Source organism: Agrobacterium tumefaciens (genome assembly GCF_009649785.1).
Classification (GTDB): domain Bacteria; phylum Pseudomonadota; class Alphaproteobacteria; order Rhizobiales; family Rhizobiaceae; genus Agrobacterium; species Agrobacterium tumefaciens.
In genome coordinates this window covers 1-57,671 of sequence record NZ_WJOK01000007.1, presented here as the reverse complement: position 1 = coordinate 57,671, position 57,671 = coordinate 1, and the positions used below count along the sequence as shown (strand labels likewise).

At 58.9% G+C, this 57,671-nt stretch carries 51 protein-coding genes; 25 read left to right on the top strand and 26 right to left on the bottom strand.

Going from position 1 to position 57,671, the window contains the following annotated elements; genetic code table 11:
• Positions 1-76: 76 nt before the first annotated feature.
• Positions 77-832: a gamma-glutamyl-gamma-aminobutyrate hydrolase family protein gene (locus tag GH784_RS09290; RefSeq protein WP_065704194.1), complete on the bottom strand. Its 756-nt coding sequence runs from the start codon at positions 830-832 to the stop codon at positions 77-79.
• A 304-nt stretch (positions 833-1,136) separates the two neighbouring features.
• Between GH784_RS09290 and GH784_RS09285 the strand changes: the two genes are divergently transcribed.
• The gene (locus GH784_RS09285; protein WP_003510986.1) at positions 1,137-2,234 is read left to right on the top strand and encodes a TRAP transporter substrate-binding protein; all 1,098 of its coding nucleotides are present in this window, start codon (positions 1,137-1,139) and stop codon (positions 2,232-2,234) included.
• A gap of 313 nt (positions 2,235-2,547) precedes the next feature.
• Here the strand turns inward: GH784_RS09285 and GH784_RS09280 are convergent, their stop codons facing one another.
• Both GH784_RS09280 and GH784_RS09275 read right to left on the bottom strand, forming a co-directional pair.
• The gene (locus tag GH784_RS09280) at positions 2,548-4,029 is read right to left on the bottom strand and encodes a TRAP transporter large permease (RefSeq protein ID WP_153793391.1); all 1,482 of its coding nucleotides are present in this window, start codon (positions 4,027-4,029) and stop codon (positions 2,548-2,550) included.
• Between the two features lie 32 nt (positions 4,030-4,061).
• Positions 4,062-4,601 (bottom strand): TRAP transporter small permease subunit, encoded by a 540-nt coding sequence (locus GH784_RS09275; RefSeq protein ID WP_003510982.1) that lies wholly within the window; start codon positions 4,599-4,601, stop codon positions 4,062-4,064.
• Between the two features lie 415 nt (positions 4,602-5,016).
• Between GH784_RS09275 and GH784_RS09265 the strand changes: the two genes are divergently transcribed.
• Positions 5,017-5,241 (top strand): aa3-type cytochrome c oxidase subunit IV, encoded by a 225-nt coding sequence (locus GH784_RS09265; protein WP_003510978.1) that lies wholly within the window; start codon positions 5,017-5,019, stop codon positions 5,239-5,241.
• Between the two features lie 82 nt (positions 5,242-5,323).
• The gene (locus tag GH784_RS09260) at positions 5,324-5,857 is read left to right on the top strand and encodes a hypothetical protein (RefSeq protein WP_035199477.1); all 534 of its coding nucleotides are present in this window, start codon (positions 5,324-5,326) and stop codon (positions 5,855-5,857) included.
• A 61-nt stretch (positions 5,858-5,918) separates the two neighbouring features.
• On the opposite strand, the gene GH784_RS09255 is transcribed toward GH784_RS09260, so the two are convergent.
• Entirely contained in the window at positions 5,919-7,172 is a 1,254-nt protein-coding gene (locus GH784_RS09255) for an NAD(P)/FAD-dependent oxidoreductase (RefSeq protein ID WP_065704190.1), read from the bottom strand.
• Between the two features lie 332 nt (positions 7,173-7,504).
• Between GH784_RS09255 and GH784_RS09250 the strand changes: the two genes are divergently transcribed.
• Complete coding sequence (locus tag GH784_RS09250) at positions 7,505-9,241, top strand: methyl-accepting chemotaxis protein (protein ID WP_019564699.1); 1,737 nt, start codon at positions 7,505-7,507, stop codon at positions 9,239-9,241.
• Between the two features lie 70 nt (positions 9,242-9,311).
• Here GH784_RS09250 and GH784_RS09245 read toward each other — a convergent pair whose 3' ends face one another.
• The 8 genes from GH784_RS09245 to GH784_RS09210 all read right to left on the bottom strand — a co-directional run bounded on the left by GH784_RS09245 (position 9,312) and on the right by GH784_RS09210 (position 19,070).
• Positions 9,312-10,631 (bottom strand): LLM class flavin-dependent oxidoreductase, encoded by a 1,320-nt coding sequence (locus GH784_RS09245; RefSeq protein ID WP_003510972.1) that lies wholly within the window; start codon positions 10,629-10,631, stop codon positions 9,312-9,314.
• 18 nt (positions 10,632-10,649) lie between these two features.
• Positions 10,650-11,996 carry an MmgE/PrpD family protein gene (locus GH784_RS09240; RefSeq protein WP_019564697.1) on the bottom strand — a complete coding sequence of 449 codons (1,347 nt, stop codon included), beginning with the start codon at positions 11,994-11,996 and terminating at the stop codon, positions 10,650-10,652.
• Positions 11,997-12,000: 4 nt separating this feature from the next.
• Complete coding sequence (locus GH784_RS09235) at positions 12,001-12,801, bottom strand: amino acid ABC transporter ATP-binding protein (protein WP_065704188.1); 801 nt, start codon at positions 12,799-12,801, stop codon at positions 12,001-12,003.
• Positions 12,802-12,813: 12 nt separating this feature from the next.
• Positions 12,814-13,596: an amino acid ABC transporter permease gene (locus tag GH784_RS09230; protein ID WP_013761604.1), complete on the bottom strand. Its 783-nt coding sequence runs from the start codon at positions 13,594-13,596 to the stop codon at positions 12,814-12,816.
• The gene (locus tag GH784_RS09225; RefSeq protein ID WP_003510965.1) at positions 13,593-14,336 is read right to left on the bottom strand and encodes an amino acid ABC transporter permease; all 744 of its coding nucleotides are present in this window, start codon (positions 14,334-14,336) and stop codon (positions 13,593-13,595) included. Before GH784_RS09225 ends, GH784_RS09230 begins: the two co-directional genes overlap by 4 nt.
• A gap of 203 nt (positions 14,337-14,539) precedes the next feature.
• Complete coding sequence (locus GH784_RS09220; RefSeq protein WP_019564695.1) at positions 14,540-15,379, bottom strand: transporter substrate-binding domain-containing protein; 840 nt, start codon at positions 15,377-15,379, stop codon at positions 14,540-14,542.
• Between the two features lie 267 nt (positions 15,380-15,646).
• Positions 15,647-17,935, bottom strand: a complete 2,289-nt coding sequence (locus tag GH784_RS09215; RefSeq protein ID WP_065704186.1) for an NADP-dependent malic enzyme — start codon at positions 17,933-17,935, stop codon at positions 15,647-15,649.
• A gap of 160 nt (positions 17,936-18,095) precedes the next feature.
• Positions 18,096-19,070 (bottom strand): LysR family transcriptional regulator, encoded by a 975-nt coding sequence (locus GH784_RS09210; RefSeq protein ID WP_025595631.1) that lies wholly within the window; start codon positions 19,068-19,070, stop codon positions 18,096-18,098.
• A 327-nt stretch (positions 19,071-19,397) separates the two neighbouring features.
• On the opposite strand from GH784_RS09210, the gene GH784_RS09205 reads away from it, so the two are divergent.
• Positions 19,398-21,827, top strand: a complete 2,430-nt coding sequence (locus tag GH784_RS09205) for a glucose/quinate/shikimate family membrane-bound PQQ-dependent dehydrogenase (protein WP_065704184.1) — start codon at positions 19,398-19,400, stop codon at positions 21,825-21,827.
• Positions 21,828-22,094: 267 nt separating this feature from the next.
• Positions 22,095-23,525 (top strand): mannose-1-phosphate guanylyltransferase/mannose-6-phosphate isomerase, encoded by a 1,431-nt coding sequence (locus tag GH784_RS09200; RefSeq protein WP_111789776.1) that lies wholly within the window; start codon positions 22,095-22,097, stop codon positions 23,523-23,525.
• An 86-nt stretch (positions 23,526-23,611) separates the two neighbouring features.
• Here the strand turns inward: GH784_RS09200 and GH784_RS09195 are convergent, their stop codons facing one another.
• Entirely contained in the window at positions 23,612-24,337 is a 726-nt protein-coding gene (locus tag GH784_RS09195) for a CPBP family glutamic-type intramembrane protease (protein ID WP_065704079.1), read from the bottom strand.
• Between the two features lie 305 nt (positions 24,338-24,642).
• Here GH784_RS09195 and GH784_RS09190 point away from each other — a divergent pair, with 305 nt between their 5' ends.
• The 6 genes from GH784_RS09190 (at position 24,643) to GH784_RS09165 (ending at position 30,928) form a co-directional block, all read left to right on the top strand.
• Positions 24,643-25,875, top strand: coding sequence for an ABC transporter substrate-binding protein (locus GH784_RS09190; protein ID WP_026330684.1), 1,233 nt, complete (start codon positions 24,643-24,645; stop codon positions 25,873-25,875).
• 141 nt (positions 25,876-26,016) lie between these two features.
• Positions 26,017-26,919 carry a carbohydrate ABC transporter permease gene (locus GH784_RS09185; protein ID WP_003510951.1) on the top strand — a complete coding sequence of 301 codons (903 nt, stop codon included), beginning with the start codon at positions 26,017-26,019 and terminating at the stop codon, positions 26,917-26,919.
• The gene (locus GH784_RS09180) at positions 26,912-27,853 is read left to right on the top strand and encodes a carbohydrate ABC transporter permease (protein ID WP_003510950.1); all 942 of its coding nucleotides are present in this window, start codon (positions 26,912-26,914) and stop codon (positions 27,851-27,853) included. Before GH784_RS09185 ends, GH784_RS09180 begins: the two co-directional genes overlap by 8 nt.
• Positions 27,854-27,858: 5 nt before the next feature.
• Positions 27,859-28,947, top strand: coding sequence for an ABC transporter ATP-binding protein (locus tag GH784_RS09175; RefSeq protein WP_003510949.1), 1,089 nt, complete (start codon positions 27,859-27,861; stop codon positions 28,945-28,947).
• Positions 28,948-29,007: 60 nt separating this feature from the next.
• Positions 29,008-29,772: a sugar phosphate isomerase/epimerase family protein gene (locus tag GH784_RS09170; protein WP_065704077.1), complete on the top strand. Its 765-nt coding sequence runs from the start codon at positions 29,008-29,010 to the stop codon at positions 29,770-29,772.
• Positions 29,773-29,794: 22 nt separating this feature from the next.
• On the top strand, positions 29,795-30,928 hold the full coding sequence (locus GH784_RS09165; RefSeq protein WP_003510945.1) for a Gfo/Idh/MocA family protein: 1,134 nt from the start codon (positions 29,795-29,797) through the stop codon (positions 30,926-30,928).
• A gap of 250 nt (positions 30,929-31,178) precedes the next feature.
• Here the strand turns inward: GH784_RS09165 and GH784_RS27120 are convergent, their stop codons facing one another.
• On the bottom strand, positions 31,179-31,316 hold the full coding sequence (locus GH784_RS27120) for a hypothetical protein (RefSeq protein ID WP_003510942.1): 138 nt from the start codon (positions 31,314-31,316) through the stop codon (positions 31,179-31,181).
• 225 nt (positions 31,317-31,541) lie between these two features.
• On the opposite strand from GH784_RS27120, the gene queC reads away from it, so the two are divergent.
• Genes queC through queE form a run of 3 tightly spaced genes read left to right on the top strand, consistent with a single transcriptional unit; the run spans position 31,542 to position 33,360 of the window.
• The gene (queC, locus tag GH784_RS09160; RefSeq protein ID WP_003510940.1) at positions 31,542-32,252 is read left to right on the top strand and encodes a 7-cyano-7-deazaguanine synthase QueC; all 711 of its coding nucleotides are present in this window, start codon (positions 31,542-31,544) and stop codon (positions 32,250-32,252) included.
• Positions 32,252-32,608 carry a 6-carboxytetrahydropterin synthase QueD gene (gene queD / locus GH784_RS09155; RefSeq protein WP_003510937.1) on the top strand — a complete coding sequence of 119 codons (357 nt, stop codon included), beginning with the start codon at positions 32,252-32,254 and terminating at the stop codon, positions 32,606-32,608. Before queC ends, queD begins: the two co-directional genes overlap by 1 nt.
• Positions 32,605-33,360, top strand: a complete 756-nt coding sequence (gene queE, locus GH784_RS09150) for a 7-carboxy-7-deazaguanine synthase QueE (RefSeq protein WP_003510936.1) — start codon at positions 32,605-32,607, stop codon at positions 33,358-33,360. The genes queD and queE overlap by 4 nt, the downstream gene beginning before the upstream one ends.
• A 102-nt stretch (positions 33,361-33,462) precedes the next feature.
• On the opposite strand, the gene GH784_RS09145 is transcribed toward queE, so the two are convergent.
• From GH784_RS09145 to GH784_RS09120, 6 genes are all read right to left on the bottom strand, one after another.
• Positions 33,463-34,512, bottom strand: coding sequence for a Gfo/Idh/MocA family protein (locus tag GH784_RS09145; protein ID WP_003510934.1), 1,050 nt, complete (start codon positions 34,510-34,512; stop codon positions 33,463-33,465).
• A 6-nt stretch (positions 34,513-34,518) separates the two neighbouring features.
• Positions 34,519-35,304, bottom strand: a complete 786-nt coding sequence (locus tag GH784_RS09140) for a ThuA domain-containing protein (protein ID WP_003510932.1) — start codon at positions 35,302-35,304, stop codon at positions 34,519-34,521.
• Positions 35,305-35,360: 56 nt separating this feature from the next.
• On the bottom strand, positions 35,361-36,389 hold the full coding sequence (locus GH784_RS09135; RefSeq protein WP_013761592.1) for an ABC transporter ATP-binding protein: 1,029 nt from the start codon (positions 36,387-36,389) through the stop codon (positions 35,361-35,363).
• 10 nt (positions 36,390-36,399) lie between these two features.
• Entirely contained in the window at positions 36,400-37,233 is an 834-nt protein-coding gene (locus GH784_RS09130) for a carbohydrate ABC transporter permease (RefSeq protein ID WP_003510927.1), read from the bottom strand.
• Entirely contained in the window at positions 37,230-38,204 is a 975-nt protein-coding gene (locus GH784_RS09125; protein ID WP_003510926.1) for a carbohydrate ABC transporter permease, read from the bottom strand. The genes GH784_RS09130 and GH784_RS09125 overlap by 4 nt, the downstream gene beginning before the upstream one ends.
• A gap of 64 nt (positions 38,205-38,268) precedes the next feature.
• The gene (locus GH784_RS09120) at positions 38,269-39,534 is read right to left on the bottom strand and encodes an ABC transporter substrate-binding protein (protein ID WP_065704075.1); all 1,266 of its coding nucleotides are present in this window, start codon (positions 39,532-39,534) and stop codon (positions 38,269-38,271) included.
• 268 nt (positions 39,535-39,802) lie between these two features.
• Between GH784_RS09120 and GH784_RS09115 the strand changes: the two genes are divergently transcribed.
• Together GH784_RS09115 and GH784_RS09110 are read left to right on the top strand one after the other, a co-directional pair.
• Complete coding sequence (locus GH784_RS09115; protein ID WP_003510924.1) at positions 39,803-40,816, top strand: substrate-binding domain-containing protein; 1,014 nt, start codon at positions 39,803-39,805, stop codon at positions 40,814-40,816.
• A 173-nt stretch (positions 40,817-40,989) separates the two neighbouring features.
• The gene (locus GH784_RS09110; RefSeq protein WP_003510923.1) at positions 40,990-41,187 is read left to right on the top strand and encodes a hypothetical protein; all 198 of its coding nucleotides are present in this window, start codon (positions 40,990-40,992) and stop codon (positions 41,185-41,187) included.
• Positions 41,188-41,581: 394 nt separating this feature from the next.
• Here the strand turns inward: GH784_RS09110 and GH784_RS09100 are convergent, their stop codons facing one another.
• Positions 41,582-42,157, bottom strand: coding sequence for a DNA-3-methyladenine glycosylase (locus tag GH784_RS09100; RefSeq protein ID WP_019564683.1), 576 nt, complete (start codon positions 42,155-42,157; stop codon positions 41,582-41,584).
• 97 nt (positions 42,158-42,254) lie between these two features.
• On the opposite strand from GH784_RS09100, the gene GH784_RS27115 reads away from it, so the two are divergent.
• The 4 genes from GH784_RS27115 (at position 42,255) to GH784_RS09080 (ending at position 45,437) form a co-directional block, all read left to right on the top strand.
• Positions 42,255-42,638: a hypothetical protein gene (locus GH784_RS27115; RefSeq protein ID WP_019564682.1), complete on the top strand. Its 384-nt coding sequence runs from the start codon at positions 42,255-42,257 to the stop codon at positions 42,636-42,638.
• Positions 42,635-43,420 carry an SDR family oxidoreductase gene (locus GH784_RS09090; protein WP_003510918.1) on the top strand — a complete coding sequence of 262 codons (786 nt, stop codon included), beginning with the start codon at positions 42,635-42,637 and terminating at the stop codon, positions 43,418-43,420. Before GH784_RS27115 ends, GH784_RS09090 begins: the two co-directional genes overlap by 4 nt.
• A 156-nt stretch (positions 43,421-43,576) precedes the next feature.
• Entirely contained in the window at positions 43,577-44,632 is a 1,056-nt protein-coding gene (locus GH784_RS09085; RefSeq protein ID WP_003510915.1) for a L,D-transpeptidase family protein, read from the top strand.
• Between the two features lie 19 nt (positions 44,633-44,651).
• Positions 44,652-45,437 carry a L,D-transpeptidase gene (locus GH784_RS09080; RefSeq protein ID WP_035251547.1) on the top strand — a complete coding sequence of 262 codons (786 nt, stop codon included), beginning with the start codon at positions 44,652-44,654 and terminating at the stop codon, positions 45,435-45,437.
• Between the two features lie 110 nt (positions 45,438-45,547).
• Here the strand turns inward: GH784_RS09080 and GH784_RS09075 are convergent, their stop codons facing one another.
• Both GH784_RS09075 and GH784_RS09070 read right to left on the bottom strand, forming a co-directional pair.
• Positions 45,548-47,368 carry a methyl-accepting chemotaxis protein gene (locus tag GH784_RS09075; protein ID WP_065704073.1) on the bottom strand — a complete coding sequence of 607 codons (1,821 nt, stop codon included), beginning with the start codon at positions 47,366-47,368 and terminating at the stop codon, positions 45,548-45,550.
• 145 nt (positions 47,369-47,513) lie between these two features.
• Complete coding sequence (locus GH784_RS09070; RefSeq protein ID WP_003510911.1) at positions 47,514-48,848, bottom strand: omega-aminotransferase AptA; 1,335 nt, start codon at positions 48,846-48,848, stop codon at positions 47,514-47,516.
• Positions 48,849-48,994: 146 nt separating this feature from the next.
• Here GH784_RS09070 and GH784_RS09065 point away from each other — a divergent pair, with 146 nt between their 5' ends.
• From GH784_RS09065 to GH784_RS09045, 4 genes are all read left to right on the top strand, one after another.
• Positions 48,995-49,543, top strand: a complete 549-nt coding sequence (locus tag GH784_RS09065) for a cupin domain-containing protein (RefSeq protein WP_003510910.1) — start codon at positions 48,995-48,997, stop codon at positions 49,541-49,543.
• A gap of 616 nt (positions 49,544-50,159) precedes the next feature.
• Entirely contained in the window at positions 50,160-50,840 is a 681-nt protein-coding gene (locus GH784_RS09055; RefSeq protein WP_003510909.1) for a sugar transferase, read from the top strand.
• A 195-nt stretch (positions 50,841-51,035) separates the two neighbouring features.
• Positions 51,036-52,322 carry a polysaccharide biosynthesis/export family protein gene (locus GH784_RS09050; protein ID WP_013761580.1) on the top strand — a complete coding sequence of 429 codons (1,287 nt, stop codon included), beginning with the start codon at positions 51,036-51,038 and terminating at the stop codon, positions 52,320-52,322.
• Between the two features lie 7 nt (positions 52,323-52,329).
• Positions 52,330-53,598, top strand: a complete 1,269-nt coding sequence (locus tag GH784_RS09045) for an O-antigen ligase family protein (protein ID WP_003510903.1) — start codon at positions 52,330-52,332, stop codon at positions 53,596-53,598.
• A gap of 19 nt (positions 53,599-53,617) precedes the next feature.
• Here GH784_RS09045 and GH784_RS09040 read toward each other — a convergent pair whose 3' ends face one another.
• From GH784_RS09040 to GH784_RS09030, 3 genes are all read right to left on the bottom strand, one after another.
• Positions 53,618-54,112, bottom strand: a complete 495-nt coding sequence (locus GH784_RS09040; RefSeq protein ID WP_013761578.1) for a hypothetical protein — start codon at positions 54,110-54,112, stop codon at positions 53,618-53,620.
• Positions 54,113-54,249: 137 nt separating this feature from the next.
• Positions 54,250-55,614 carry an HlyD family type I secretion periplasmic adaptor subunit gene (locus GH784_RS09035; protein WP_153793389.1) on the bottom strand — a complete coding sequence of 455 codons (1,365 nt, stop codon included), beginning with the start codon at positions 55,612-55,614 and terminating at the stop codon, positions 54,250-54,252.
• Positions 55,615-55,622: 8 nt separating this feature from the next.
• Positions 55,623-57,671, bottom strand: a 2,049-nt coding sequence (locus tag GH784_RS09030) for a type I secretion system permease/ATPase (RefSeq protein WP_153793388.1), incomplete at its 5' end; no start/stop codon positions are given.

Below are 57,671 nucleotides of genomic sequence, written 5' to 3'. Positions count from 1 at the left end.
GGCAGGCCTTCAGGCTTGCCCCTTTTTTTGTCCTATCGACAAGGACCTGAATGGCCTTGGAGGGGAGGGGTCGGTTTCAGGTCTTGCTGTTCCGGTAGTCGTGAACTGCCTTGCCGAAAGCTTCAAACAAAGCGCGCGAGGGTGCGTCTGTCTCGGCCCAATATTCCGGGTGCCATTGCACACCAACGGCAAAGCCCTTGGCATCGATGACGGAAACGGCCTCGATCGTGCCGTCTGCCGCCGTCGCCTCCACCTGCAGCCGTGGCGCGGTCTCGGCAATTGCCTGCCGGTGCAGCGAATTGATCTGGATTTCTCCCGACACGCCAAGATGCTGCGCAATGCAGGAGCCTTCGCGCACATGCACCGGCTGGCGGATTGCGAAGGCCACGTCGCGGTCCTCATGTTCCGGCTTGCGGTGGTCCCATATTCCGGGCTGTTCCTGAATTTCGGAAGCAAGCGTGCCGCCCAGCGCGACGTTCAGCTCCTGAATGCCGCGACAGATGGCAAGCATCGGAATGCCGCGCTCCAACGCCCGGCGGATCAGCGGCAGGCTGGTGGCGTCGCGGGCTGGATCGAACGGGCCGTCACTCTCCTTTGCCTCTTTTCCGTAGAGAGAAGGGTGGACATTGGTGGCCGAGCCGGAGACGAGCAGGCCATCGACCCGGTCGAGGATGGCATCGACCTCATTGCCGTCCTCGAAGGCCGGAACGATGAAGGACATGACATCAGCCACCCTCAGCGCCGCGGAAAGATACTGGTTCTGCGCGGCGTGCCAGTCGGCTCCGGTGAAATGCCGGATGTCGGCGGGGACGGCGATAATCGGTTTTGGCATGGTGGCTCCGCGGGCGAATCTTCGAAAATTTGTGCGACTGCCAGCGGGCCAAGTCAAGCATGTGTTTCGTCCTCGGAACGCAATATATGCGGCTAAAGTATAAGGCGGCGTCGCGATATTTCAGTTGCAAATAAAATAGCGAAGAGGCCGCCGAAAAAATCCTGATATGGCTGGTTTTCCGGCAATTAATTCTTGGCGCGGGTGCTTGTCAGCTGGGCGGTAACCGTGCTTACTTTGCTGCGATGCCTGAACAGCACGAGGGGAATTCAAGCTGCGGGCAGCGTTGATATCTGGGAGGATATAGATGGATCGCCGTTCCTTTATGAAAAAAGGTGCGCTGGCGGGGGCTGCTGCGACAGCCTTGGCTGCGCCCGCAATTGCACAACAGAATACCAAGATCACCTGGCGACTGACGTCTTCGTTTCCGAAGTCGCTCGATACGATCTATGGCGGCGCCGAGGATATTGCCAAACATGTGGCGGCCGCTACCGACGGCAATTTCACCATCCAGCCCTTTGCGGCTGGCGAAATCGTGCCCGGCCTGCAGGCGGCCGATGCCGTATCATCAGGTACGGTGGAGATGTGCCATACCTGCTCCTATTATTACGTCGGCAAGGATCCGACCTTCGCTATCGGCACGGCGATACCGTTCGGTCTTAATGCCCGCCTGACCAATTCCTGGTTCTACGAAGGCAACGGCAACAAGCTGCTCAACGAGTTTTACGCCAAGCACAATCTCTACGGCATGATATCAGGTAATACCGGCGCCCAGATGGGCGGCTGGTTCCGCAAGGAAATCAACACCGTCGACGATTTCAAGGGCGTGAAGATGCGCATTGCCGGTCTTGCCGGCAAGGTGGTGGAAAAGCTCGGCGTGGTCCCGCAGCAGATCGCCGGCGGCGATATCTATCCGGCGCTGGAAAAAGGCACTATTGATGCCGCCGAATGGGTTGGTCCGTATGACGACCACAAGCTCGGTTTCCAGAAGGTGGCGAAATATTATTATTACCCGGCCTTCTGGGAAGGCGGACCGGTCATCCATTCCTTCGTCAATCTGGACAAGTGGAACAGCCTGCCGAAGAACTACCAGACGGTGCTGCAGGATGCCTGCGCTTTCGCCAATACCAGCATGATGGCGAAATACGACGCGAAAAACCCGATCGCCATCAAGCAGCTGGTTTCGGAGGGTGCCGTGCTGCGGCCCTTCAGCCAGGAAATCCTCGAGGCCTGCTATAAGGCGGCGTTGGAAGTCTATGCCAATATTTCAGCAACCAACCCGGACTTCAAGAAGATCTACGAGGATCAGGTCGCCTTCAAGCGCGAGGGTTACCTGTGGATGCAGCTTGCGGAATATACTTTCGATACTTTCATGATGATCCAGCAGCGTAACGGCAAGCTCTGATTATTCGGTGCGGCGGACCGGACAAAAGCCTCGGGGACTTCGGTCCCCGGGGTTTTTGTCGTGCCGTCGCGCCTGCATCCGCCCGATAGAAAAGGGCGATTGACGATCAGGGCTGTCGGAATCAAAAGTAGCAGGCTCGGTGACCAGGCGCAGTCTCGGCAAGGATTGGCCACGCTGACCTCGGAAAAACCGGACAGGCTGGTCGATGACTGTCAGGTTCAATTTCCACACAGAGTAAATGGAAGGCAGGGGTGCAACCCTGTCTTCCACTCAGCAATGATCAGTTCTCCGAAAAATCCGTAAAAGACGCCGGTTAAGGCCCGATCTTCGGTGGTTCACCGAGGTTAGGCATGCCTGGCAACCCACCCGGCTGGCCTCCTGGCAGGCCGAAATTGGGCATGGTGTTGCCGCCCTGATTGCCGAAGGCAGGCACTTCGATCTTGATGGAGTTGAGGTCCACCTGGGGTGCTTTGTCCAACCAGTAGGTGACGGATTCCGGCCAGAAGATCACGATTGCGACGAGGATGAGCTGCATGCCGAGCCAGGGAATGGCACCCATGTAGATATCCGAGGTCTTGACCGTGCGCGGCGCGATTGAGCGCAGGTAGAACAGCGCGAAACCGAAGGGCGGGTGCATGAAGCTGGTCTGCATGTTGATGCAGATCAGCACGCCGAACCAGATCAGGTCGATGCCGAGCGCCTGCGCGATGGGTGCGAGCATCGGGATAACGATGAAGGCGATCTCGAAGAAATCGAGGAAGAAGGCGAGGAAGAAGATGAAGATGTTGACGAAGATCAGGAAGCCGATCGGGCCGCCCGGAATGCCCGACAACATGTGCTCGATCCACAGCGAACCGTCCATGCCCTGAAAGACGAGGGAAAAGCAGGTGGCGCCTACCAGAATGAACACCACCATGGACGTGATGTGCATGGTGGAATGCATACCCTGCTTGACGAGATCCCAGGTGAGGCGGCGGTGGGCTGCGGCCAGCGCCATGGCGCCGACGACGCCGAGCGCGCCGGCTTCCGTTGGTGTTGCAAGGCCGAGGAAGATGGTGCCGAGCACGAGGAAGATCAGCACGATGGAGGGCACCATGCCCGCCAGCACGCGAAATACCAGTGCACGGTTGAGTTCGCCCCGCGCTTCTGGCGGCAAAGCAGGCAAATCCTTCGGCCGCACGATCGACATGAACAGGATGAAGAGCATGAAGATGGCGACTTGCAGGATCGACGGGCCGATTGCGCCGAGATACATGTCGCCGACGGATTTGCCGAGCTGGTCGGCAAGAACGATCAGCACGAGCGAAGGCGGAATGACCTGCGTGATGGTGCCGGATGCGGCGATGACGCCGGTGGCGAGGCGCGGATTGTAACCGTATTTCAGCATGATCGGCAGCGAGATGACGCCCATGGTGATGACGGAGGCGGCAACCGTGCCGGTGATCGCGCCAAGGATTGCGCCGACGATGATGACGGCATAGGCGAGGCCGCCCGGAATGGCGCCGAACAGCTTGCCTGTGCCTTCAAGCAAATCTTCGGCAAGCCCGCATCGCTCCAGGATCGCGCCCATGAAGGTGAAGAACGGAATGGCGAGCAGCAGGTCGTTCGAGACGATGCCGAAGATGCGCAGCGGCAAGGCCTGAAGGAAGGTCGGCGAAAAATGCTCGGTGAAGATGCCGATGACGCCGAAAACCAGACCGACGGTGGCAAGAGAGAAAGCAACCGGAAATCCGTAGAGCATGAAGATGATCATGCCGAGGAACATCAGTGGCGGAAGAATTCCATATTCGAACATGGGAAATATCCTGAAGGTTCAGATCGCGGCGATCATTGCAGGGGTTTTTCGTACTTCGTATCGAGCGCATAAAGCCCGTTGAGGGCGCCGATGCGCTTGATGAGTTCGGAAAATCCCTGAAGAACCAGAAGGGCGAAACCGGCGAAGATGATGAGTTTCACCGGCCAGCGGATAAGCCCGCCCGCATTGGAGGACATTTCGTTCTGATGCCAGGAAAGCATGAACATCGGCCAGGAAAGCCAGGCCAGATAAAAGCAGGCGGGCATAAGAAAAAGTACGATGCCGATGATGTCCACCCACAGGCGCGTGCGAGACGAGATAGCCCCGTAGATGATGTCCACCCGCACATGTTCATTCATGCGCAGCGTGTAGGACGCACCCACCAGCACGATGAAGGCAAACATGTACCACTGGATTTCGAGCCAGCCGTTTGAACTATAGTTGAAGGTATAACGCACCATGGCGTTTCCGGCGCTGACGAGGCAGCAGACAAGCACCAGATAACCGGCGACCTTGCCCAGAGCTTCGCTGACAAGGTCGATCAGCGCACTTAATTTCAAAAGCGGTTTCATGACTTTCCCCTCTTCCCTTGCCGGGCCCTTTGCGGGTTATGGTGGCAAGCAAGCCGGTCGGCCATCGTGACGGGCACGCCTCCACGCGTATCCGCACAGCCAAATTCCGGCGTTCCTCCCCACAGAATCCCGTGTATGGGCAGGCTGTCCGAAAAGCAACCGAAACCACTATTAAACCGGCCGTATGGCCGCCGTTTTCAACCGTTTACAAAAGAATGTTGCACGACGGCACGCTTTGCACGGCATACCGTTTGCCCCGCTTGTCATCGATGTTCTTTCGTGTGGAACGCATTGCACTTTTCGCCGACTTCATGTTACCTCTGGCTCCGGAGAATCCGGCATGGGCCCGTTATCGTCCGCAGGGCAAATTGTCTTGTGCGGCGGGTATGGCGGATGGAGCAGAAGGGGAAGCGGAATGAGCGAACACCACACAGGTCCGGTCGAAGTTGGCGCCGAGATGAACTACGCCGAGCATGAAAAGACCTACAACGCTTTTCTTGCCATGACGAAGTACGGCACGATGCTGGTCTGCGTGCTGATGCTGGCCATGGTCGCGGGTTTCTTCACGTCCGTGGGTTTCCTTGGCGGCCTTATCGTTTTCCTCGTGCTTTCGGCTGCGGGTTTCATTCTGCTGCGCTGAGCAACGCTGTTCACAAGCGTGTCGCGGCGCGGACGTTGCGATGCCTTGCAACAGGCAAGCCCAAACCCGGAAAGGCGAAGCAATGAAACGCCTGTTTGCCTGGCTGTTATTGTTGGCGGTGATGTCGCATCCCGCTTTGTCGCGCGATCTTTTGCCGTCTGAGCAAGACAAGCTGCAAACACAGATAGAGCGGTTCAGCGCCGCCTTGAATGCGCAGGATTTTGATTTTGTCGGCCGGACGGTGCCGCCGAAAATCTTTGAATTCATTGCAAACGACGCGGGTGTTTCCGTCGGGCAGTTGCGTAGCGCTCTGACCACGCAGATGCAAATGGCGCTTGCAGCGGTCAAGATCACCGAATTCACCATGGACACGGCGGCGATCAGTGTGCAGCAGACGCCTGATGGAACGCCCTATGCGCTCGTTCCGACGAAAACGGTGATGGAAACCGGCGGCCAGACGATCGAAGCGAAATCCCATACCCTGGCGCTTATCGACGGTACGCAATGGTATTTGCTGCGTGTGAGCGATCAGCAGCAGGTGACCATCCTGCGAAAGGTCTATCCATCCTTCGCCACGGTGGAGTTTCCGGAAGATTCCGTACAGCAGGTGAAATAGCGTGCAGGCGTCCGCTAAACCGTAGAAACTCTAACCGGCTTGAAACCGGATTTCCGCATTGTCAGGAAAAACGCCCCGGACGGAACGGATCGACCGATATTGCGGTCTCCTCGCCGTTTGCCAGTTGCGTCACGAGGCGGGCGGTAGCTGCCGATTGCGTCAGCCCCAAATGACCATGGCCGAAGGCATAGATGACGGAAGGTGTTGTGCGCGCGGTGCCGATGACGGGAAGACAGTCCGGCATCGAAGGGCGGAACCCCATCCATTGCTGGCCGCCTTCAACCTTGAGACCGGGCAGGAAACGACCGGCTTTTTTGAGCATGGCCTCGGATCGCTTGAAATTCGGCTTCAACTCCAGACCGCCCAACTCGACTGCGCCGCCAACGCGGATGCCGGAAGATAGCGGTGTAACGACAAAACCGTGGTCGTTGAAATAAAGCTGGCGCGTGAGGTTGAAGGCGCCGGCGGGCAGGGTGGTGTTATAGCCGCGTTCGGTTTCCAGCGGCACGATGTTGCCAAGTGTTGCGGCAAGCGGCTTGGACCACGCGCCGCAGGCGATCACCACCTTGTCGGCGTCGATCTTGTCGCCGTTTTCCAGGGTCACGATCGTACTTTCGCCGACGGCGTCGATGCGTTCTGCCTCGCCCTTGCGCAGCTTTCCGCCACGGGCGATCACCAGGTCGAAAATGGCACGGGTGAAGTCGTAGGGATTGGAGACCTGCAAGCCATCAGGCGAGAACATGGCGTGGCGGAATTGCGGGGCAAGACCCGGCTGCAATTCGTCTATCTCGTTGCGGGCGACACGCTTGGAAGAGAAGCCTGCCTGTTCCTTTTCATCCCAGTCCTTGCGGGCAGCGTTGAGGCTGGCTTCGCTGTCGTAAAGATCGAGCGTGCCGGTTTTCGCGACAAAGTGCGAGAGCTCCGGCATGGCCGCGACATGGGCCATTTCGGTGGCAGACAGCCGGTTGATCTCGCTGAGCGTTCTCAGGCCGTGGCGAAAGTTGCGCTCAGCGCTGGCGCGCCAGAAACGCCACAGCCACGGCGCGATCTTCGGCGCATAAGCAGGCGGCACACTGAGCGGGCCAAGCGGATCGAAAAGCCAGCGCGGTGCTTTTCTCATGATGCCGGGGGCGGGAATGGGGATGATTTCGGGAAAGGCCAGGATGCCGGCATTACCGGAGCTTGCGCCGCGGGCAACTTCACCGCGCTCCAGAAGAAAGACCTCACGCCCGGCATTTTGCAGGTAAAGCGCCGCCATGGAACCGATAATGCCGGTGCCGATCACCAGCACGTCGCATTTCAGGGTTTTGGTCATCGGCGCTCCTGCAACACAAATCTTTCAAGCCCGCCATAACAATGAATGCCGTACCGATGAAAGCCCGTATCGCTCTGCGGCGGCAGAAATATCAGCACTGTGGCAAATAAGCGGTTCTCATCCGGTGCGGACGGGTTGGTAAAGGCAGCTCGGTCTGAAGTATTCTTGCCAACAGTTTCGGTCATTGGACCAATAGTTATGGGTCATCATTAATTGCTATTTAACGGTGTCCGGCTAGGTTTCGCGTACACGCAGACCGATCCTTTATTTTCATCTCTTTGGCATCGAGGAGGAAAGGTCCGCATACAAGTTATTGTTGGGAGTTCAAAGACATGTCTCAATTTTTCAAACTCGGTACGGACGCATCTGCGGTACTTGATGCCCTAAGCCGCTCGCAAGCCATCATCGAGTTCGATCTGACTGGCAAAATTCTGAAAGCGAACGACAATTTCTGCAAGGCGGTCGGCTATCAGCAATCAGAAATCATCGGACGCCCCCATAGCATGTTCCTGTCTCCCGAAGATGCAGCGTCACCCGAATACAAGGCCTTCTGGGCGAAACTCTCACGCGGCGAATACGATCAGGGCCAATATCGGCGGCGGTCGAAAACCGGCGACGACATCTGGATTGAAGCCTCCTACAATCCGGTTTTTCGTTTCGGCAAACCTTACAAGGTGGTCAAGATCGCTTCCGATATCACGGCGACGAAGCGCCGAAGCACCGAGGATAACGGCAAGCTGGCAGCGCTTTCGCGTGCGCAGGCGATGATCGAGTTCACGCCCGAGGGGAAAATTCTCTCCGCGAATGAAAACTTCCTCACAGCACTCGGCTACACGGCGGAAGAGATCATCGGCAACCATCATTCGATGTTTTGTGAGCGTGGCTACGTGCAGTCCGAAGAGTACCGCAATTTCTGGAAGGATCTTGGTAAGGGAGAGTTCTCGACCGGTCAGTTCATGCGGCTTGGCAAGAACGAAAAACGCGTCTTCATCCAGGCGTCCTACAACCCGATCATCGACGAGCGGGGAAAAGTCGTCAAGGTGGTGAAATTTGCCTTCGATGTAACGGACCGCGTGCATGCGGTGGAAGAACTGGGCGCGGCGCTTGAGCGTCTTTCCCAGTGCAACATCCGCGTCACGCTCGACAAGCCTTTCGTGGGTGAGTTCGAGGGGCTGAGACGGGATTTCAACAAGTCCATCGCCGAATTCCAGAAAACCCTGGAAAATGTTCTTGGGCAGACCGATGACCTGACCAGAAGCAGCCAGGAAGTCAGCGAAGCCTCTGTTCATCTCGCTGAAAGATCGCGTGAGCAGGCCGTGGCGCTGGAGGAAACCTCGGCGGCGCTGGAAGAAATCACCGCGACCGTACGGGCATCGACGGAAAACACCAAGGAAACCCGAAAACTCGTTCAGAGTGCGCGGACGTCAACGGCGGCTTCCACCGAAGTCGTTGGGCGTACCGTCAACGCCATGCAGCGCATCGAGACGGCATCGCGGGAAATCAGCCAGATTATCGGCGTTATCGACGAAATCGCCTTCCAGACCAACCTTCTTGCCCTGAATGCGGGCGTCGAAGCCGCGCGCGCGGGTGATGCGGGCAAGGGTTTTGCGGTCGTGGCACAGGAGGTGCGCGAACTTGCGCAACGCTCCGCCAGTGCCGCCAAGGAAATCAAGGCGCTCATCAACAATTCCGGCACCGAAGTTATGGAAGGCGTGCGGCTTGTTGGCGAGACGGGTGAGGCGCTGAAGCAGATCGATGCGCTGGTGAAGCACATTGACGGCAATGTCGATATGATCGCCAAGGCCGCCGATGAACAGGCCTTAGGCATCAGCGAAATCAACCGCGCAGTCAACCAGCTCGACCGGATGACGCAGGAGAACGCGGCGATGAGCGCGCGCACGACCGCCATTAGCGCTACACTTGCCCAGGGTGCGGATGTGCTGGCGCAACTGGTCAGCCTGTTCAAACTGAACCGCCGCGCGACCCAGCGCGACGACGGGGCATCCATTTCATCCAACTCGTCGCGGACGAGCCACAGTGTGAAACTGTCGGGAAGGAAAGCAGCCTGACGGATCGGCGACAGCCTGCTTCCACGTGAGCCTCTTGTCATACGGATGCCCGTCGCCGGGCATCCGTTTTTTATGCCCGCAGGGCAGGCCTGTTGATGCCGAGATGGTCGCGCAACGTCGAGCCTTCGTATTCCTTGCGGAACAGGCCACGTTCCTGCAAGAGCGGCACGACTTCGCGGTTGAATTCTTCCAACCCGCCGGGGAAGAAGGGCGGCATGACGTTGAAGCCGTCTGCCGCGCCGTTCTCGAACCACTCCTGCATGCGATCCGCAACGTCCTTGGCCGTGCCCATGACGATATGGTGGCCACGACCAGCTGCAACGCGCAGCGCCAGTTCCCGGATCGTCAACTTTTCGCGGCGCGCCAGTTCTGTCAAAAGTTCGGCGCGGCTGCGCAACTGGTCGGAAATAGGCAGGTCCGGCAGCGGGCCGTCGAGATCATACTCGGTAAGGCTATGGCCGATGCGTTCCTCAAGCAACGGCATGGCGCTCTTGATGTCGGTCCAGCGGTTCAGCTCCTTCAGCTTCTCGCCGGCCTCTTCGAAGCTCTTGCCGATGATGGGCATGAAACCGGGCATCACGGCAACGCTTGCGGGATCGCGGCCGAATTTCTCCACTCGCGCCTTTAGGCTGGTGTAGAAGGCCTGCGCCTCGGAAATGGCCTGCTGGGCTGTGAAGACGATATCGGCAGTGCGGGCGGCGAGATCCTGCCCCGGGCCGGAGGAGCCGGCCTGAATGAGAACTGGGTGACCCTGCGGCGAACGCGGAATGTTCAGCGGCCCCTTCACCGTGAAATATTTGCCTTCGTGATCGAGAATGTGGACCTTCTGCGGATCGACGTAGCGGCCGCCTTCCTTGTCCTTGACGAAGGCGTCGTCGTCCCAGCTGTCCCACAGGCCACGCACGACGTTCACATATTCTTCCGCAACGGCATAACGCTCGTCATGCTCGGGATGGCTCTTGGAGAAGTTCGCCGCCGTGCGGGCATAGGAGGTGGTAACGATGTTCCACGCCGCACGTCCGTGGCTGAGATGGTCGATGGAGGCGAAGGCGCGTGCGGTGTGGTAGGGCTCACCATAGGTGGTGGAGGCGGTGGCGGCCAGTCCGATCTTGTTTGTCACCATGGCAAGCGCCGCAAGCAGGGTAAGCGGCTCGAAACGGGCGATCATCGAGGGATGGGCGTCGACGCCGCTTGTGAGGCCATCGGCCAGAAAGACCATGTCGAACTTGGCATCTTCGGCCATTTTCGTGACACGGGTCAACAGGTCGAAATTCTCGCTGCCGGCTTCCGCATCCGGGTGACGCCAGCCGGAAACGTGGTGGCCGGCTCCTTGCAGGAACAGGCCAAGATGCATCTGTCTTTTGCGGGTATTCGTGGTCATGGTGATCATGCCTTTATTTCGGTCGTGTTATATTTGCGTTGCCAGAAGCGCTTCTAGCTTCTTGAGGTCGGCTGAGGTTTTCATGGTCCGCACCAGTGCCGGAATTCCGGCGAATTTTTCATTGCCGCCGGTGGCGTCGGCAAATTTTTCCGTGGGGTCATCAATGCCGGGAAGACCGTCAATACGGCGCGACAGCACCGTGCCATCCTTCTTCGTCACGTCGATGACCACGAAACGGGTGGTAGGATCCGGCGAGAGGCGGCGGGCGGTCTCGTCGTGCCGGCGCGAGACTTTTGCGGAAAGTCCAAGCAGGTCGGCGCGTGCAGGGCGTTCGTCGAAATGGCTGATGCCGAGTGCGCCATCCGTCAGTGCGGCGGCGAAGACATATTCGGCGCTGAAACGCGCATCGATGCCCGTGGCGGGTGTGGCCGAACCCACAAGAGCGGCATCGCCTCCCGGGGGGAAGGTGATGACGACAGTTTCGATTTCATCTGGTGCCAGATCACTGGCGCTGCGCAGTGCAAGCGCACCAACGGCAACAGGGTGGCTGGCGGTGCAGCAGGGAAATGCCTTGAGCGTCAATCCGGGAGAGACGATCTGCCAGGGTGTACCCCAGCCGGACAGGAGCCGTTTCGGCTGTTCCGCGCCAAAGGCGAAGGCGGAATAAAAGCCGATAGGGTTTTCCAGAAAATCCGGCGCGCCCTGAAAACCTGATCTTGCCAGCTGCGCGGCGGTGAGGCCAGCGCGTGTCGCAAGCCCGGCATGCAGGGGCTTGGCATCATAACCAAATTGCAGGCGAAGTCCGGCCGACTGCGTGGCGGCAAGGCCGAGTGCGATAGCGGTCGTCTGCGGGGTGAATTTGAGAAGATGGGCAATGGCCGCCGCCGCACCGATGGGGCCGAGGGTCGCGGTGGCGTGGAAGCCATTTTCGTAATGCTTTGTACCGAGCGACAGGCCAAGCCGCGCCATGGTTTCCAGCCCGACAATATAGGCGGCGATAAATGCATCCGCCGTAGAGCCTTCCTCGACCGCAACAGCCAATAGAGCGGGAACGATGGCGACGGTGGGGTGGCCGCGCACGCTGCCATGGACGTCGTCATAATCCAGCACGTGCCCCGCATGACCATTGATGAGTGCGGCCGTGAAAGCATCCGTGCGCAGATCATGGCCGACAATGCCCGCCGTGCCGGATGTGCCTGACGTAAAGCTGTCGATGAGGATTTTCGTGCTTCGGTCGTAAGCGCCACCCAGCATACAGGCAAAAAAGTCGATCAGCGCCGTGCGGGCGATCGTCACAGCCTCTTCGTCGCGGAGCGGATCAGAGGCGGCGATGGCTTCTGCCAGATGAAGGGTGAGTTTTTCGTCGGCGGTCATGGCGTCAGATCCCTTCGCCGTCGGCGACCCGTGCCACCTGTCCGCCGAGGCCCTTTACGAAGGCGTTGATACGCGGATTGGTCGACTTGTAGAAGATGTGCTCCGGCGTGCCCTGATCAACGATCAGGCCGTTTTCCGTGAAGACGATATTGTCGCTGATTTCCTCGGCGAAGCGCATTTCGTGTGTCACGAGAATGCTGGTCATGCCGTCATTGACGAGATCGCGGATGACGGCGAGCACTTCGCCGACGGTTTCCGGATCAAGTGCGGAGGTAACCTCGTCGAACAGAACCAGTTCAGGCCGCATGGCAAGCGCGCGGGCAATGGCCACACGCTGCTGCTGGCCGCCGGACAGCTGACCGGGATAGGCATCCACCTTCTGCGACAGGCGGACTTTTTCCAGCAATTCGCGGGCATGACGCTCGGCTTCCGCCTTCGGCGTGCCGAGGATTTTAATCGGCGCGATGTTGATATTTTCCATGACAGTTAGATGCGGGAAGAGGTTGAACTGCTGGAAGACAATGCCGATGCGCTTGCGCAGCGTTATGCGCTCAGCTTCCGTTTTCAGCTGATCGACGCGGGTGCCCCCCACGGTGATCTTGCCAGATTGCGGAATGAGCAGGCCGTTGATGCAGCGCAGGATCGTGGATTTGCCCGAGCCGGAAGGGCCGATGATGGAGACGGCGTCGCCCTTGTTGACGGTGAGATCAATGCCTTTGAGCACTTGATTGTCGCCGAAGGACAGGTGCACGCCTTCCAGTTCAACCAGAGCTTTGGCGGCGGTTTGGGGGGCGGATGCGGACATGGTGTATTCCAATCAGCGGGAAGCGAAGCGCCGTTCAAGGCGCTGCGTGAAACGGGACACGGGATAGCAGAACAGGAAGAACGCCATCAGGACGGTGAGATAGACCACGACGGTGAAATCGTTGCGCTGCACGGCGGTGCTGGCATCGGTTGCGGCGTGGAGAAGCTCATGCACGCCGACCAGCGAGGCAAGCGCCGTGCCCATGGTGATGGAGGCGTAAAGGTTCATCCACGGCGGCAGCGAGCGCTTCACGCATTGCGGCAGGATGATCCAGCGCAGCGTCTGGTTGCGCGAAAACCCGAGGCCCTGCGCCGCTTCCCATTGTGCGGTGGGAATGGACTGGATGGCGCCCCGGGTGATTTCGGCGATGTGGGCGCTGGCCGGAATCGCAAGCCCGACCACGGCCTTGATCCAGTCTGGAAACGGAATGTAGTTGCCGAAGGCGACGATCTCGAAGGGGAAGATGTAGGTCGCGGCGAAAATCAGCACCAGATGCGGGGCGTTGCGGAAGATTTGCACGTAGGTGAGCGCCGGCGCGCGCACGAGCCGATAGGGCGCAAGCTCCATGATGCCAAGCACGACGCCGATGATGGTGCCGATGGCAATCGCCAGGATGCTGATCAGCACATTCATGGCAAAACCCTTGCCCAGATAGGGCAGCCATTCCAGCAGCACCTGTCCGAGCGAGGGATCGAGAACCAGCCACAGCACGACGGCAACCAGCACGCCGCACAGAAGAATGGTGCCGAAAGGCAGCTTCTTCGCCGCCTGTGTTGGAGAGACCACCGCGCTCATTGACCGAACCCCGGAACCGCAAGACGCCGCTCAAGCCACAGGCCCGCCCTTGCGACGATGAAATTGATGACACTGAAAAAGATGAGGATCACCAGCATAAGTTCGACCACATTGTCGCGCTGCGTCCAGATCAGGATCGAGGCATAGGTGATTTCACCGACCGCAATCGCCGAGCCGACGGTGGTGAGCTTCACCAGATTGATGAGATTGTTGATGATGGAAGGAAGTGCCGTGCGGATTGCCAGCGGAAATTCCACGTAACGTAAAATCTCGAAAGAGCTGAAACCGATGGCCCGTGCCGCCTCGATGGTGGTAGCCGGCACCGCCTCGATACCGCCGCGCAAGGCTTCCGCATGGAAGGCGGCAACGTGCAGGCCGGTGATGGCGACGACCCAGAAGAACGGGGTGAGCGGATTGTTCTGCGCGCCGCCGAGCGCGTTTGAAATCAACATGTTGAGCACAAGGAAACCACACATCAGCTGCACCAGCGTCGGCGTGTTGCGCGTCAATTCCACATAGGCGCGCACCGGACCGGCGAGCCAGCCTTTGCCTGACGTGAGCATGGCGGCGAAAATGAAGCCGAAAACGAGGCTGAGCGGCAGGGTGACGGCGACGAGGATGAGCGTCATCTTCATGCCGTCGAGCCAGATCTGAACCTCGTAGCCGCTGTTCAGAAAGTCATAGTTGAGGCCTATATGTGCGGCCAACTCTATGAAACGCGCTGTAAATCCATCCTGCATCGGATATCCATGCTGTTGTCGCGGCTGCCGCCCGGCAGGCGGTGCCAGAATGACCTGTCTTGCTATAAAGCAGAAAAGAACGGCGGGCGAAACCGGCCGTTCTCAGTGGTGAGGGGAAATCTCCGTGATGGCAGATGCCCCTACGACATGCCGGTCCCCCGGACCAGTTCCGGGGTGACGGAGCAAGCGGGATTGCCCAGCCGTTACTGCGCCGCGGAGAGCTTCGTCTTCTGCTCTTCCATGAAGCCGATGCTCGGCAGGCGGTTGGCCTTGGCGAATTCGATCATTTTGCCGGAAGCGTGCAGCTCCTTGACGATCTTGTCGAGCGCAGCCTGCGTGTCGGCCTCGCCCTTGCGCAGCCAGATGACGGAGTCAGAAGGGATAAGGTCGGTGGGGATCAGGATGCCGTAATCCTTCCACTCATCGGCGCGGTCCTGAAGCATCAGGCTCAGCGTGCCGTTGACGTGCACGGAGACATCGCAATTGCCGCCCTTCAGCGCGAGCAGCGATTCCGGCTGGCTCGGCAACGCCTTTACCTGCGCGCCATATTGCTCGATCAGCGGCTGGGTGTAGTTGGAGCCCTGCGATACGCAGGCAATCTTTCCCTTCAGGTCCGGCCAGTCCTTGATGCCCGAGTCCTTTCGACCGATGGCTGCGCCGCCCTGGCGGTCATAGGGGGTGGGCACGTAATCGAGCGTTTTGGCGCGCTCTTCCGTGTACTGCATGTTGGCGATCAGAATATCGACCTTGCCCTGCTGCAGGAACTGCACGCGGTTGGGCGGGGTCACGGTTTCGGTCACCAGCTCCACACCGAGACCGGCGGCCAGCGCCTTGGCGACGTCGATGTTGAGGCCCTTCTGCTCCTGCGTCTTCGGATCGATGAAGCCGAAAGGCGCGCCGGACAGGATGACGCCGACGGTGAGCTTGCCGCGACCCTTGATACGGTCGAGCGTCGCATCCGCGTGAGCGGCGGTGGCCATCGAAGCGATAGCGACGGTTCCGGCGATGAGTTTTGCGGCAAATCTGGAGAAGGAGAGGGCCATGGGTATTTCCTTTTGGTTGTGGGTGGAAACTACATGAGGCGTCCGTCGAGAGCGAGAATTGGCGTTGCGCAAAAAATCGTATAAATAAAATCGTGTTCCAATAAGTTCTCTGGTGAGAAAAAATAACCTAATAATTTGAAATCGTAGAATCTTGTTCTTACGGTGCCGGGGTTCGGCGCTTTGGCATATCCTCGCCACAGGGCGAGGATATGCTGGCTATGCCGGGGCATTTTGAGCACCCTTCTCCCGAAGAGCGCTCCCACACCGTTACCGACCGGCGTTATAGGCCGCGATCGCCGCCATATTGACGATGTCGCTGTCCTTGGCACCCATCGAGGTGATCTGCACCGATTTGTCGAGGCCGACGAGAAGCGGGCCGATGACGGTCGCGCCGCCCAGTTCCTGTAGCATCTTGGTGGAGATCGAGGCGGAATGGATGGCTGGCATGACCAGCACGTTGGCCGCACCGGAAAGGCGGGCAAAGGGATACTGGCTCTGCATGCGATGATGGTTCAGCGCCACATCGGCCGACATTTCCCCGTCGACCTCAAAATTGACGTTGCGCTTGTCGAGGATTTTCACCGCTTCGCGCACCTTGTCGGAGCGTTCGCCAACCGGCTGGCCGAAGGTGGAATAGGCGAGCATCGCCACACGCGGTTCGTAGCCGAAACGGCGGGCAAGACCGGCCGCTTCTTCGGCGATATCGGCAAGGTCTTCGGCGGACGGCATGTCGTGCACGGCGGTATCTGCCACGAAGACCGTTCGGTTGCGCGACACGACCAGAGAAACGCCGATGATACGGTGGCCGGGTTTGGTGTTGATGCAGCGGCGGATATCCTCGAGCGCCGTGGAATAGTTGCGGGTAACGCCGGTGACCACGGCGTCCGCATCGCCCATCGCCACCATGCAGGCGGCGAAATGGTTACGGTCGTTGTGGATCAGGCGCTGCACGTCGCGCAGCAGGAAGCCGCCGCGCTGCAAACGCGCATAGAGATAATCGACATAGGCATCGACGCGGCTGGAAAGGCGGGCATTGGTGATCTCTATATTGGCGCGGTCGAGATCGATGCCGGCACGCTCCGCATTGGCCTTGATGATGTCGTCACGGCCGAGCAGGATGGCGGTGCCAAGCCCCTGCGCGGTAAACGAGATCGCCGCGCGCATCACCTGTTCTTCTTCCGCTTCGGCGAAAACGACCCGCTTCGGAGAGCGGCGCACACGCTCGTAAAGGCGCTGCGTGGTCGACGCCATGGGGTCGCGACGGGCGGAAAGCTCGCGGGCATAGGCATCGAGATCGGGCAATTCGCGGCGAGCGACGCCGGTTTCGATGGCGGCCTTCGCCACGGCCACCGGAATTGCCGAGATCAGTCGCGGATCGAAGGGAACGGGAATGATATATTGCGATCCGAAGCGCGGGCGGTTGCCCTGATAGGCGGCGGCCACATCATCCGGCACATCCTCGCGGGCAAGATCGGCCAGCGCCTGTGCAGCGGCAATCTTCATTGCGTCGTTGATCTGGCTTGCGCGGACATCGAGCGCGCCGCGGAAGATATAGGGAAAGCCGAGGACGTTGTTGACCTGGTTCGGATAATCCGAACGCCCCGTCGCCATGATGGCGTCGTCGCGGATGCGGGCGACTTCTTCCGGGGTGATTTCCGGGTCAGGGTTGGCCATCGCGAAAATGATCGGCTTCGGCGCCATGGAGCGGATCATCTCTTCGGTGAAGGCACCCTTCTGCGACAGGCCGAAGACGACATCCGCGCCCTTCATGGCCTCAGTCAGCGTGCGGTTGTCAGTCTTTACCGCATGGGCGGATTTCCACTGGTTCATGCCTTCGGTGCGGCCCTGGTAGATCACGCCCTTGGTGTCGCAAAGCGTGATGTTTTCGGGGTTGAAACCCATGGCCTTGATGAGGTCCATGCAGGCGATGGCAGCAGCACCTGCGCCGTTACAGACGAGCTTCGTCGTCTTGAAGTCTCGGCCCGTCAGTTCGATGGCGTTGATGAGACCGGCGGCGGCGATGATGGCGGTTCCGTGCTGGTCGTCATGGAAAACGGGAATGTCCATCAGCTCGCGCAGGCGGCTTTCGATGATGAAACATTCCGGCGCCTTGATGTCTTCCAGATTGATGCCGCCGAAAGAGGGGCCAAGGTAACGCACGCAATTGATGAATTCGTCGGCGTCTTCGGTATCGACCTCGAGATCGATGGAATCCACATCCGCAAAGCGCTTGAACAGAACGGACTTGCCTTCCATGACAGGCTTGGAGGCGAGCGCGCCGAGATTGCCGAGACCGAGGATCGCCGTGCCGTTGGAGATCACTGCTACCATGTTGCCGCGTGTCGTATAATCGTAAGCGGTCGCCGGATTTTCGGCGATGGCTTTCACCGGCACGGCCACTCCCGGCGAATAGGCAAGCGACAGATCCCGCTGAGTCGCCATCGGCTTGGTCGGGGTGATTTCCAGTTTCCCCGGTCTGCCTTGCGCGTGGAAATCCAGTGCTTCCTGATCTGTAACCGATGTTCTGGGGCTGGCGGGCTTCGTCGTGTCGGACATGGGCTGAGTGTGCTTTCGTGTCGATAACAGTGCAAAAATATCCGTCGTTGTTATTGTATTTTTCGCGCGCGTGCCAAGCGTTGAATGTTGTTCAGTGCAGCAAATTTAGCCGTGGCGAAATTTGTGGCCGATTCAATCGATTAAGTGCGTATTGTCGGCATTATAGGTGGGACTGGTAGGCCTGCCGTACCATATTCACGAAGGCCTCCACGTGGAGGGCAAGCGGACCGCGTCTGACGACCAGCACGCTATCTGACCAGGCATCGGCGCTTTCGAGCGGCACACCTGTGATGCCCCTTGTGGAGCGCACGGTGCTTTCCGGCAGAATGGAAATTCCCGCGCCAGCTTCCACGAGGGCAAGGATGGTGTTGACGTTGGCGATGCGCATGCCGATTTCCGGCTCACAGCCTGCATCCTCGAAAAGGGAAAGCGCGCTGCTGCTGAGCCCCAGGCCGATCTCGTCCACCGGTAGCAGCAGTTTTTCCTGCACGATATCGCCAACCGAAACTCTGGGGCGGGAGGCGAGCGGATGGCGCTCCGGCAGGGCGACGCACAGTTTGGAGCGGTCGAAGGGCATGGCCCGCAAGCTCTGCGGCAATTGGGGCAGGGGTGCGCGAATGAAAGCGACGTCTGTCTTGCGCGTCGCCACCTGCTCGATCAATTGTTCCATCGTCATGCCGGGCAGGAGTTCAAGCGTCACCTCCCTGTGGTCGTTGCCATAGCGGGTGATCAGCGCCGGCAATTTTCGTTCCGCCATTACGCTGGTGCCGAAGCCGATGCGCAGCGTGCCGAGCTGGCCGCGCCTGATCTGGTGTGCCTTTTCCAGCGCCCCCTTGGTGCGGGCAAGAATTTCCTCCGCATCGAGCAGCATCGACTGCCCAGCCGGCGTAAGTTCCACACCGCGGTTGACACGGAGGAAAAGCTTGAAGCCCAGATTCTCTTCCAGTTGCCGGATACGCTGCGTTACGGCCGGTTGGGCGATGCCCAGCTGCAAAGCGGCCGCGCGGAAATTTTTGGCCCTTGCGGCTTCCACGAAAATGGCGAGCTGGCGAATATCCATCGGCGGAGAGGTCTTTGTGTTGTAGGTGTTGATATGGTATAAGCGCAGCTTATCAAAAATGCCCGTCTTGCGCATTGTCATCTTGTCGCAGGCGACGTTATACCGCACCGAGGTTTCGGTCGCCCAGTGCCCGCATGCGGGCCTCTGCGATACGAACTTGGGAGGATTTGTTCGAGCACATTGTCCGCCGTCCATTGGGGCCGGCGATAAACTGCAGTGAATGGGTCAAAATGACAGTCACCACGGAAGTCTCCCGCACCATTGTTCCCCATTTCGCCTCGTCGCCTTCAGCGCATCTTCGCTCAGCCGTAAGTGCGGCGGACTGTCTGGCCTGGGCCGGGCATTGAAAGATCATCGGGCGTCAGCCTTCGCGGCGGCTCTCCTAACCGGATATTTAATTTCATGAGTAAACCAGCAACCTCAACGTCGCTTGCAGCCAGATTATGGCTCTTCGTGCTCGGCGCTGTCATTGTCGCTGCGGGACTGTTCTTCGCCATTGGCGGCGGGCAGCTCGCAACACTCGGCGGCAGCCTCTATTTCGTCTTTGCGGGTATCGCGCTGATCGTCTCCGGCTTGCTTATTCTGCTGCGCAAGCCTGCCGGCGCGCTCCTGTTCGGCCTTGTCTTCATCGTTAGCGGTGTTTGGGCAGTGTGGGAAGCCGGACTGCACTTCTGGCCGCTCATCTCCCGCCTGCTGGCGTTGGGCGTGGGCGCCACGGTGGTTGCGCTCTCCTATCCGCTGCTGCGGCGCGCGGCTGGCAAGACGCCTGCTTACGGCGCGCCCTTTGCCCTTGCTGGCGTTCTGGCCATTGCGTCCGCTGCCGGTTTTGCCGGCATGTTCGTGCCGCATCCGACCGTCGCCTTCAAGGGTGAGGTTGCTGCACTGACGCCGGTAACGCCGGAAAATGAGCAGAAGAACTGGGAACATTACGGCAATACGGCGGGCGGCAGCCGCTTTGTTGCGCTTGACGAAATCAACCGCGATAACGTCAAGAACCTTGAGGTGGCATGGACCTATCGGACCGGCGACATCCCGATCAGCCCCGGCGCGAACGGTGCGGAAGATCAGGAAACGCCGCTTCAGGTCGGCGACACCGTGTTTGTGTGCACACCGCACAACAATGTCATCGCCCTCGACGCCGATACCGGCGCGCAGAAGTGGAAGACCGAAATCAACGCCAAATCCACCGTCTGGATGCGTTGCCGTGGTCTCGCCTATTTCGATGCCAAGGCGCCGCTGAAGCAGCCGACCGCTCCGGGCGCAACGCCTGTCACCCCGGCGATCGTAGCTGACGGCGCGCTTTGCCAGCGCCGCATTCTCATGAACACCATCAACGCGGAACTCATCGCGCTCGACGCCGACACCGGCGCGTTTTGCCCGGATTTCGGCACCAACGGCCGCGTCGATCTGAAGATCGGTCTTGGTGATGCGCCGGACCCGCAATATGTGCTGACATCGGCCCCCACACTGGCCGGCACCACCGTCGTGGTCGGCGGGCGTATCGCTGACAACGTACAGGTGGATATGCCTGGCGGCGTGATGCGCGGTTTCGACGTTGTGACGGGTGAGCTTCGCTGGGCTTTCGATCCCGGCAACCCTGAAATCACCAAACTGCCGCCCGAGGGCCAGACCTACACCCGTTCCACGCCGAACGTCTGGGCATCCATGTCCTACGATCCGGAGCTGAACACGGTCTTCATGCCGGTAGGCAGCCCCTCGGTCGATCTTTATGGCGCGACGCGCACACCGCTCGATCATAAATACGGCGCTTCCATGCTGGCGCTCGATGCCACGACCGGCCGCGAAAAGTGGGTCTACCAGACGGTTCATAACGACCTATGGGACTTCGACGTGCCGATGCAGCCGAGCTTCGTCGATTTCCCGAAGGCTGACGGAACGACCGTTCCGGCTCTGGTCTTCGGCACCAAGGCCGGTCAGATCTATGTGCTGGACCGTGCGACTGGCCAGCCGCTGACCAAGGTGGAAGACGTTCCGGTCAAGGCCGGCAACATTCCGAACGAGCCATATGCACCAACGCAGCCGCGTTCGGTGGGCATGCCGCAAATCGGCGCGCAGACGCTGACGGAAGCCGATATGTGGGGTGCCACCCCTTTCGATCAGCTTCTTTGCCGTATCGCTTTCAAGGGCATGCGTTATGAAGGCCTCTATACGGCGCCGGGCACGGACCTCTCCCTCGCCTTCCCGGGTTCGCTCGGTGGCATGAACTGGGGCGGCATCTCGACTGACCCGACGACCAACACAATCTTCATCAACGACATGCGCCTCGGCCTGTGGATTGAGATGAAGGAAGCTGCTCCCACCAAGGCAACGGCAAGCGGCGGCGAAAGCGTCAATACCGGCATGGGCGTCGTTCCCATGAAGGGCACGCCCTATGCGGTGAACAAGAACCGTTTCCTGTCTGCTCTCGGCATTCCCTGCCAGGCTCCACCCTATGGCTCGATGACTGCGATTGACATGAAGACGCAGCAGATCAAGTGGCAGGTTCCTGTCGGCACCGTTGAGGATACCGGTCCGCTTGGCATCAAGATGGGTCTGCCGATCCCGATCGGCATGCCCACGCTCGGCGGAACGCTTGCCACCCAGGGCGGTCTCGTCTTCATCGCCGGCACACAGGATTATTATCTGCGCGCCTTCGATACGGCGACCGGCAAGGAAGTCTGGAAGGCCCGCCTTCCTGTCGGCAGCCAGGGCGGCCCGATGAGCTACAAGTCTCCGAAGACAGGCAAGCAATATGTCGTCATCTCGGCCGGCGGTGCACGTCAGTCTCCTGACCGTGGCGACTACGTGATCGCTTACGCGCTGCCGAACTGATCCTGACAGGTCATCGCTCTGAAAACGGAAACCCGGGCCATTCGCCCGGGTTTTTCTTTGCGGCCTGTCAAAGCCATTGATCGCCCTTTGCGCGGAACCTCACCCTGTGCGTTGCGTTAGCAAAACGGGTCCGACATTCACCAAGCTTTCACAAGGCGAACTTATGAGCTTGCGCTTATCCGCCCGTGAACCGATGATGGCAGCATTGGTAAATATGTATATTGTCCGGCCCGCCGGAAGTTTTTTAAAGTTGGAAAGGTTTTTATTGTGACGGAACAATCTCGAAAGATCACGCCGGTTCTTCTTGCTGGTGGGGCGGGATCACGGCTTTGGCCGGTATCGCGCGATCAGTTGCCCAAGCAGTTCCAGCCGCTGGTCGGCAATCTTTCGACCTATCAGCAGACACTGACGCGCGTGGCCGACAAGGCGCTTTATGCCGAGCCGCTGGTGATCACCAACGAGGATTTCCGTTTCTTCGCCCGCCGCCAGGCTGAGGAGATCGATCTTCCGGCGACGGTGGTTCTCGAACCCGCCCGCCGCGACAGTGCCGCCGCCATGGCCGCTGCCGCCGTGCTGGCCGAGCGCCGGGAGCCGGGATGCCTCGTGCTGGCGCTCGCCGCCGACCATGTGGTGCTGGATGCCGACAAATTTTCAGAGTCCGTGAGGCTTGGCGCCAAGGCCGCCGATCAGGGCAATATCGTCGTTTTCGGTCTGGTGCCAACCGAGCCGCGCACCTCTTACGGCTACATCAAGCCTGGTGAAGCAATTGATGGTGAGGCTGACTTGAGCATCGTCGAGGCATTCGTGGAAAAGCCGGACGTGAAGACGGCAATCTCCTATCTGGAGAAGGGGTATCTCTGGAACTCCGGCAACTTCCTGTTCCGTTCCGACGTGATGATTGCCGAACTCAAGGCATTCGCGCCGGAAATTCTTGCGGCAGTAACGAAGTCGGTCGAACAATATGAAAGCGACCTTGGCTTCGTGCGCCTGCATCAGGCGAGCTTCGAAGCCTCTCCGAAAAACTCCATCGACTATGCGGTGATCGAGAAGACCAAGCGCATGGCGGTGGTGCACGGCCATTTCCGCTGGTCGGATATCGGCAGCTGGGACGCGATCTGGGAAATCGCCGACAAGCACGGCAACGACAATGCGCTCGAGGGCGACGGCGTCTTCATCGATTCCGAGGGCTGCCTGATCCATTCCACGCAATTGCTGACGACCGTGGTGGGGGCAAAGGATCTGGTGGTGGTGGCTACCAAGGATGCGGTTCTGGTGGTGCCGAAAAACCGGGTTCAGGACGTGAAGGGCCTGGTGGAGACACTGAAGGATGGCGAACACGCGCCGCGGACGCAAGCGCACAGGCGAGTGTATCGTCCATGGGGTTACATCGAACATATGTATGTGGACGAGCGCTACCGCGTGGGCCACATCACGGTTGATCCTGGCCACCGCATCTCGTTCCAGAAACACTATCACCGCTCGGAGCACTGGATCATCGTCAAGGGCACGGCAACCGTAACGATTGGCGACGAAACCCGGCTGCTGACGGAAAACCAGTCCGTCTATATCCCGATTGGTCAACCGCACCGGCTTGCCAATGAGGGGCAGATTCCGCTCGAGTTGGTCGAAATCCAGACCGGCGCCTATCTTGGCGAAGACGACGTCATCCGCATCGAGGATGATTATAAGAGGCATTAGGACTGCTGCGCGCACCGACGCGGCATTTTATCCCGGCCGGCGAGGCCGGGATGATAAATCCCTGACTTATCTGTCGGCTCGACGGATCAGGAGACAGTTGCATTCACGCAGTGGGCGAAAGCGTGGGAAAGCATCGCTGCTTCCAGCCCGCGACGCCAGAACAGCCACCCGAACATCAGTCCGGGGATAAAATTGCCGAGCATGACACTGACAATCAGCAATGGTTGCGGATGAACGGGAATGGCAAACAGAAAGGGCAGGTGGCCCACGGCAAAAAGGGCCGCTGCGATAAAAATTGCATTCCACAGCATGACCGGTTGGACTTGCCCCTTGCCCACTATTCGCCAGAGCACCCATGCGAATAATGTCATCAAGCCCCATCGGGTCAGCAGCTCCTCCGTTATGCCACCATAGAGAACCCGGGTGACACGTGGGACTTCAAACGCCGCCATTTTTTCCATGGTTGCCGTATCGGTGAAGGCAGGCAGGATCACAGACGAATAAGCGATCATCAGCAGGCCGACGATAAGACCCGTCAGCAAAGCTGCTGGGGCTTGCCTGCGCAAGACTGGCCCGAACCCGGTTCCTTTCAGCCAGGCATCGATCAGCGGAGTGCCGAGCCCGAGTTTGCCGGCAAGCGCTTGACCCGTCGCCACCGCAGCAATGATCAGGACTGCCGGCTGGACGAGCATCACAACCCGTATCGTGAAGGAAAGATCCTGTCCCGCCGCCAGTCGTTCGAACGGTGCGAGCAAAAGCGATAACACGCCCGCCAGACCGATCATCAAAAGAATGTGCCAACGTTTTGCCATCGCTCACCTTATGTTCGCCCGTCCATGCGGGCTTGGCACTCTGTGCGCAGGAACCGACGCCAAAGTCGGAAGACTATGAAGATACTACGTTGCCTGCAGATTACCGGTGCGCAGTCTTTGTCGTGCCATTCGGCATCCTTCCAATTTCCCAATCTTCTTTCTCAACAAAATCTAGCCGTTCGGCACGTTTGTAGCTGCTCGACACAGCGCGGCGAGCTGCGGCGAGATTCATTTTTTAGGCGGTTGCCTAATCAAAAATCTTCGCTTACGTTCCAACTGCAACGTTTCAGTGAGGGAGGAGACTCATGCGAATGCGCTTTATTTCTGCGGCCTTTTTGGCCAGTGTTATGATTCCGGCGGGTGTCGCTGGGGCTACCGATCTTGAAGTTACCCATTGGTGGACATCGGGCGGTGAAGCCGCTGCCGTTGCCGAACTTGCCAAGGCTTTTGATGCCACCGGCAACAAGTGGGTGGACGGCGCTATTGCCGGTTCGGGCGGCACCGCCCGTCCGATCATGATCAGCCGTATCACCGGCGGCGACCCGATGGGTGCCACCCAGTTCAACCATGGCAGACAGGCCGAAGAGCTGGTGCAGGCCGGCCTGATGCGCGACCTGACCGACGTTGCCGAAAAGGGCAAGTGGAAAGACGTCATAAAGCCGGCAAGCCTGCTCGACAGCTGCACCATCGACGGCAAGATCTATTGCGCGCCGGTCAACATCCATTCCTGGCAATGGTTGTGGCTTTCCAACGAAGCGTTCAAGAAAGCGGGCGTCGAAGTTCCCAAGAACTGGACTGAATTTGCTGCCGCAGCACCGGCACTGAAAAAAGCCGGCATCCAGCCGCTCGCGCTCGGCGGTCAGGCATGGCAGGCCAATGGCCTGTTCGACACGTTGACGCTTTCGATCGGCGGCAAGGATCTTTATCAGAAGGTCTATGGCGACAAGGATGCCGAAGCAGCGGCCGGTCCTGACATGGCCAAGATTTTTGCGGCCGCCGTCGAGGCCCGCGACATGGCCAAGGGCACAAATGTTCAGGACTGGAACCAGGCCACCAACATGGTCATAACAGGCAAGGCCGGCGGCCAGATCATGGGCGACTGGGCGCAGGGCGAGTTCCAGCTTGCCAACCAGAAGGCGGGTACGGACTACACTTGCCTGCCGGGTCTCGGCCTTAATGACTATCTCACCACCGGCGGCGACGCCTTTTATTTCCCGCTGCTGAAGGATGAAGCAAAATCCAAGGCGCAGGACGTTCTGGCCGCAACCATCGTCGATCCTAAAACGCAGGTGGCTTTCAACCTTAAGAAGGGCTCGCTGCCGATCCGTGGCGACGTCGACCTCAATGCGGCCAATGACTGCATGAAGAAGGGTCTGGAAATTCTGGCCAAGGGCAATGCGCTGACCAGCACAGACCAGCTGATTTCTGCTGATACGCAGAAGCAGAAAGAAGACCTGATGGCAGAGTTTTTTGCCAGCGCGATGACTGCAGAAGATGCACAGAAGCGCTTCGCCGGCATCATCGGTTCCGCTGACTAACCGCAACCTCTTGTGCGGCGGGTGGCATCCATCCGCCGCAAGCTCCCTGCGGGATGCGTAAACGCGCAAGCCCGGAGGATTGGGGCAAGGTCTTTGAGACCTTGCCTGGCTATCAACGGCAACGTTACAGGAGGGTCATCCATGGCGGGTCTAGCGCGCTCCGGCCGCCCCAACCAGCTTTTCCGCAATCTCAATTCGAAGATTGCTTCCATTCCCATGATATTGACCGCCGTCGTGATTTTTCTCGGCGGAACGGTCTGGACGGTGATTTATTCATTCACCAATTCCAAGCTTCTGCCACGTGCAAGCTTCATCGGTTTCGACCAGTATGAGCGGTTGTGGGCCGCGCCGCGCTGGATCATTTCCATCCAGAATCTGGCGATCTACGGCATTCTGTCGCTGATCTTCAGTCTGGTGATCGGCTTCGTGCTGGCGGCGCTGATGGATCAGAAGATCCGTTTCGAGAACACCTTCCGCACCATCTTCCTTTATCCCTTTGCTCTGTCGTTCATCGTAACCGGCCTTGTCTGGCAATGGCTGTTGAACCCGGAATTCGGCATTCAGTCGGTGGTCCGCTCGATGGGGTGGGAAAGCTTCACCTTCGACCCGCTTTATAATTCCGAGATCGTTATCTACGGCATCCTGATTGCTGCGCTCTGGCAGGGCACGGGGCTCGTCATGTGCCTGATGCTGGCCGGTCTTCGCGGCATAGACGAGGATATCTGGAAGGCGACGCGCGTCGACGGCATTCCGATGTGGAAGACCTATATCCTCATCATCATTCCCATGATGCGGCCGGTCTTCATCACCACGCTTGTCATTATCGCGAGCGGCATCGTCAAGGTGTACGATCTGGTGGTGGCGCAGACCAGTGGCGGACCGGGCATCGCATCCGAAGTGCCGGCGAAATATGTCTACGACTACATGTTCCAGGCGCAGAACCTGGGGCAGGGCTTTGCCGCCTCCACCATGATGCTTCTGACCGTCGCCATTATCGTCATTCCATGGGCGTACCTCGAATTCGGAGGCAAGAAGCGTGGCTAATATCAGCACATTGAACACGGTCGCCGCCGCAACCGATGCGGTTGCCACGGACCTTTCCGGTCCCCGCGGCAAGAAGCCGAAAAAAACGTTTTCCCGCCGCAACATCATTCTCTATGGCACGCTGTTTGTCGCTGCCGCCTACTACCTGCTGCCGCTTTACGTGATGGTCGTCACCTCTCTGAAGGGTATGCCGGAAATACGGCTCGGCAACATTTTCGCGCCACCGGTGGAAATCACCTTCGAACCCTGGGTGAAAGCCTGGGCGAATGCCTGCACCGGGCTGAACTGCGACGGGCTTTCACGCGGCTTCTGGAACTCGGTACGCATCCTCATACCGTCGGTCGTGATCTCGATCATCGTGGCTTCCGTCAGCGGTTACGCCATCGCGAACTGGAAGTTCAAGGGTTCGGAACTGTTCTTCTCGATCCTCATCATCGGCGCCTTCATCCCCTATCAGGTAATGATCTACCCGATCGTCATCGTGCTGCGCGAATTGGGCATTTATGGCACGCTGACCGGCCTCGTGATCGTGCACACGATTTTCGGCATGCCGATCCTGACGCTGCTCTTCCGCAACTATTTCGCGTCGCTGCCGGAGGAATTGTTCAAGGCGGCACGTATTGATGGCGCCAATTTCTGGCAGATCTATTTTCGCATCATGCTGCCCATGTCGCTGCCGATCTTCGTCGTGGCGATGATCCTGCAGGTCACCGGCATCTGGAACGACTTCCTGTTCGGCGTCGTGTTCACGCGGCCGGAATATTACCCGATGACGGTGCAGCTCAATAATATCGTCAACTCCGTGCAGGGCGTGAAGGAATACAACGTCAACATGGCTGCAACCCTTCTCACCGGGGCCGTGCCGTTGATCGTTTATTTCGTCTCCGGCAGGCTTTTCGTCCGTGGCATCGCCGCAGGCGCAGTAAAAGGTTGAGTTATATGAACAAAAGCGTTTCCATTCGCGATCTTTCCCTGTCCTTCGGTGCCGTTACCGTCCTGAAAGACCTCAATCTCGATATTTACGACGGCGAGTTCCTCGTGCTGCTCGGCTCTTCCGGCTGCGGCAAGTCGACACTTCTCAATTGCATTGCGGGCCTTCTGGAGCCAACCGACGGGCAAATCTTCATCAAGGACCGCAACGTTACCTGGGAGGAGCCGAAGGATCGTGGCATCGGCATGGTGTTCCAGTCCTATGCGCTTTATCCGCAGATGACGGTGGAGAAGAACCTCTCCTTCGGCCTTCAGGTCGCCAAGGTTCCGAAAGAGGAAATCGACCGGCGCGTCAAAAGGGCGGCGGGCATATTGCAGATCGAACCACTCCTGAAGCGCAAGCCCGCCGAGCTTTCCGGCGGCCAGCGCCAGCGCGTGGCGATCGGCCGGGCGCTGGTGCGCGATGTGGATGTGTTCCTGTTCGATGAACCGCTTTCCAACCTCGATGCCAAGCTGCGCTCGGAACTGCGCGTCGAGATCAAACGGCTGCACCAGGCGCTGAAAAACACCATGATCTACGTGACACACGATCAGATCGAGGCGCTGACACTGGCTGATCGTATCGCCATCATGAAAAGCGGCGTCATCCAGCAGCTTGCCGATCCCGTCACCATCTACAACAAGCCAAGGAACCTCTTCGTCGCGGGCTTCATCGGTTCGCCCTCGATGAATTTCCTGCGTGGCGAATTGATCGAGAAGGACGGCAAGGTGGTCTTCACCACCAACGGCGTCACCTTCTCACTGGATGGTTATCAGCCGGAGGCGCCGCTTGTCGCCGGTCGTGCCGTGGTTCTCGGTGTGCGTCCCGAACATGTGCGCGTCGATGCCGACATCGTCAGCGGCGAGGTGCATGAGGCGATCGTTGACATCGAGGAGCCGATGGGCGCCGACAATCTGATCTGGCTCAAACATGCCGGTCATACCTTGTCCGTGCGCGTTGGCGGCCACAGGCGGTTTGCGCCGGGCACCCGGGTTCGCCTCGGCCTAGACCTCACCATGGCCTCGCTGTTCGACGCACAGAGCGAAGAGCGGCTTTAGGAAGGGCCCCGTTTTACCCCCAACACCATCCCAAGCACCCACATCTCTATGGAGGAGATAATGACAGAACTCGGTTTCCAGCTTTACAGCGCCCGCAATTTCCAGCCGTTTTCCAATATTTTGAAGAAGCTTTCGGCGGCTGGTTACAAACATGTCGAAGGTTACGGCGCCATGTACGCCTCGCTTGATGACGCTGGGTTGAACAGCCTGCGCTCCGAACTCGATGCCAATGGTCTTGCCATGCCGACCGGCCATTTCGGCCTTGACCTTCTCGAGGGTGATCCGAAAAAGGCTCTAAACATCGCCAAGGTTCTGGGCGTGGAAGCGATTTATTGCCCTTACCTGATGCCCGACCAGCGCCCGGCGGACGCGGCTGGTTGGTTCGCCTTCGGCAAGCGCCTGCAGGAAGCGGGTAAGCCATTCGTGGATGCCGGGCTGACCTTCGGCTGGCACAACCACGATTTCGAGTTCCAGGTGCTCCCGGACGGCTCCACCCCGCAGGAGCAGATTTTTGCCGGCGGACCGGACCTGAAATGGGAAGCGGATATCGCCTGGATTATCAGAGGCAATGCCGATCCGCTCGCCTGGATCGAAAGCTACGGCAAGCGCATTACCGCCGTGCACGTGAAGGACATCGCACCATCAGGCGAAAATGCGGATGAGGACGGCTGGGCGGATGTCGGCCACGGCACGGTGGACTGGAAGGCCCTCGTGGCAGCACTGAGGGCAAAATCCGCCACGAAACATTTCGTGGTCGAACACGACAATCCCAAGGATATCGATCGGCTGATCACTCGCTCCATCGCATCCTTCAAAACCTATTGAGCATCAATCCGGAGTTTTCATCATGCAAAGGGAACTGGGCGTCGGCATCATCGGGTGCGGCAACATCTCGTCTGCTTACTTTTCGCTGGCACCGCTCTTCAAGGGCATCAAGGTGCTGGCCTGCGCCGACCTTAACCGCAATGCGGCGGAACTGAGGGCAGAAGAATTTGGTGTCACGGCGCAGTCGATCGAGGAACTCCTCGCCAACAAGGACATCGACGTGGTGGTGAACCTCACCATTCCCGCCGCGCATTTTCCCGTGTCGAAAGCGGCACTCGAGGCGGGTAAACACGTCTATTCGGAAAAGCCGCTGGTGCTTTCGCTGGAGGAAGGCGAGGAGTTGCGGCGCATCGCCCGCGAGAAGAACCTTTCCGTTGGCTGCGCGCCTGATACTTTCCTTGGCGGCGCGCATCAGCTTGCCCGGCAATATATCGACGAGGGCAAGGTCGGGCGCATCACCTCCGGCACCTGCCATGTGATGAGCCCCGGCATGGAGATGTGGCACCCCAATCCGGGCTTCTTCTTCCTGAAGGGGGGCGGGCCGATCCTCGATCTTGGCCCCTATTATGTGGCGAACCTCATCAACCTCATCGGCCCGGTCAAGCGCGTTGGCGCACTGACATCAATGGCCAACCCCACCCGAACGGTGACCAGCCAGCCGCTGAACGGCGAGATCATCCCGGTAGAAACGCCTACCAACATCCATGCGCTTCTGGAATTCGTGAACGGAGCAACGATCACACTTTCGGCCAGCTGGGATGTGTGGTCGCATCGCCACGCCAATATGGAACTTTACGGTACGGAAGGATCGATCTACGTGCCGGACCCCAACTTCTTCGGCGGTGTGGTGGAGGCGAGCGGACGCGACAAAAATATCCAGCCGCTGGAAGACTGGGCGCATCCCTTCGGCATTGCCAACCAGGAAAGCCCGAATGGCCCGCGCGCCAACTATCGCACGGCAGGCTTGGCCGATATGGCGATTGCTATCCTTGAAGGCCGCGATGCCCGCTGCTCGCTGGATCGCTCCCTGCACGGTATCGACGTGATGACCTCCATCCTCAAATCCGGGGAAGAAGGCCGCTTCATCGAGATGACCACAACCTGCACGCAGCCGGCAGCACTCGGCATCGAGGAGGCGCAGGCGCTGCTGCGCTGAGCCCGGTTTATCGAAAAAAAGAGCCCGGCGCACTGCCGTTTTGCCGGGCTCCTTCCGCTCCGCCGCATCATGGGCGAGCTTCGTGTCTCAAAAGCCAATGAAAAAACCAAGCCATCGTGCGACGGTCGTGACCATCCAGATCAGGAAAACGAACGGGGCGATCCCTATCGTGGCGACGAGCGTCGCGGAGGCTATGAAAAGTAAGACTGCGAGATTGCGCCTGAGCCCTGGGCGTCTGTTGCCGAGTGCCTTATCCATGACGCACGGTGGCCATCAGCCCACGAATGGTAAGGGTGACATAAAGCGTGCCTGCCAACGCCATCAAAATGCCGGAGCCGATGGAGCTGAGATCGCTTAGCGAAAAGAGGAACATAGAACCGGCCGCCATCGGCAACATCCTTCAAGAACTGCAACGTTCAGTCCGTTCTAGATCAAGCCGGTTTCCCGCTTATGTCGCGATTGTTTCGTCTTGTTGCTGCGGCGGGGCAATTTCGTGGATTGCGCGGAATTTCCGCTATTTCCGCAAAGCCCTTCACAATCGCTTCGCTTTGGTTTAAAGCCGCCCCCGTAATCCGGTCGCAGCCCACCCGGTCAAAACAAGGGATCCCAACGTATGAAAACCATCGTCATCTGCTCCGGCGGATTGGACTCCGTTTCGCTTGCGCACAAAATCGCGGCGGAACATGAACTTCTCGCTCTTGTCTCCTTCGATTACGGCCAGCGCCACAAGAAGGAGCTGGATTTCGCAGCCGACTGCGCAAAGCGTCTCGGCGTGCCACATCATCTCATCGACATCACAACCATCGGCGCGCACCTCACCGGTTCCGCGCTAACGGACGATATCGATGTGCCGGACGGACATTATGCGGAAGAGACCATGCGCTCCACGGTGGTCCCGAACCGCAACGCCATCATGCTGACCATCGCCTTCGGCCTTGCCGCCGCCCAGCAGGCGGATGCGGTGGCGATCGCCGTGCATGGTGGGGACCATTTCATCTATCCCGATTGCCGGCCGGGCTTCATCGACAGCTTTAATGCCATGCAGGCGCATGCGCTGGAAGGCTACGCAGACGTCACCTTGTTTGCGCCCTATGTCACCGTCTCCAAAGCGGCGATTGTGACTGACGCGGTGAAATACGGCACCCCATTTGGCGAAACCTGGTCCTGTTACAAGGGCGGCTCTCGCCATTGTGGCCGTTGCGGCACCTGCGTGGAGCGGCGCGAGGCCTTCCATCTGGCAGGTGTTACCGATCCGACGGACTATGAGGACCCGGATTTCTGGGTGGCGGCCACTCATGCTTATGCGGCACAGGAGGTGCGTTGATGTTTCGCATCACCAAGGAGTTCCATTTCTCTGCCTCTCACCAGCTGAAAAGCCTGCCCGCCGACCATCAGTGCGCCCGCCTGCACGGGCATAATTACATCGTTGAGGTCGAACTATCAGGCGAAGAGCTGAACGAGCACGGTTTCGTGCGTGATTACCACGAACTCGCGCCGCTGAAGCGCTACATCGACGATCATTTCGATCATCGCCACCTGAACGACGTTCTCGGCCATGACCGGGTCACCGCGGAATGTCTGGCGAAGCACTTTTACGATTGGTGCAAGACGAGCCTGCCGGAAACCAGCGCCGTGCGAGTGAGCGAAACCGCCAAGACCTGGGCGGAATACCGGCCATGACGGCGGTTGCACAGAAAGTTGCAGCGAAGGAAACAGCGATCCGCATCAGCGAAATCTTCGGCCCGACCATTCAGGGCGAGGGTTTGCTGATTGGTCTGCCTACCGTTTTCGTTCGCACTGGTGGCTGCGATTACCGCTGCTCCTGGTGCGATACGCTGCATGCCGTCGACAGCGAGTATCGCGACACATGGAAACCGATGTCCGTCGAGGCGATCTGGCAGGAGGTGCGACGGCTTTCCGGCAGTGTGCCGCTGACGGTGTCGCTTTCGGGCGGCAATCCCGCCATCCAGCCCCTTGGGCAACTAATCGCGAAGGGGCAGGGCGAGGGCTATAGGTTCGCGCTGGAAACGCAGGGCAGCATCGCAAAAGACTGGTTTGGCGATCTCGATCATCTGGTGCTGAGCCCGAAGCCACCATCGAGCGGCATGGAAACCGACTGGCGGGCCTTTGAAGACTGTCTTGCCGCCGCCGGCGATGGACCGCAGGTGGCGCTGAAGATCGTGGTGTTTGACGATGCGGACTATGCTTATGCCAAGGCTGCATCAGCCCGTTTCCCGCATTTGCCGATTTACCTCCAGCCCGGCAACCACACCCCGCCGCCGCCGGATGACGACGACGCGCGTGTGGATATCGATGGAATCATGGATCGCATGTTGTGGCTGGTGGACAAGGTCAGCGAAGACCGTTGGTTTTCCGCCCGGGTGCTGCCGCAGCTGCATGTGCTCTTGTGGGGGAATAGGCGAGGCGTTTGAGGTAGTACCTCCGTCATGCAGCGCTAGATTCGGGGTGACGGGAGATAATAGTACACGCTGCAGTATTGGAAGCGGCGGCTTACGCCGCCGCGCCCTTGCAATTCAAGCCGAGACGGCCAGCTCCCGCCGTTCGCGGTCGGCGATGATCGAGAGATCAAGCACCTTCTGCAAATTCGCCGCGTGGCGGAAGTCCGGATCAGCAATGCCACCTTCCATGACGGCCTTGGCGAATTTTTCGTAATTCGTCGGCACCGGGTCGACATCGATTGTCTTCCAGATCGCCTTTTCCACATCGTCGCCGATGCAGGCTCGCAGGCTGGAATAGTCAGGCGTGTGGATCACCTCCAGCGCACCCTTGTCGCCGTGGATGCGCAGGCGCAGTTCGTTGAGATGGCCCGTTGCCCAGCGGCTGGCGTGAATGACGCCCATGGCGCCGTTTTCCAACTCGGCGGTCATGGTGAAGCTGTCATTGGCGTCGAGATCGTAGGCGCCGATCTTGTTGCCTTCATATTTGTCGAAGGTCTTCAGGCGCGTGAAGATGCGCTCCACATCGCTGCCCGCGCCATAGGAGGCGAAGTCGAGAATGTGGATGCCGACATCACCCAGAACACCGTTTGAGCCGTGCTTGGTGGAAAGCCGCCACAGCCACTTGCTCTCCGTCATCCAGTCGCCCCAGGCCTTGGAAACGAGCCAGCTCTGGAGATAGGAGGCTTCCAGATGGCGCACCTTGCCGATCTTGCCAGCCAGCACCATTTCGCGTGCCGCCTGCAAGGGGGCGACATTGCGATAGGTGAGGTTGACCATGGCAACAAGGCCCGCTTTTTCTGCGGCATCGGCCATTTCGGCGGCCTTGGCGTAGTTTTCCGCCAGCGGCTTTTCGCAGAAAACATGTTTGCCCGCCGCCAGAAGCTTAAGGCTGGTTGGGTGGTGGATGGCATCCGGCGTGACGTTTGCCGCCGCGTCGAACTCGCCCCAGGCAATCGCGTCATCCAGCGAGGTAAAGGAGAGTGGAATGTTGTGGCGAAGCGCAAAGCCCCGCACAACCACATCATCCACATCCACCGCAGCCACCAGTTCGACGCCGGGGATTTGCGAGAAATATGTGGCATGGTTGTTGGCCATGCCGCCGGTTCCGAGAATGAGAAGTCTCATGGCTGTTTACCTGTAACCTGCTTCGCCTGCCTTGTGCAGCTTGGGGCCGCGTTCTTCGATAGGCTCCAGCGCCTTGTCGACGGGAACGTTGGGGGCGTCATGAATGCTTTTCAGTGCGCCGACCGGATTATAGGCCCATTTCACCGAATTGCTGATGACCTTCTGTACATTGGCGTCGTGATAGGTCGGATAAGTTTCGTGACCGGGGCGGAAATAGAAGATGTTGCCTGCGCCACGGCGCCAGGTGAGGCCAGAACGGAAGACTTCGCCGCCCTGGAACCAGGAGATGAACACGGTTTCCAGCGGCTCCGGCACGGAGAACTGCTCGCCATACATCTCTTCGTTTTCCAGCTCGAAATGCTCGGGCAGGCCGGCTGCAATCGGGTGACGCGGATTGATCGTCCACAGGCGTTCGCGTTCGCCCGCCTCACGCCATTTAAGCGCGCAGGGCGTACCCATCAGTCGCTTGAAAGGCTTGGAGAAGTGGCCGGAATGGAGGACGATGAGGCCCATGCCTTCCCAGACACGCTTGGCAACGCGCTCGACGATCTCATCCTGAACCGCACCGTGGTCCTTGTGGCCCCACCAGACCAGAACGTCGGTCTTGTCCAGACGCTCCTGCGAAAGACCGTGTTCCGGTTCCTGAAGCGTGGCGGTGGTGGCGCTGATCTCAGGGTTGGTATTCAGCGCATCGGCAATGGTGTTGTGCATACCATCGGGGTAGATCGAACGCACCGTCTCGTTGATGTGTTCGTGGATATTTTCGCCCCATACAACGGTGTTGATGGTCATTTTCTTGCTCCTTGGTGAAAGCCGGAAGCTTGGGTGATCCGGCGAAAGTTAACTGTTCAGGCGGCGCCGCGCACGGGATTGCGGGCAAGGGCCTGGCCCTGCGCGTCGAAGCGGTGGATCTGCGCCGCATCCGGCACGAGAACGATTTTTTCTCCCGGCTTGCGGTCGGTCACGCCTTCCTCACGAACGACGATGGGTTCGCCAGCACCAATCTCGACATAGATGTAGCTGTCCGATCCCAGCATTTCCGAATGGATGATTTCGCCGTTCCAGCCGGTCTCACCGGCACCGATCGCAAGGTGTTCGGGGCGGATGCCGATGGTGGCGGCACCTTCGACTTCCGCATATTTGCCGGCAAGGAAGTTCATCTTCGGCGAGCCGATGAAGCCGGCAACGAAGGTGTTGACCGGGCTTTCGTAAAGCTCGAGCGGCGTGCCGATCTGTTCGACGCGGCCATCGCGCAGAACGCAGATGCGGTCGGCGAGCGTCATGGCTTCCACCTGGTCGTGGGTGACGTAGATCATCGTCGTGTCATGCATCTCCCGGTGCAGCTTGGCGATTTCGAGACGGGTTGCGACGCGCAGCGCCGCATCGAGGTTGGAGAGCGGTTCGTCGAACAGGAACACCTTCGGATCACGCACGATGGCACGGCCGATGGCGACACGCTGGCGCTGGCCGCCGGAAAGCTGCTTCGGCAGACGTTCCAGATAGGGCGTGAGCTGCAGCATTTCCGCTGCCGCCTCTACACGCTTGCGGCGCTGCTCCTTGTCGGCGCCTGAGAGTTTCATGCCGAAGGCCATGTTTTCGAATACGGTCATATGCGGATAAAGCGCATAGGACTGGAAGACCATGGCGACGCCACGCTTGGCGGGTGGCAGGCGGTTGACGGCTTCTCCGTCAAAGGAGAGCGTGCCGCCAGTGATTTCCTCGAGCCCGCAGATGAGGCGTAGCAGCGTGGACTTGCCGCAACCGGAAGGGCCGACGAAAACCATGAACTCGCCGGAGCGGATGTCCATGTCGATGCCCTTGATGACATCGAAGGCGCCGAAGGATTTGCGAAGATTGCGCAGTTGAATGGTGGTCATAAGTTTTCTCCTAGCCTTTGACGCCGCCGGCGGTGAGGCCGGAAATGATGCGTCGCTGGAAGATAAGAACGAGGACGACGAGCGGGGCGGTGACGATGACGGAGGCCGCCATGATCGTTCCCCAGGGGATTTCAAACTGCGAACCGCCCGAAAGAAGTGCGATGGCGACGGGCACCGTGCGCTGTTCGTTCGATGAGGTGAAGGTGAGCGCGAAGAGGAACTCGTTCCACGCCGCAATGAAGGCGAGGAGCCCTGTGGTGACGAGCGCCGGCCACATCAGCGGCATGAAGACCTGGGTGATGATGACCCATGGCGTTGCGCCATCGACGATTGCCGCTTCCTCGATTTCGATCGGCAGGTCGCGCATGAATGTCGTCAGCACCCAGACAGTGAAGGGCAGAGTGAAGATCATGTAGGAAAAGATCAGCGCGAGCGGCGTGTTGAAGATGCCAGCCCAGCGGATGAGTTCGAACAGGCCGGCGAGAACGGCGATCTGTGGAAACATCGAGACCGAGAGGATGGTGAGCAGAAGCAGCGAGCGGCCCCGGAAACGGACACGGGCCAGGGCATAGGACGCCGTTACCGCAAGGAACAGCGACAGTACGACGACTGAAGATGCAACGAACAGCGAATTGCCGAGATTGCGCAGGAACGTGCCGTTGCCGATGACGAAGTTGTAATTGGTCAGCGAGAATTCACGCGGCCAGTAGTTCACCTGGAACAGCGCTGAGCCGGATTTCAGGCTGGTCAGTATCGCGTAATAGAACGGGAATACCGAAATCACCATGATGACGGCGACCAGCGCATAAAAGGCGGTGGTTTTCAGGATGCTTGGCAGGGTCATCGCGAAGCTCCATCTGTGTTGACGCGCCCGAGCCACATATAAACGACTGTTATCGAGGCGATGATGAGGAACAGCATGGTGGAAGCGGCTGCGCCATAGGCGAACTTGTCGAAATCGAACAGGTTCTCACGCGCCAGCACCGACATCGTGCGGGTCTGGGCGTTATTCGGCGTCAGAATGTAGATGAGGTCGAAGACGCGCATCGCATCCAGCATACGGAAGATGACGGCAACCATGAGCGCTGGCCGGATCATTGGCAGGGTGACGCGGAAGAACACCTTGACGGGGTGGATACCGTCCACCTTCGCCGCCTCATACATGTCTTTCGGCACCATTTGCAGGCCGGCGAGAATGAGCAACGCCATGAAGGGCGTCGTCTTCCAGATATCGACAATAAGAACGGCGACCATTGCGGTGTCCGGATTGGCGGTCCATGCGATCTTGTGGGAGATCAGCCCGAGATTGAGGAACAGGTCGTTCAAGATACCGAACTGGTCGTTCAGCATCCACGCCCACATCTGCGCCGAAACGATGGTGGGAATGGCCCATGGAACGAGGATGGCGGCGCGCACGAGGCCGCGTCCCTTGAATTCCGCGTTCAGCACCAGCGCAACGATAAGGCCGAGAACGGTTTCGAAGCTGACCGAAAGGATGGTGAATTTCAGCGTGTTCAGAACCGCGCCCCACCAGGCGGGATCAGCCAACAGGCCGCGATAGATGGTGCGGCCGCTGCTGAGCGTGATCCAGGTGAGGTAGTTCTTGAAGCCAACGAATTGTGCGCCGTCGAGATTGGTCAGCGACGCGTCGGTGAGGCTGAACCAGACGGTGCGCACCAGCGGCCAGCCGGCCACCATCGCAAGTACCAGAAACGTGGGGGCTAGGAACAGCCATGCGGATTTCAGGCGTTCCGACTGAAGATCGGAGCCGGTGCCGGATGCCGCGGCCGGTCTTTGAAGGGCGGTATCGTTCATTGGGATATCTCGCAGTTGGGGTGTGGGAAACGCTCAGGCGAGACCGCTTCCCACACGGGCCGGATTACCAGCCGTTGCCTTTGAGATCGGTCAATTCGACTTCAAGGAGCTCAAGGTTTTCCGCCGCCGTGCCGTTGCCGGAGAGCGTGTTGTGCACGGCACCCCAGAATTTGGCCGAAACCTCGTTGTATTTCACCTTCGCCGAGGCAGAGGGGCGTGGAACGGCGGTCTGGAAAATCGGCTTCCATGTCGGCATGAAAGGCTGTGCGTCCGCGACATCCTTGTCGTCGTAAAGCGAGGCGATCGTGGGCATGTTGGAAAGCTGGATCGCACGCATCTTCTGGGTATCCTTTGATGCGAGGAACTTCACAAGTTGGATGGCAGCTTCCTGATCGTCGGAATATTTCGAAACGGCGAGGTTCCAGCCGCCGAGCGTTGAGGCGGGTGCCGCACCCTCTTCACCGGCCGGCAACGGCGTGACGCCGAATTTGCCCTTGATGGCGCTGTCGGCACCGTTTCCAAGCGCATAGGCATAGGGCCAGTTGCGCATGAAGACGGAATTGCCGGTCTGCCAGACGCCGCGTGCTTCCTCTTCCTTGTAGGCAAGGACGCCCTGCGGCGCGATGGTGCCGACCCAGCCCTTGGCGGCTTCAATCGCGGCTGCGGCTTTCTCGTTGTTGATGGAGATGTCGCCGTTGGTCTCAACGATATGGCCGCCACCGGCGGACGCAATCCATTCCAGAGCGTTGCAGGTCAGGCCCTCATAGGCGCTGCCCTGGAAGACAAAGCCCCACAGGTCTTTCTGCCCGGCTGTGCGCTCCTTGTCCTGAATTTCCTTGGCGGTCTCGCCCAGTTCCTTCCAGGTTTTCGGCGGCTGCTTGCCGTATTTTTCCAGAAGGTCCTTGCGGTAGAATAGAGCGGGCGCGTCGGTGAACATCGGCATGGCGACAAGCTTGCCGTCCACGGTCTGCGACGCCACGATGGAGGGGAAATGATCGCCAATGACATCCTTCGTCGCTTCGGTCAGATCCACGAATTGGTCGGAGAGCTGCGGCGCCCAGATCACGTCCGTCTGGTAGACGTCGACATCCTTGTTACCCGCGGCAAGCCATAGCCTGTACTGGCTGAACTGCTCACTGGACGATGACGGCATGGTGACGAGATTGACCTTGTGGCCGGTCTCTTTTTCGAAGGCGGCGATCCGCTCCTTGAAAAATGCAATGTTCTTGCCGGTCGAGTTGGCGGCGATGGAAAGTTCGGCCGCCTGCGCGGAAACTGCCGCAGACAGCACGCTGCCACACAGCAACAAAGCCTTCATGGAAATATTCATTGTCAAACTCCTCCGTTGACGCTTCCAATCATCCTCAAAATTGAAAGCGCTTTTGACTGGTGTGAAGTTCGCAAAAGCCGACAAATCTGTCAATACTCTTTCTTATGGCTTGGAAATTGGGCATCTTCGCATGTTGCCACGGAGGGTTTGCCTTTCGAAACGGCGAACTGTAAGATTTCAGGTGGGAATAAATTGAAAGCGATTTCAATTTTTGTCCGCTTGAAAAATCTGCGGCGGCGACGCATGCAGGAGCAAATTGGCAGAAAACATGAAGCTCAAGGAATTCGCAGAAAAGGTCGGGCTGTCGCCCACCACCGTCAGCCGTGCGCTTGGCGGCTATCCCGAGGTGCGTGAAGAGACGCGCCAGCGGGTGATGGATGCTGCGCTGAAATACGGCTACCGTCCCAATGCCAACGCGGTCAGGCTGGCAACAGGCAGGGCTGGCGCAATCGGTGTCGTGATGGGCCGTTCGGGCGGCGGGCATTTCTTTTCGGAATTCATGGGCGGCATGGCGACGCGGCTGGAAGGCGAAGAGACCGACATTCTCGTCAGCGTCACCGTCGACAATAACATTGAGGAAGAGCTCGCGATTTTCAGCCGGCTGGCGTCGAGCGGACGGGTGGATGGCATAATCGTGCATTCGCCGCGTCCGGAGGACGAGCGCATCGCGCTGCTCAATCGGCTGGGCGTGCCTTTCATCGTGCATGGCCGCTCGAAGACGGCGTTCGAGCACGCCTGGCTCGATATCGACAATCATGATGTGACGTATCGTCCGACAATCCATTTTCTGGAACGTGGCCACCGTCGCATCGCGATGATCAACGGCCCGACAGGCCGTACCTTTGTGCAGGACCGCGAACAGGGTTTTCGTGATGCGCTCGCGACCCATGGCATCACGCCTGATCCGCGCCTCATGATGAGCGAGCATTTCAGCGAAGATGCCGCCTTCCGTTTCGCCCGCTCGCTGCTGGAGCAGACGCCGCGCCCGACGGCCTTCGTCGCTGGCGCAATGATGACGGCGCAGGGCGTCTATCGCGCGGCAACCCAGCTGGGACTGGTGATCGGCAAGGACGTGTCCGTCATCGCCCATGACGACGTGTTTCCTTACCTCACTCCGGAAAGCATGATGCCGCCGCTTTCCACCACCCGCTCGCCCATGCGCATGGCTGGCATGCGGGTTACGGACCTGCTTCTGCAGATCGTCGGCGGCCGTCCCGTCCGCGAGGTTCAGGAATTGTGGCCGGTCGAACTGATCTTGCGGGAATCGGTCGGTCCAGCCTGACCTCGTCGCCATAGCTCACTGATTCCATTCCATTTTGTGAACGTCAATTGATTGCCGTTCGTCTTTCATCGCCTATACGGCAGCGGCATCTCGTGTATAATCGAAGCTGCACAGGCCTTTTGGAACAGGACCTGGGCCAGCGCGTTGAGGGGACGTGTTGAAGGAGGTGACCGATGTTTGAATTTTTAAAGCCGCAACAACAGACTGTGATCGATGACGTGGAGGCAACCGGCACCTATGCCGACGCGCTGCTCAACGTGCCCAGCCCGGAACTGACCCGTTCCACCGCTCGCGAACACGGCCATGAGGCCCACTCCCGCGACTATTGCGAAAACCGCGATATTTCCCGCAGCTCGCTGGGTTTCGCCTGAGCCCTCGCAACAGCTTCCCAAAAAAAACGGAACTGACCGGCGTTTTCCTGCGTTTGCCCTGTACAATCCGCAGGGCGGCGCAATGAAACCGAAGGGACCTGACCGGCAATTGACCGATGGGCGAATTGGGTGTTGCGCCGCCTCAGGAGGGGCCGCGCGCTCGCGTCGTCCCAGCAGATGAAAGCGCATTTCGATTCCGCATTGGACGAAGCGCTTATATCCAGGAGCTGCAATGCCAACTGTTCCCGTTGAACCCTATCCAGACCCGCCAATGCCGGTGCCGCCACAGCCGGATATACCGCCGGTCAAAGAGCCGGAGCCCGATAGGCTGCCGGACGAGGCGCCAACCCCCAATCCAGATGAAAACGACGGGCCGCCCAAGGTCTTGTAGGTTTCAGGCCTGTTCGAATTTCTTGCTGAGGAAGGCCGAGCCTTCAAGCCCGAAGCGCCAAGGATAGTCCTGCGCGCGGCTTATGCCGATGCGTCTGCCGCTGGTAACGGCAGCGGCCTCCTTTGGCAGACGGAGGAAAAACGGCGGGCGGTCCAGCGGTGCTCCGTCCATTTCTCCGGTAATGGCCAAGGCCTGACAAAGCCTGCCGGGGCCGGAACATAACAGTTTCAGTTTGTCAGTTCCTCGCCGCAGTTTCATCATGTCTATGCCGGTGAGGGGTTCGATGGCGCGCAGAAGCACGGCGGAGCCCGGAGCGCATACGAAGTTTGCGCACCAGTGAATGCCGTAGGACCGGTAGACATAGAGATGGCCGGCCGGGCCGAACATCGCCTTGGTGCGCGGGGTCTGCCCATTGAAACTATGGGATGCTGGATCATCAGGATGATAGGCTTCGGTTTCCACGATGATGCCGCCTGTATTGCCAACGCGGAATTCCACGCCGATGAGGGCGCGGGCAACGTCAACGGGATCGCGCTGAAAGAAGCGCTCCTGCATTTCCGGGCCCAAGGCCTGATCCATCTGGAACCCCTTCTGCTCTGCCATCGTTGTGAATTCAGGTTTCAGTGTGTTGTCGCATCGGATTACGCCGATGCTTTTTCAAATCGGAGGGCATGTCATGCAACTTTCTACGACCTATGTAAAACGGGATAACGGAGTGATTTCCGTGGAATTTGTCGGCAGCGACGGCGATCAGGTCTCGGTCCGCCTTGCCGACGGTCTTGATGGCATCGACGATGCGGAGGCCATCAAACGCGCGAGCGCGGTGATGGTTCAGCTGACGGCATTCGGAACGCGTCAAGGCGCCGATGCGCCGTCGCAGTTTTCCGCTCTCGGCACGGCGCAGGATGAAGTCCCGCACGGTCAGGCGAGCGCCCGCACATCGAAGGATCGTGACATTCTTGAAGAGGAACTGGAAGAGGGGCTGGAAGACAGTTTTCCGGCGAGCGACCCCGTCTCGGCAACGGTCACCTCGATCGCGTCTAGAAAAGGAGGGCTGTGACCTTGGCCACTGGTAAAGTCGCCCTCGTCACCGGCGCTGGCTCCGGCATTGGCCGGGCTGCTGCCCTTCATCTGGCTGCGGAAGGCTTTTCCGTAGGCCTTCTCGGCCGTACCGAATCTGAATTGCAGGCGGTGAAAAATGAGATTTCCGCCTTATCCGGCGCTTCTAAGGTCCTCGTCGCCGATGTGGCGGAGGAGGCAGTGATGCGACACTCCGTTGCAGAGCTTGTGGATGCTTTCGGCCGTCTGGATGTCGTGGTGGCCAATGCGGGCGTCAACGGCGTCTGGGCACCGATTGACGAGCTGACGCCTTCGGAGTGGGACGATACGATCCGCATCAACCTGCGAGGCACCTATCTCACTATCCATGCCAGTGTGCCGCATCTGAAGGAGGCAGGTGGCGGCTCCATCATCATCGTCTCTTCCATCAACGGCACACGCACTTTCAACTCGCCGGGCGCTACCGCCTATTCGGTGACGAAGGCCGGGCAGCTTGCCATGGCCCAGCAACTGGCGCTGGAGCTCGGGCGTCATCGCATCCGTGTCAACGCGGTGTGTCCGGGCGAAATTGAAACGGCGATTGACGAAAATACGGACATACGCGGGCGCGACAGGACCGAAGTGCCAGTCCGTTTCCCGGCGGGTGACATTCCGGTCACCGGCGGGGTTGCAGGGACGAGCGAGGATGTTGCTGCATTGATCGGTTTTCTGGCATCGGACCAGTCGCGCCATATCACCGGAACGCCGGTATGGATCGATGGCGGGCAGGGGCTTCTTCGGTAGCGGCAGTTCCATCACAGGCTTGTGTGCGTATGATTAACGAATGGGTAACGTCTGTTCACGAGACTTTGTCCTTGCGGGAGGTTGCCGCCATATGGCCACCTTCGCTAGTTAAGCCTCTGCCACAAAGGCGGGCAAATCGGGCGGGCAGAACGATCCATGGGTGTGAATGCATTGCTGAACTTCGCAAGTGCGGGGCTGCGGCGCAGGGTAAAAGCGGGAATGAGAATAGCTGCGGTCGTCGCGATCGGCAGCGGTCTCGCCGCGTGCACCTCCATGGGTCTCGACAGCGTCAAAAAGGACCCGCCGAAGCTGTCATCCAAGATGATGGCGCAGATGTCTGCCAAGAGCATGCGCCCGGAAAGCCCGGTTCTCGTTCGCATTTTCAAGCAGGAAAGCGAGCTTGAGGTCTGGAAGATCGACAAGACCGGTAATTATGCGCTGCTCAAGACCTATCCCATGTGCCGCTGGTCCGGAAAACTTGGCCCGAAGACGAAGACGGGCGACCGGCAGGCGCCGGAAGGATTTTATCATGTCTCCGCAGGCATGCTGAACCCCAATTCGCAATATTACGTCTCCTTCAATCTCGGCTATCCCAACCGGCTGGAATCGGCGCTTGGTTACACCGGCGAAGCGTTGATGGTGCATGGTGCCTGTTCTTCGTCGGGCTGTTACGCGATGACCGATCAACAGGTCGGCGAGATTTATGCGGTCGTGGCGCGCGCGCTGCAGGGCGGGCAGGACCGCTTTCAGGTTCAGGCCTATCCCTTCCGCATGAGCGCGCGGAACATGGTGGCGAATCGGGACGATCCCAATATGCCCTTCTGGAAGACGCTCAAGGAAGGCTATGACTATTTCGAGGTGACGCGCCGCCAGCCAAAGGTTTCCGTTTGTGGCCGGCGATACGTTTTTAACAGCGAATTTGCCGGCGGTGAGCCTGCCGATCCGCTGGCGGCCTGCCCACCTGCGATAAACCAGCCGGACCCCTTGGTGGCGTCGAAAATGGCCGAAGAGCAACAGAAATTTGCCGCCGCGATGAACGAGGGAACTTCTGCCCCGGTCAGCGCGTATGTAGACGGCGGCATGCACCCGAGCTTCCGTGCCATCCTGAAATCCAGTGGCGCAAAGGCCATGGCATCGCAGGTCTCCGGCACGAAGTACCCTATAAGCCGCCCCGAGGCGGCGCTGGCAGATCCCTTTGCCAGCGCAAGATGACGCAGATGAGGTTTTTCAATTGAACGACACGACAACGACCCGGCGAGGTTTCCTGCTTGGAGCGGGCGGATTGGCGCTGGCCGGCCTTGCAGGCTGCAACACCACCGCGCGTGAGGCCACACGGCCAACAGCCCCGGCCGACGACCCGATGTATGCCTTGATGTACGGTCCGAAGCCCGACGAGCAGTTTCCGTTGCCGGAAATTCCCTACAAGCGGATCCCGCGCCAGTTCCTGCGTCAAATGGTGGAAAATCCCACCGGTGAGCGTCCCGGCATCATTGTGGTCGATACCGCCAACCATTTCCTTTATCTCACCTACGAGAACAACCAGGCCATGCGTTATGGCGTCGGTCTCGGCCGCGCGGGCTTCGAATGGGCCGGACGCGGCGTTATCCAGTACAAGCGTCAATGGCCGCGCTGGACGCCGCCCGACGAGATGATTGCCCGCCAGCCTGAGCTGGAACCCTATAGCGGCCGCAATGGCGGCATGGAGCCGGGCCTCAAGAACCCGCTCGGTGCGCGTGCACTTTATATCTTCAAGGACGGCAAGGACACGATCTACCGTCTGCACGGCTCGCCGGAATGGTGGACGATCGGCAAGTCGGTTTCCTCCGGCTGCGTGCGTCTGCTGAACCAGGATATTGTCGACCTCTATAACCGTGTGCCTGATGGTACGCCGATTGTGGTGACGGCGCTCGGGCCCGCACAGCAGGGTGTTCCTATCGGGCAGGCAGGCGTGCCCGTGGCGCAGTATGGCGGCGGCGTGGTCGGCGACGGCCTGTCGCAACCAATGCAGACCTATTGATAGACGAAATTTCCAGCCGCCTGAGAGGGCGGCTGGAAATGGCTAATGAATGAAGGCGCAATCACAGCGCTTCGATACTGCGGCTGCCGGCTCGATCTGCGGCAGCGACCTCAGGCAACGCGACGGGTAACGTCGCTGCTACCGGCACTTTCCATTTCCAGACGGAACCGCGATACAAGCGAGCGCAGCTTTGCCGTTTCGGCGGCGAGCATTGCAGAAGCCGCAGTGGATTGTTCCACCATGGCAGCATTTTGCTGGGTGGCGTGATCCATGGAGTTTACCGCCGCGTTGATTTCGGCAAGACCGGTCGATTGTTCGGTCGCCGATGTGGCGATGGCGTTCATATGGCGATCGATGCCCGCGATACGCTCGCCGATCTCCTTCAGCGCCGTGCCGGTGTCGAGAACCAGTTTCACGCCGCTTTCCACTTCCGTCGAGGATTGCCGGATATGATCGCGGATTTCGCTTGCGGCCTTTGCTGCGCGCTGGGCGAGATCGCGCACTTCCTGCGCCACTACCGCAAATCCCTTGCCGGCTTCACCGGCGCGCGCGGCTTCCACGCCTGCATTCAACGCCAGAAGATTTGTCTGGAAGGCGATCTCGTCTATGGCGCCGACGATGCCGGTGATCTGCCGGGACGAGGTTTCGATGCGGCGCATCGCCTCTTCCGCATGGCTGACAACTTCCACAGATTTCAGTGCGCTGTGGTTGGCATCGGTGGCGGCGAGCCGCGCTTCGGCGGCACGCTTGTTGGCGTTTGAAACATTGACCGTGATTTCATCGAGAGCTGCTGCTGTCTGTTCCAGAGACGCTGCCTGATTTTCCGTGCGGCGGGAAAGATCGCCGGCACCTGCGGCGATTTCCCGGCTGCTGCCGTCAATGGTGCTGATGCCATCGGAAATGGCGAACAGCGTTTCGCCGAGTTGACGCACTGAGCTGTTGAAATCGTGACGCAAGGCCTCGAATTGAGGGGCAAAGGCCTGATCGAGCTGAAAGGCCAGATCGCCCGATGCCAGCCGCTTCAGTCCTGTCGCAAGACCGGAAGTGGCGATGCGCAGCCGCTCTGACGCATCGTCCTCCGCTTGCTGTCGCGCCGCCGCCTGATCGGCTTCTGCCTGCAGTCTGGCTGCTGCGGCCTGTTCTTCGAGCGCCCGATTGGCAATCGCCGCCTGCCGGAATATTTCGACCGCGCCGGACATGGAGCCGATCTCATCCTTCCGGTCCATGCCGGAAGGAGGTTGTGACGTGTCGCCGCTGGCAAGGATTTCCATCGTCTTCGACAGGCGCAGGATTGGACCCGTTACCGTTTTGCGGGTGAGGATAAAGAGGCCTACGCAGAAGAGTGTCGCCAGAACCAGCAGCCCTTCTAATACGAGCTCGATTACCGCCTTCGTCTCCTGGCTTTCCGCGACAGTTGCTTCGGAAAGCGCGTCGATCTGTTCGCTCGCCGTTTCCATCGCGGTTTCGAGAGTGGTGAACTGGCGCATGAAGTCCGGAATCATTTTTGTCGCCGCGCCCGGATCGGCGTTGACGAGGCCAACCACCGTTTTGGCGCTTTCAAGATAGGACTGAAGCGGTTTTTCAACGCTCTCAATAACGGCTTTGGCGTTCGTACCTTCGGTAAGCGCCTTGTTTAGCTTCAATGCTTCAAGGAAAGTGGCTTCATGTTCGGCAAGGTCGGCCTTTACCGCGTCGAACGACAGGCCCATCGTATCATTCGTGGAAAGAATGGCTGCCAGCACGTCTGAGCGCAGCGCATCGTGCATCATGTCGGCACGCATATGATTGTGAAGTATCTCGGCGGACCGCGATACATCCGTACTATTGCGATTGAGCGTATTCGTCGCCCAGATACCGACCCCCGCCGCGCTTCCGGTGATGGAAAAGATTGCAATGCTTGCAAATATAATTTTTTTCTGAATCGACGCCATGAGGCCATTCCCGCTCGGTTGGTTATACTACGGGAAATTAATAGAATATGCTTAAGAAATGATCTATTTTTGTTGCGGTCTTGATAAATGCAAAAAAAGGCTGCAATAGAAATTGCAGCCTTTTATTTATTAGAGATTTATACTTTTAATCCGCTCTTTTCAGCGCGTCGCCCAAGATCGAGACGATATCGTCGAAATGGGATTTTTCGGCGATAAGCGGCGGCGAAAGGGCAATGATATCGCCCGTGACGCGAATGAGCAGACCGCGCTCGAAGCAATCCACGAAAACGTCATAGGCGCGTGCGCCGATAGCTCCATCACGCGATTGCAGCTCGATGCCGGCGATGAAGCCGATGGTGCGGATGTCGATGACATTGGGCAGGCCCTTCAGCGAATGGATGGCGTCGTGCCAGACATCCTGCATTTCTGCCGCGCGGGTAAAGAGCCCTTCGTCGCGGTAGATGTTGAGCGTGGCGATGCCGGCGGCGCAGGCAACCGGATGTCCGGAATAGGTATAGCCGTGGAACAGCTCTATCTGGTTGTCAGGCCCATGCATCAACGCATCGTGCACCTTGCGGCTGGTAAAAACCGCACCCATCGGGATTGCGCCGTTGGTCAGCCCCTTGGCGGTGGTAACGATGTCAGGCGTCACGCCGAAGTAGTTGCTGGCAAAGGACGAGCCCATACGGCCGAAACCGGTGATAACCTCATCGAAGATCAACAGAATGCCGTGCTTGTCGCAGATGGCCCGCAGGCGCTCCAGATAACCCTTCGGCGGCACCAGCACGCCGGTGGAGCCGGCAACCGGTTCAACGATACAGGCCGCGATTGTTTCGGCCCCATGCAGAGCAACCAGCCGTTCCAGATCGTCTGCCAGTTCGGCACCATGCTCGGGCTGGCCCTTTACGAAGCTGTTTTTCGCCAAATCGTGGGTATGACGCAGGTGGTCGGCCGGGATTTGCGGAAAAACACGGCGGTTGTTGACAAGGCCGCCAACGGAGATGCCGCCGAAACCGACGCCGTGATAACCGCGCTCACGGCCGATCAGACGGCTGCGGGTGCCCTGACCGATGGCGCGCTGATAGGCGATCGCAATCTTCAGCGCCGTATCGACTGATTCAGAACCCGAGCCGGTGTAGAACACGCGGTCGAGCTTCGCGCCTTCCGGGCCAGGCGCGATTTCCGCCAGCCGCTCGGCGAATTCGAAGGCGACGGGATGGCCCATCTGAAACGAGGGCGCATAATCCATGGTCGAAAGCTGGTGTTTGACGGCGGATGCAATCTGGTGGCGGCCATGGCCGACATTGACGCACCACAGGCCAGCTGTACCGTCGAGAACCTGACGACCGTCATTGCTGGTGTAATACATGCCCTCCGCGCTCGTCAGCAGGCGGGGATTGGCCTTGAACTGCCGGTTGGCGGTAAATGGCATCCAGTAGCTGTCGAGTGAGGTGGAGTTGGATCGGTTGGGGTTGTCCATAACGGTTCTCCTGTTCGGTGCCGGTGATTGAAAGCTATTTTCCGGGCTGAACAAGCCCTTTTCTCGCTGTGGCCAAGCCATTGAAAATGTTATAGGCGGGAAAGGTAGTTTTCGATATTTCGAACAACGGCAACGGGGGATCACGCATGTCGGTGGATATAGGCGGGCGTTTGCGCCATTTGCGGCTGCGTCACAATATTTCCCAGCGTGAACTGGCAAGACGTGCTGGCGTTACCAATTCGACGATTTCCTTGATCGAATCCAACACCTCCAACCCGTCCGTCGGCGCGCTGAAGCGCATTCTCGACGGTATACCGATCGGCCTTGCCGAATTTTTCGCCTACGAGCCGGAGACCAGCCGCAAGGCATTTTACCGCGCGGATGAACTTGTCGAAATCGGCAAAGGACCGATATCCTTCCGGCAGGTGGGCGAAAATGTTTTCGGCCGCAGCCTGCAAATCTTGAAGGAATGTTACCAGCCGGGTGCCGATACCGGCAAGGTGCCACTGGTCCACGATGGAGAAGAGGGTGGTATCATCCTCTCCGGGCGTCTGGAGGTGACGGTCGACGAGGAGCGGCGGGTTCTCGGTCCGGGGGATGCCTATTATTTCGAAAGCCGCAGGCCGCACCGCTTCCGTTGCGTTGGTCCAGTGCCGTGCGAGGTCATCAGCGCCTGCACACCACCCACCTTCTGATTCTATGGCTTTCGCGTAAAGTCACGCCGGAATGGTGGTCGGACCGTTGCAGCCGGAGATAATATGGTCCAGCCGGAGAGATTTTCTACGAGCCGACCGAACTTTGATACGGGTTCCTGCCATTATTTTGCCGCTTTTGCGCCGCTTTTGCAATTTTTCCATCGCTTTTTCTTGGCGAAGTTGGCGTGCCGGCAAAAAAATCCCGGTTAATATGTCAAATTTTATATGCATTGCCACAATCTTGCTGCGCTGCAAAAAAATTTAATATTCTTCCTGACGCATGGCTGTTCTTGGCGTTCCTGTCTCACCTGATTAAGTCACAAGAAACATATAAGAAAAGACTATCTGTTGTCGAAAACGCAATACATGCGGGAGCGGCACCCATGCTCTCAACACATGGCCGCCGGCACATTTGTTGCTTTTTTATGCAACCGTTAATATTGCCCTGACGTTGATCGGCCGCTCTCGCAAGAAATCGCATAGACGGTCAGGGGCAATGTGCCTTACAAAAAATCCATTAGCATCAAATTCAGAACACAGACTTGTTATCTCTTTTAGACGGAAAGACACGCCTCCGGGCACCGACCAATCGCAAAACATAAATGGAGTTCTCTCTATGAAGTCCGCGACCCAATCGGCTGAACAGACACTCAGCAGTTCCGAAGACTTCGATGTCAGTTTCCCTATCGGGGGCATCGCAAAACGCAGCTTCGATATGACATCGGCCCTGCTTGCGCTGCTCATCTTCAGCCCGATTTTTCTGTTGATCGCCGCACTGGTGAAATTGTCCGATCCCGGCCCGATCTTTTATGGGCACCGGCGTGTGGGACATAATGGCCGCTATTTCCATTGCCTGAAATTCAGGACGATGGCGATGAACGGTGATGAAATGTTGCGGCAATATCTTGCCGCCAATCCGGAGGCTGCCGAGGAATGGCGTGCGACCCGCAAACTCAAGAATGATCCGCGCGTAACCGCAGTTGGTGCCGTGCTGCGAAAGCTCAGCCTTGATGAGCTGCCGCAGCTTCTCAACATCATCCGCGGCGAAATGAGCGTCGTTGGCCCGCGCCCCGTCGTCGACGAGGAGCTGAGCTACTACGAAAGCGATGCCGCCTATTACCTCAGCACCCGTCCGGGCCTGACCGGCCTTTGGCAGATCAGCGGCCGCAATGACGTAAGCTACAAGACCCGCGTGGCTTTCGACACGCAATATGTGCAGAACTGGTCGATGCGACAGGACGTCTTCATCATCGTCAAGACCATTCCCGCCGTGTGCCTTTCACGCGGAAGCTACTGAAAACCGATATTGAGTTTGGCTTTATCGATCTTTGTTTTGCCACGCACCCTGACCGGGATCCCAAGTCCGGTCTTTGGGTGCGTCATTGGTGCAAATCATAATGGCCGCTTTTTTGCGGCGCTGTGCAGCCGGCACCGTCCGGCTGCTCTATCGCCTGATCGCCCGCGCGGCGATCCGCAAACAGGGAGTTTCCCGATGAACGGTCCTATTGCCGTCGCTAGCCGTCCGCTTGCAAAAAGAACCGCCGGACGCACTTTCTCCGCCCTTCTGCTTGTCGCATCCGTCGCATTTGGAGCGCCGCTTTCCGCAATGGCTGCGGAAGGCGCTCAATACAAGCTTGGCACCGCCGACAAGCTGCGCATCCGCGTTGCCGAATGGCAGCCGGCCGATGGCAGCATCCGCAACTGGGATGTCATCAACGGCGATTATTCCGTCGGCCCATCCGGCGCGCTGTCGCTGCCCTTCATCGGCCAGCTGGATGTGGCGGGGAAGACGTCCGCAGAGGTCGGTGAGGCGATTGGAGCCCAGCTTCAGAGCAAGTTCGCCCTTCGCAACCTGCCGTCGGCTTCTGTCGAAATTGCCCAGTTCCGGCCGATCTTCCTCAGCGGAGATGTACAGACGCCAGGCGAATATCCCTATGCTGCCAATCTCACGGTGTTGAAGGCCGTAAGCCTTGCCGGCGGGTTGCGGCGCTCCGATGCCGGGCAGCGTTTTGCCCGCGACTTCATAAATGCCCGCGGCGACGCAGCCGTTTACGACAACCAGCGCGCAAGGCTGCTTGCCCGTCAGGCGCGGTTGATCGCCGAGGTCAAGGGTGACACGGTCATCGCCAAGACGCCGGAGATGGAAAAGATTGCCGAGATCGACGCGCTTCTCGCCAGCGAAAGTGCGCTGATGAAATCGCGCACCGAGCGTTACACTTTGCAGCTCAAGGCACTGACGGATCTGCATGCGCTTCTGGAAAGCGAAGTCGAATCGCTGAAAAAGAAATCGGAAACGCAAAACCGTCAGCTCGAGCTTGCCAATGAGGACCGAGACCGCGTCAACCGGCTGAACGAGCAGGGCCTTGCACTATCGCAACGGCGTATTTCCGCGGAAGAACGTGCAGCGGAGGTGGAAGCCGCACTGCTTGATATCGACACGCAGTCATTGCGTGCCAAGCAGGATATCAACAAGGCGACCCAGGATGAAATCAACCTGCGCAATGACTGGGTGGCACAGCGCTCCAAGGAATTGCAGGACACGGAAGCGGAACTCGACAAGCTCAATCTGCAACTGGGTACAAGCCGGGAATTGATGTCGGAGGCGCTCGCACAATCGGCTGAGGCGATCCGTTTCGATCCGTCGGGAAAATCCGCGACAATCAGCTACGTCGTGGTGCGTGAGGAAAACGGCAAGCCGAAGGAAGTGAAGGTGGATGAAAACGCCATGCTTCAGCCAGGCGACGTCATCAAGGTCTCGTCCGAAATCCTGATGCAGTGAGGTTTTCATGCGGATCGCCAAATCGGCACTGATCGATCCCGAACGCAATGAGGTCTACGGAATGGCGGCGATTGCGCTGTCATTCTTCGTTTTCGCCTATTCGTCGCGTTTCGGGCAAATCTCGATTCTGGCCTATTATGGCATGTGGCTGCCCCTTGTAGTGGTCAATTACCGGCGCGTGCTGGGTAACTATCCGCGCTATCTGTGGATATTCGCCTTCGGCATCCTGACCGTGCTGTCGAGCTTCTGGTCGGAGGCAGCATCGGTCACAATGCGCGCTTCCATCCAGTATATGACGCATATCGTCTGTGCACTTATCGCCATGCGGGTGGTGTCCATCCGCACGCTGACGCGTGGGGCGTTGATCGGCATCACCGTCATTCTGCTCTATTCGCTGCTGTTCGGTGTCCACCTTTTCGATGCGCTTGATGGAACCTACAGTTTTGTCGGGGCTTTCTCATCGAAGAACCAGCTTGGCTTTTACGCCTCGCTCGGCGTCATTTTCGCTGTCTCATCCGTGCTGATCCTCAAGCAAAGGGGTATCTGGCTGCCGATCGCGGGCATCACCGGGCTCCTATCGGCCTATAGCCTAATTGCTTCGCAATCGGCCACATCCACCATTACCACGGCGGCGGTGGTCGCCCTCATCATCGGTTTCATCCCGATTGGCATGCTTTCACCCGCCAACCGCAAGATGACCTTTTTCGCACTCGGCGGTATTGGCATATTGCTGGTGGTCGCGTCCCTGCAGTTCGGCTTGCTTGATGCCATTCTCGGCCTTTTCGGCAAGGATTCGACACTGACAGGACGCACCTATCTCTGGCAGCAGGGCATCGAAGCGGCAAAGCAGACACCGATCCTCGGCGTTGGTTACCAGGGGTTCTGGGTGGTGGGTTTTGCCGATGCCGAGCGCCTGTGGAACGACTTCTTCATTACCGGACGCAGCGGCTTCCATTTTCACAACACCTATATCGAGACGGTGGTGGAGAATGGCATCGTCGGCATGGTTCTGCTCGGCATGGTGCTTTACGGAACGCTGCTCGGCCATCTGCGCTCGGTCCTGATGCGCCAGCGCGATCCGCAGGGCGTCATTCTCTTTGCCATCTGCGCGCTGTTCGTCGTCCGCTCCTTCGTGGAGATCGATATCATCTTCCCATTCCAGATCGGTTCGTTCCTGCTGTATTTCGCCGCCGGAAAACTGTGCCTGCCGGCGAAAGCCACGCAGAATAGCGAAACTCATCCCGCGATTGGCGTGCGGTTACAGACGCGAGCCTGAGCATTCGCTCTGCCCGATCCTAGAGGTAATCCGATGAGACGTGCGGGCTGGCGTGGATGAAACTCCACATGTCCTTGCTGACAGAGACGATGTCGGCGATGGATTTCTCGAGGTGTTCGATTTCTTTCTCGTCCATGCGTTCTACCTTGCCGTAACGGACCTGGGTTTCGTCCTCCACCAGTCGCATGAGCTGGGTGCTGGCAATTTCGCCCTTTTCGTCGAAGGAGTAGATGCAATGATTGTATTTGTTGCGCGTTTTCGATTCTTTCTTGAGCCGCGCCATGATGGATAGAATGGTCTTGCGATCCGGCGCCGGCGTTGAGGGAAGTTTTGCCAGACGCTCGATGAGATCCATGCGCGCGCGCGTGGTGTTGAGCGTCAGAAACACGACGATGGCCGCTTCCTTCTCCACTTTCAGGAGATGGACGATCAGATAGATCATCAGGCTTTCGGTGTTGGTCCACACGTAATTCAGCCTGCCGACCATCAGCAATATATCCGACATTGCCGCCATGCTGTTCTCCCGCCCCACCAGACATATACTGGCATTCTATGCCGATCTGGACGGGATTGACAGTGTAGGTCCTTCTGCGTTCCGCATTTTCCCGACGCAAAACCGCCGTCCAACCTTCCTGGAAAAGCGGTATTTCTTCATCTTTCCTTGAATGCTCGGGACATGCTCTCGGAGATAGGCTTGGTCAGATATTCGAAGAAGGTTCGCTCCGAAGTCTGGATCAGGACATCCGCCGGCATGCCGGGAACGGGATGGAAATTATGGACCTTCGCGATCTCCTCGTCTGAAACCTGCACGCGCACGATATAGACGTCCTTAACCTGCAGGCCTGCATTTTCCTCGATGCTATCGGCGGAGACGTAAAAGACCTTACCGTTCAGAACAGGCGTGGTGCGGCGGTTCAGTGCCGAAAGGCGGATCGCTGCCGTCTGGCCTTCACGCAACTGGTCGATGGAGGTTCTCAGAACCTGCGCCTCAAGGATCAGGGGAACGTGGGCGGGCAGGATTTCCATGATTGGCTTGCCGGTGGTGATGACGCCGCCTGCCGTGTGGTAATAGGCGCGCACCACGGTACCGTTGACGGGGGAGCGGATGACGGTGCGTTCCAGCACTTCGGCGGCACCGCGCACTTGCTCGCGCACGCTGTCCAGATCGGCTTCTGCGGTTTCGAGCGCGTCGAGAGCAGCCTGCTTGTTGGCGTTGATGGCAATGACCGCTTCCTGCTTGAACTTGGCGATTTCAGCCTCGCTCTGGTTCATCTCGCCGGTCAGTCGGGCGATATCGCCCATGGCATCGGCAATGGCGCGCTCCAGCGCCAGCATGTCGGTCTTGCGGATGACACCGTCCTTGGCAAGCCTTTCCTTGGAATCACGCTCCTGGGTCAGAAGTGCCAGTTGACGGTCGAAGGACTGCTTCTGCCCCTCATAGCCTGCATAACGAAACTCCAGCGACTTGATGTTCTTTTCGATGAGATTCAGTTGCTCGTCGAGCTTCACGATCTTGCTGTGGAACACGATGTTCTGGCTCTGGATGATGGATTTGATATCAGGATCGCTGGCTTCCTTCATGACGATGTCAGGCACCTTGAAGCTTTTTTGGCCCTGCGCCTCGGCGCGCAGGCGCGTGACGATGGTTTCGAGGCGAAGGCGTCTCAGCTGGAACATGCGCTCGTTGGCGAGCGCCGTCGTCTTGTCGAGCGTCAGAAGCACGTCGCCTTCCTTGACGGTGTCGCCTTCGCTGACCATCATTTCCTTGATGATGCCGCCCTCCAGATGCTGCACGACCTTGTTGTTGCCTGTGGCGACAAAGCTGCCCTGGGCAATGATGGCGGCGGAGAGCGGTGCGGTGCCGGCCCAGTACCCGAAGCCGCCGAAGGAGGCGAGCAGCACGGCAAGACCGATTGAACTGTGGAGGCGAATGGAACGTGGCACTTCGCTGTACCACTCAAGCTGGCCCTGGGGTTTTACCTCTGCGACGGCGACGGCGGTTTTTTTCTTGAACATGACGATCCTCAACCCTCGATCTGCGGAGACTGGCTACTTTGCCGGCCATTGCCGGAAATAGCCTTCAGTACGTCCATCCGTTCGCCGAACATGGCGACCGATCCGTCCTTCAGCACCATTATCTTGTCGACGCACTGAAGAAGTGCGGGTCGCTGGGTGATGGTGACGGTGGTGATGCCCTGTTTCTTGGCGTGCAGAATGGCTTTTGCCAACGCCTGTTCGCCCTGCGTATCAAGGTTGGAGTTTGGTTCGTCCAGAACCACGAATTTGGGATCACCGAAGAAGGCGCGGGCAAGCGCGATGCGCTGCTTCTGGCCGCCCGAAAGCGGTGCGCCATCGGCGGCAACCACGGTTTCGTAACCCTGCGGGAAACCGGCGATCAGCTCGTGTACGTCAGCGAGCACAGCCGCCTCGTAGATCTGCCGGTCTTCAACATCGTCACGCATGCGACAGATATTGGCCTTGATGGTGCCGGGAAACAGCTGCACGTCCTGGGGCAGATAACCGATGCTTTCACCGAATTGCCGCTGGTCCCAGTTGCGCAGGTCCATGAGGTCAAGGCGGACATTGCCGGAAGTGGGAAGGATGGAGCCGACCAGCATCTTGCCAAGCGTCGTCTTGCCGGAACCGGAATTGCCGATGATGGCGAGGGATTCACCTTTCTTCAGCGAAAAGGAAATGCCGTTCAAGATCACCTTCTTCTGCGGCGGCGGCACGAAAAGGATACGTTCCACATCCAGACGCCCTTCCGGATTGGGCAGGCGCAGACGCGGGAAATTGAGCGGTGAGGTGATGAGAAGCTGCTTGATACGGCTATAGGAGGCTGCAGATTTGTTGAACTGATGCCAACCCTCGATCGCCCCTTCGATGGGCGCCAGCGCGCGGCCGGAAATGATGGATGCTGCGATCACCATGCCGCCGGTCAGTTCGCCTGCGAGAGACAGATGCGCGCCCCAACCCAGCAGTGCGACCTGCGTGATCATGCGGGCTGCTTTGGAAACACCTGAGAACATGATGTTGCGATCCTGCGCCGCCACATGCGACTTCAGTGATCCGGCTGTTTCACGACCCCACATCTTCACGGCCTCTGGGATCATCGCCATGGCATTGATGATCTGCGAGTTGCGCGACATGGAATCGAGATGGAAATTGGCGCGGCTCAGATAACCGGAGGCTTCCGCGAACTGTCTGGCGGTGAAGCGCTGGTTCAGCCAGGCTATGATGAACAGCACCGCGCAGCAGACCATGATGATGATGCCGAGATGCGGATGTACAAGATAAACCACCACGATGAAGAGGGGCATCAACGGCGCATCGAGAAAGGCGATCAGGGTGCCGGAGGTAATGAAGGAACGCAGCTGCTGCAGGTCCTGCAGAATCTGGTAGTCCTTGCCGCTGCCATGCAGGGAGGCACGGGCCGCTGCCGACAGGATCGGCGCTCCAAGCTGCACTTCAAGCTCGACAGCGGTGCGCATCAGGATGAAGCGCCGGATGGCGTCCATGAAGGCTTGCAACAGAACCGCGCCGAGAACGGCGACCGTCAGCATGACGAGTGTATCCATGGAGCGGCTTGTCAGGACCCGGTCCGAGATTTGAAACAGATAGAGCGGGATGGCAAGCAGCAGAACGTTGATGGCGATGGTGAACAGCATCACGATCGCCATGTTGCGCCGTATCGCGGCGATGCCCTTGGCGAGGCTGGCGGCGAAATTGACGGGTTCACTGCGCTTGTGGAAGCCGCTCTGGCTTCCGCCGCCTCCTCCGCCACCACCGCCATTCTCCGTCGGCTCCTTGCCGTTGCCGCCGCCGCCCGTCACCGGACGGCGCTCGTTTTCACGTATAGGCCCGTCATTATTGTCGATGGTCTTGACGAAGGGCAGGTCGGGTGAGCTTTTCAGCTCGGTATTGTCCACCTTTGCTTCCGGCTCCGGCGGTGAGGCGGGGCGCCGGTCTTGCTGCGGCGGCACTGGCCTTTCCTGCGGAACGTCACGCATTTGCGGTTGTTCGGCGTATGGGGAATGTTGCGGAAGGGGCCGGGGCGGTGTGATCTCAGGGGA

Coding starts and splice junctions, on each gene's coding strand:
- GH784_RS09290 (WP_065704194.1), bottom strand. CDS start 832: ATGCCAAAACCGATTATCGCCGTCCCCGCCGACATCCGGCATTTCACC.
- GH784_RS09285 (WP_003510986.1), top strand. CDS start 1,137: ATGGATCGCCGTTCCTTTATGAAAAAAGGTGCGCTGGCGGGGGCTGCT.
- GH784_RS09280 (WP_153793391.1), bottom strand. CDS start 4,029: ATGTTCGAATATGGAATTCTTCCGCCACTGATGTTCCTCGGCATGATC.
- GH784_RS09275 (WP_003510982.1), bottom strand. CDS start 4,601: ATGAAACCGCTTTTGAAATTAAGTGCGCTGATCGACCTTGTCAGCGAA.
- GH784_RS09265 (WP_003510978.1), top strand. CDS start 5,017: ATGAGCGAACACCACACAGGTCCGGTCGAAGTTGGCGCCGAGATGAAC.
- GH784_RS09260 (WP_035199477.1), top strand. CDS start 5,324: ATGAAACGCCTGTTTGCCTGGCTGTTATTGTTGGCGGTGATGTCGCAT.
- GH784_RS09255 (WP_065704190.1), bottom strand. CDS start 7,172: ATGACCAAAACCCTGAAATGCGACGTGCTGGTGATCGGCACCGGCATT.
- GH784_RS09250 (WP_019564699.1), top strand. CDS start 7,505: ATGTCTCAATTTTTCAAACTCGGTACGGACGCATCTGCGGTACTTGAT.
- GH784_RS09245 (WP_003510972.1), bottom strand. CDS start 10,631: ATGATCACCATGACCACGAATACCCGCAAAAGACAGATGCATCTTGGC.
- GH784_RS09240 (WP_019564697.1), bottom strand. CDS start 11,996: ATGACCGCCGACGAAAAACTCACCCTTCATCTGGCAGAAGCCATCGCC.
- GH784_RS09235 (WP_065704188.1), bottom strand. CDS start 12,801: ATGTCCGCATCCGCCCCCCAAACCGCCGCCAAAGCTCTGGTTGAACTG.
- GH784_RS09230 (WP_013761604.1), bottom strand. CDS start 13,596: ATGAGCGCGGTGGTCTCTCCAACACAGGCGGCGAAGAAGCTGCCTTTC.
- GH784_RS09225 (WP_003510965.1), bottom strand. CDS start 14,336: ATGCAGGATGGATTTACAGCGCGTTTCATAGAGTTGGCCGCACATATA.
- GH784_RS09220 (WP_019564695.1), bottom strand. CDS start 15,379: ATGGCCCTCTCCTTCTCCAGATTTGCCGCAAAACTCATCGCCGGAACC.
- GH784_RS09215 (WP_065704186.1), bottom strand. CDS start 17,935: ATGTCCGACACGACGAAGCCCGCCAGCCCCAGAACATCGGTTACAGAT.
- GH784_RS09210 (WP_025595631.1), bottom strand. CDS start 19,070: ATGCGCAAGACGGGCATTTTTGATAAGCTGCGCTTATACCATATCAAC.
- GH784_RS09205 (WP_065704184.1), top strand. CDS start 19,398: ATGAGTAAACCAGCAACCTCAACGTCGCTTGCAGCCAGATTATGGCTC.
- GH784_RS09195 (WP_065704079.1), bottom strand. CDS start 24,337: ATGGCAAAACGTTGGCACATTCTTTTGATGATCGGTCTGGCGGGCGTG.
- GH784_RS09190 (WP_026330684.1), top strand. CDS start 24,643: ATGCGAATGCGCTTTATTTCTGCGGCCTTTTTGGCCAGTGTTATGATT.
- GH784_RS09185 (WP_003510951.1), top strand. CDS start 26,017: ATGGCGGGTCTAGCGCGCTCCGGCCGCCCCAACCAGCTTTTCCGCAAT.
- GH784_RS09175 (WP_003510949.1), top strand. CDS start 27,859: ATGAACAAAAGCGTTTCCATTCGCGATCTTTCCCTGTCCTTCGGTGCC.
- GH784_RS09170 (WP_065704077.1), top strand. CDS start 29,008: ATGACAGAACTCGGTTTCCAGCTTTACAGCGCCCGCAATTTCCAGCCG.
- GH784_RS09165 (WP_003510945.1), top strand. CDS start 29,795: ATGCAAAGGGAACTGGGCGTCGGCATCATCGGGTGCGGCAACATCTCG.
- GH784_RS27120 (WP_003510942.1), bottom strand. CDS start 31,316: ATGGCGGCCGGTTCTATGTTCCTCTTTTCGCTAAGCGATCTCAGCTCC.
- queC (WP_003510940.1), top strand. CDS start 31,542: ATGAAAACCATCGTCATCTGCTCCGGCGGATTGGACTCCGTTTCGCTT.
- queD (WP_003510937.1), top strand. CDS start 32,252: ATGTTTCGCATCACCAAGGAGTTCCATTTCTCTGCCTCTCACCAGCTG.
- queE (WP_003510936.1), top strand. CDS start 32,605: ATGACGGCGGTTGCACAGAAAGTTGCAGCGAAGGAAACAGCGATCCGC.
- GH784_RS09145 (WP_003510934.1), bottom strand. CDS start 34,512: ATGAGACTTCTCATTCTCGGAACCGGCGGCATGGCCAACAACCATGCC.
- GH784_RS09140 (WP_003510932.1), bottom strand. CDS start 35,304: ATGACCATCAACACCGTTGTATGGGGCGAAAATATCCACGAACACATC.
- GH784_RS09135 (WP_013761592.1), bottom strand. CDS start 36,389: ATGACCACCATTCAACTGCGCAATCTTCGCAAATCCTTCGGCGCCTTC.
- GH784_RS09130 (WP_003510927.1), bottom strand. CDS start 37,233: ATGACCCTGCCAAGCATCCTGAAAACCACCGCCTTTTATGCGCTGGTC.
- GH784_RS09125 (WP_003510926.1), bottom strand. CDS start 38,204: ATGAACGATACCGCCCTTCAAAGACCGGCCGCGGCATCCGGCACCGGC.
- GH784_RS09120 (WP_065704075.1), bottom strand. CDS start 39,534: ATGAATATTTCCATGAAGGCTTTGTTGCTGTGTGGCAGCGTGCTGTCT.
- GH784_RS09115 (WP_003510924.1), top strand. CDS start 39,803: ATGAAGCTCAAGGAATTCGCAGAAAAGGTCGGGCTGTCGCCCACCACC.
- GH784_RS09110 (WP_003510923.1), top strand. CDS start 40,990: ATGTTTGAATTTTTAAAGCCGCAACAACAGACTGTGATCGATGACGTG.
- GH784_RS09100 (WP_019564683.1), bottom strand. CDS start 42,157: ATGGATCAGGCCTTGGGCCCGGAAATGCAGGAGCGCTTCTTTCAGCGC.
- GH784_RS27115 (WP_019564682.1), top strand. CDS start 42,255: ATGCAACTTTCTACGACCTATGTAAAACGGGATAACGGAGTGATTTCC.
- GH784_RS09085 (WP_003510915.1), top strand. CDS start 43,577: ATGGGTGTGAATGCATTGCTGAACTTCGCAAGTGCGGGGCTGCGGCGC.
- GH784_RS09075 (WP_065704073.1), bottom strand. CDS start 47,368: ATGGCGTCGATTCAGAAAAAAATTATATTTGCAAGCATTGCAATCTTT.
- GH784_RS09070 (WP_003510911.1), bottom strand. CDS start 48,848: ATGGACAACCCCAACCGATCCAACTCCACCTCACTCGACAGCTACTGG.
- GH784_RS09065 (WP_003510910.1), top strand. CDS start 48,995: ATGTCGGTGGATATAGGCGGGCGTTTGCGCCATTTGCGGCTGCGTCAC.
- GH784_RS09055 (WP_003510909.1), top strand. CDS start 50,160: ATGAAGTCCGCGACCCAATCGGCTGAACAGACACTCAGCAGTTCCGAA.
- GH784_RS09050 (WP_013761580.1), top strand. CDS start 51,036: ATGAACGGTCCTATTGCCGTCGCTAGCCGTCCGCTTGCAAAAAGAACC.
- GH784_RS09045 (WP_003510903.1), top strand. CDS start 52,330: ATGCGGATCGCCAAATCGGCACTGATCGATCCCGAACGCAATGAGGTC.
- GH784_RS09040 (WP_013761578.1), bottom strand. CDS start 54,112: ATGGCGGCAATGTCGGATATATTGCTGATGGTCGGCAGGCTGAATTAC.
- GH784_RS09035 (WP_153793389.1), bottom strand. CDS start 55,614: ATGTTCAAGAAAAAAACCGCCGTCGCCGTCGCAGAGGTAAAACCCCAG.